At 40.7% G+C, this 57,671-nt stretch carries 55 protein-coding genes and 1 pseudogene (2 of these 56 cut by a window edge); 33 read left to right on the forward strand and 23 right to left on the reverse strand.

The genetic code is table 11. The features are described from left to right. The 15 genes from ACQYAC_RS17835 to ACQYAC_RS17905 all read left to right on the forward strand — a co-directional run. Positions 1–30, forward strand: the final stretch of a protein-coding gene (locus tag ACQYAC_RS17835; protein ID WP_426972419.1) for a DUF5365 family protein. The gene continues 321 nt to the left of window position 1, outside the view; only the last 30 of its 351 coding nucleotides appear in the window; its start codon lies off the left edge, out of view; it ends in the stop codon at positions 28–30. A 310-nt stretch (positions 31–340) separates the two neighbouring features. After that, complete coding sequence (locus tag ACQYAC_RS17840; protein ID WP_429943807.1) at positions 341–1,006, forward strand: HAD family hydrolase; 666 nt, start codon at positions 341–343, stop codon at positions 1,004–1,006. 15 nt (positions 1,007–1,021) lie between these two features. Next, a complete protein-coding gene (locus ACQYAC_RS17845) occupies positions 1,022–2,560 on the forward strand; it encodes a bifunctional GNAT family N-acetyltransferase/carbon-nitrogen hydrolase family protein (protein ID WP_012009394.1) in 1,539 nt (512 codons plus the stop codon). Between the two features lie 127 nt (positions 2,561–2,687). Then, positions 2,688–3,104, forward strand: coding sequence for a VOC family protein (locus tag ACQYAC_RS17850; protein WP_339165357.1), 417 nt, complete (start codon positions 2,688–2,690; stop codon positions 3,102–3,104). Between the two features lie 87 nt (positions 3,105–3,191). Next, the gene (locus tag ACQYAC_RS17855; protein WP_058014444.1) at positions 3,192–4,109 is read left to right on the forward strand and encodes an AEC family transporter; all 918 of its coding nucleotides are present in this window, start codon (positions 3,192–3,194) and stop codon (positions 4,107–4,109) included. 32 nt (positions 4,110–4,141) lie between these two features. After that, on the forward strand, positions 4,142–5,734 hold the full coding sequence (locus ACQYAC_RS17860; protein ID WP_429943808.1) for a PucR family transcriptional regulator: 1,593 nt from the start codon (positions 4,142–4,144) through the stop codon (positions 5,732–5,734). Between the two features lie 244 nt (positions 5,735–5,978). Further along, complete coding sequence (locus tag ACQYAC_RS17865) at positions 5,979–7,319, forward strand: aspartate aminotransferase family protein (protein ID WP_061407216.1); 1,341 nt, start codon at positions 5,979–5,981, stop codon at positions 7,317–7,319. A 182-nt stretch (positions 7,320–7,501) separates the two neighbouring features. Further along, positions 7,502–8,059, forward strand: a complete 558-nt coding sequence (locus tag ACQYAC_RS17870; RefSeq protein WP_429943809.1) for a glycerol-3-phosphate responsive antiterminator — start codon at positions 7,502–7,504, stop codon at positions 8,057–8,059. A 213-nt stretch (positions 8,060–8,272) separates the two neighbouring features. Beyond that, positions 8,273–9,088, forward strand: coding sequence for an MIP/aquaporin family protein (locus ACQYAC_RS17875; RefSeq protein ID WP_144484733.1), 816 nt, complete (start codon positions 8,273–8,275; stop codon positions 9,086–9,088). 15 nt (positions 9,089–9,103) lie between these two features. Then, on the forward strand, positions 9,104–10,600 hold the full coding sequence (glpK, locus tag ACQYAC_RS17880; protein WP_058014440.1) for a glycerol kinase GlpK: 1,497 nt from the start codon (positions 9,104–9,106) through the stop codon (positions 10,598–10,600). A gap of 139 nt (positions 10,601–10,739) precedes the next feature. After that, positions 10,740–12,401: a glycerol-3-phosphate dehydrogenase gene (gene glpD, locus ACQYAC_RS17885; protein ID WP_429943810.1), complete on the forward strand. Its 1,662-nt coding sequence runs from the start codon at positions 10,740–10,742 to the stop codon at positions 12,399–12,401. A 196-nt stretch (positions 12,402–12,597) separates the two neighbouring features. Next, the gene (locus ACQYAC_RS17890; RefSeq protein ID WP_429943811.1) at positions 12,598–14,343 is read left to right on the forward strand and encodes a phospho-sugar mutase; all 1,746 of its coding nucleotides are present in this window, start codon (positions 12,598–12,600) and stop codon (positions 14,341–14,343) included. Between the two features lie 152 nt (positions 14,344–14,495). Beyond that, a complete protein-coding gene (locus tag ACQYAC_RS17895) occupies positions 14,496–15,641 on the forward strand; it encodes a GAF domain-containing sensor histidine kinase (protein WP_180309318.1) in 1,146 nt (381 codons plus the stop codon). Further along, the gene (locus tag ACQYAC_RS17900) at positions 15,638–16,288 is read left to right on the forward strand and encodes a response regulator (protein ID WP_429943812.1); all 651 of its coding nucleotides are present in this window, start codon (positions 15,638–15,640) and stop codon (positions 16,286–16,288) included. Before ACQYAC_RS17895 ends, ACQYAC_RS17900 begins: the two co-directional genes overlap by 4 nt. A gap of 269 nt (positions 16,289–16,557) precedes the next feature. Continuing rightward, positions 16,558–17,421 carry a GNAT family N-acetyltransferase gene (locus ACQYAC_RS17905; RefSeq protein WP_429943813.1) on the forward strand — a complete coding sequence of 288 codons (864 nt, stop codon included), beginning with the start codon at positions 16,558–16,560 and terminating at the stop codon, positions 17,419–17,421. Positions 17,422–17,456: 35 nt separating this feature from the next. On the opposite strand, the gene ACQYAC_RS17910 is transcribed toward ACQYAC_RS17905, so the two are convergent. Continuing rightward, positions 17,457–17,705: a YhdB family protein gene (locus ACQYAC_RS17910; RefSeq protein WP_024426598.1), complete on the reverse strand. Its 249-nt coding sequence runs from the start codon at positions 17,703–17,705 to the stop codon at positions 17,457–17,459. Between the two features lie 128 nt (positions 17,706–17,833). Here ACQYAC_RS17910 and ACQYAC_RS17915 point away from each other — a divergent pair, with 128 nt between their 5' ends. After that, on the forward strand, positions 17,834–18,217 hold the full coding sequence (locus ACQYAC_RS17915) for a YqzG/YhdC family protein (protein WP_044140630.1): 384 nt from the start codon (positions 17,834–17,836) through the stop codon (positions 18,215–18,217). 204 nt (positions 18,218–18,421) lie between these two features. Here ACQYAC_RS17915 and ACQYAC_RS17920 read toward each other — a convergent pair whose 3' ends face one another. Continuing rightward, positions 18,422–19,897 carry a catalase gene (locus ACQYAC_RS17920; protein ID WP_058014433.1) on the reverse strand — a complete coding sequence of 492 codons (1,476 nt, stop codon included), beginning with the start codon at positions 19,895–19,897 and terminating at the stop codon, positions 18,422–18,424. A 160-nt stretch (positions 19,898–20,057) separates the two neighbouring features. Beyond that, positions 20,058–20,489: an Rrf2 family transcriptional regulator gene (locus ACQYAC_RS17925; protein WP_058014432.1), complete on the reverse strand. Its 432-nt coding sequence runs from the start codon at positions 20,487–20,489 to the stop codon at positions 20,058–20,060. Positions 20,490–20,672: 183 nt separating this feature from the next. On the opposite strand from ACQYAC_RS17925, the gene ACQYAC_RS17930 reads away from it, so the two are divergent. After that, positions 20,673–21,872, forward strand: a complete 1,200-nt coding sequence (locus tag ACQYAC_RS17930; protein WP_339165372.1) for a globin domain-containing protein — start codon at positions 20,673–20,675, stop codon at positions 21,870–21,872. A 67-nt stretch (positions 21,873–21,939) separates the two neighbouring features. After that, positions 21,940–23,364, forward strand: coding sequence for a SpoVR family protein (locus ACQYAC_RS17935; RefSeq protein ID WP_429943814.1), 1,425 nt, complete (start codon positions 21,940–21,942; stop codon positions 23,362–23,364). 47 nt (positions 23,365–23,411) lie between these two features. On the opposite strand, the gene ACQYAC_RS17940 is transcribed toward ACQYAC_RS17935, so the two are convergent. After that, positions 23,412–24,776, reverse strand: coding sequence for an alkaline phosphatase (locus ACQYAC_RS17940; protein ID WP_429943815.1), 1,365 nt, complete (start codon positions 24,774–24,776; stop codon positions 23,412–23,414). Positions 24,777–25,130: 354 nt separating this feature from the next. Here ACQYAC_RS17940 and ACQYAC_RS17945 point away from each other — a divergent pair, with 354 nt between their 5' ends. Next, positions 25,131–25,964 carry a LysM peptidoglycan-binding domain-containing protein gene (locus ACQYAC_RS17945; protein ID WP_429943816.1) on the forward strand — a complete coding sequence of 278 codons (834 nt, stop codon included), beginning with the start codon at positions 25,131–25,133 and terminating at the stop codon, positions 25,962–25,964. Between the two features lie 125 nt (positions 25,965–26,089). Here the strand turns inward: ACQYAC_RS17945 and ACQYAC_RS17950 are convergent, their stop codons facing one another. Genes ACQYAC_RS17950 through ACQYAC_RS17960 form a run of 3 tightly spaced genes read right to left on the reverse strand, consistent with a single transcriptional unit; the run spans position 26,090 to position 27,910 of the window. Then, the gene (locus ACQYAC_RS17950; RefSeq protein WP_003212420.1) at positions 26,090–26,380 is read right to left on the reverse strand and encodes a hypothetical protein; all 291 of its coding nucleotides are present in this window, start codon (positions 26,378–26,380) and stop codon (positions 26,090–26,092) included. Next, a complete protein-coding gene (locus ACQYAC_RS17955) occupies positions 26,368–27,426 on the reverse strand; it encodes an anti-sigma factor (protein ID WP_058014427.1) in 1,059 nt (352 codons plus the stop codon). The genes ACQYAC_RS17950 and ACQYAC_RS17955 overlap by 13 nt, the downstream gene beginning before the upstream one ends. Further along, positions 27,419–27,910, reverse strand: coding sequence for a sigma-70 family RNA polymerase sigma factor (locus ACQYAC_RS17960; protein WP_008348979.1), 492 nt, complete (start codon positions 27,908–27,910; stop codon positions 27,419–27,421). The genes ACQYAC_RS17955 and ACQYAC_RS17960 overlap by 8 nt, the downstream gene beginning before the upstream one ends. 370 nt (positions 27,911–28,280) lie before the next feature. Here ACQYAC_RS17960 and ACQYAC_RS17965 point away from each other — a divergent pair, with 370 nt between their 5' ends. After that, positions 28,281–28,883, forward strand: a complete 603-nt coding sequence (locus ACQYAC_RS17965) for a lysophospholipid acyltransferase family protein (RefSeq protein ID WP_058014426.1) — start codon at positions 28,281–28,283, stop codon at positions 28,881–28,883. 39 nt (positions 28,884–28,922) lie between these two features. Here the strand turns inward: ACQYAC_RS17965 and ACQYAC_RS17970 are convergent, their stop codons facing one another. Both ACQYAC_RS17970 and ACQYAC_RS17975 read right to left on the reverse strand, forming a co-directional pair. Beyond that, the gene (locus ACQYAC_RS17970; RefSeq protein WP_034620023.1) at positions 28,923–30,254 is read right to left on the reverse strand and encodes a hemolysin family protein; all 1,332 of its coding nucleotides are present in this window, start codon (positions 30,252–30,254) and stop codon (positions 28,923–28,925) included. 58 nt (positions 30,255–30,312) lie between these two features. Further along, the gene (locus ACQYAC_RS17975) at positions 30,313–30,753 is read right to left on the reverse strand and encodes a MerR family transcriptional regulator (protein WP_034620022.1); all 441 of its coding nucleotides are present in this window, start codon (positions 30,751–30,753) and stop codon (positions 30,313–30,315) included. A gap of 334 nt (positions 30,754–31,087) precedes the next feature. Between ACQYAC_RS17975 and ACQYAC_RS17980 the strand changes: the two genes are divergently transcribed. Beyond that, positions 31,088–32,470 (forward strand): hemolysin family protein, encoded by a 1,383-nt coding sequence (locus ACQYAC_RS17980; RefSeq protein WP_058014425.1) that lies wholly within the window; start codon positions 31,088–31,090, stop codon positions 32,468–32,470. Positions 32,471–32,560: 90 nt separating this feature from the next. Next, entirely contained in the window at positions 32,561–32,953 is a 393-nt protein-coding gene (locus tag ACQYAC_RS17985; protein ID WP_339165380.1) for a transcriptional regulator, read from the forward strand. On the opposite strand, the gene crcB (ACQYAC_RS17990) is transcribed toward ACQYAC_RS17985, so the two are convergent. From crcB (ACQYAC_RS17990) to ACQYAC_RS18000, 3 genes are read right to left on the reverse strand one after another with little or no spacing between them, the layout of a single operon-like run. Continuing rightward, positions 32,950–33,315, reverse strand: a complete 366-nt coding sequence (crcB, locus tag ACQYAC_RS17990; protein WP_339165382.1) for a fluoride efflux transporter CrcB — start codon at positions 33,313–33,315, stop codon at positions 32,950–32,952. The two genes, ACQYAC_RS17985 and crcB (ACQYAC_RS17990), sit on opposite strands and share 4 nt — an antisense overlap. Next, positions 33,316–33,711, reverse strand: coding sequence for a fluoride efflux transporter CrcB (gene crcB / locus ACQYAC_RS17995; protein ID WP_429943817.1), 396 nt, complete (start codon positions 33,709–33,711; stop codon positions 33,316–33,318). 5 nt (positions 33,712–33,716) lie between these two features. After that, positions 33,717–34,433 carry a glycerophosphodiester phosphodiesterase gene (locus ACQYAC_RS18000; RefSeq protein WP_429943818.1) on the reverse strand — a complete coding sequence of 239 codons (717 nt, stop codon included), beginning with the start codon at positions 34,431–34,433 and terminating at the stop codon, positions 33,717–33,719. 308 nt (positions 34,434–34,741) lie between these two features. Here ACQYAC_RS18000 and ACQYAC_RS18005 point away from each other — a divergent pair, with 308 nt between their 5' ends. From ACQYAC_RS18005 to ACQYAC_RS18015, 3 genes are all read left to right on the forward strand, one after another. Beyond that, on the forward strand, positions 34,742–34,843 hold the full coding sequence (locus tag ACQYAC_RS18005) for a YhdX family protein (RefSeq protein WP_008359843.1): 102 nt from the start codon (positions 34,742–34,744) through the stop codon (positions 34,841–34,843). 164 nt (positions 34,844–35,007) lie between these two features. Continuing rightward, on the forward strand, positions 35,008–36,096 hold the full coding sequence (locus tag ACQYAC_RS18010; RefSeq protein WP_144462485.1) for a mechanosensitive ion channel family protein: 1,089 nt from the start codon (positions 35,008–35,010) through the stop codon (positions 36,094–36,096). Positions 36,097–36,125: 29 nt separating this feature from the next. Continuing rightward, entirely contained in the window at positions 36,126–36,857 is a 732-nt protein-coding gene (locus ACQYAC_RS18015; RefSeq protein ID WP_429943970.1) for an NAD-dependent protein deacylase, read from the forward strand. A gap of 40 nt (positions 36,858–36,897) precedes the next feature. On the opposite strand, the gene ACQYAC_RS18020 is transcribed toward ACQYAC_RS18015, so the two are convergent. After that, a complete protein-coding gene (locus tag ACQYAC_RS18020; RefSeq protein WP_429943819.1) occupies positions 36,898–37,752 on the reverse strand; it encodes a polysaccharide deacetylase family protein in 855 nt (284 codons plus the stop codon). 296 nt (positions 37,753–38,048) lie between these two features. Here ACQYAC_RS18020 and dat point away from each other — a divergent pair, with 296 nt between their 5' ends. Then, complete coding sequence (dat, locus tag ACQYAC_RS18025; RefSeq protein WP_144462479.1) at positions 38,049–38,906, forward strand: D-amino-acid transaminase; 858 nt, start codon at positions 38,049–38,051, stop codon at positions 38,904–38,906. 45 nt (positions 38,907–38,951) lie between these two features. On the opposite strand, the gene ACQYAC_RS18030 is transcribed toward dat, so the two are convergent. Further along, the gene (locus tag ACQYAC_RS18030) at positions 38,952–39,458 is read right to left on the reverse strand and encodes a universal stress protein (protein WP_061407240.1); all 507 of its coding nucleotides are present in this window, start codon (positions 39,456–39,458) and stop codon (positions 38,952–38,954) included. Between the two features lie 560 nt (positions 39,459–40,018). Here ACQYAC_RS18030 and ACQYAC_RS18035 point away from each other — a divergent pair. Beyond that, positions 40,019–41,776: an ABC transporter ATP-binding protein gene (locus tag ACQYAC_RS18035; protein WP_429943820.1), complete on the forward strand. Its 1,758-nt coding sequence runs from the start codon at positions 40,019–40,021 to the stop codon at positions 41,774–41,776. Next, positions 41,773–43,788: an ABC transporter ATP-binding protein gene (locus ACQYAC_RS18040; RefSeq protein ID WP_429943821.1), complete on the forward strand. Its 2,016-nt coding sequence runs from the start codon at positions 41,773–41,775 to the stop codon at positions 43,786–43,788. The genes ACQYAC_RS18035 and ACQYAC_RS18040 overlap by 4 nt, the downstream gene beginning before the upstream one ends. Before the next feature lie 103 nt (positions 43,789–43,891). On the opposite strand, the gene ACQYAC_RS18045 is transcribed toward ACQYAC_RS18040, so the two are convergent. From ACQYAC_RS18045 to ACQYAC_RS18075, 7 genes are all read right to left on the reverse strand, one after another. After that, positions 43,892–44,509, reverse strand: a complete 618-nt coding sequence (locus tag ACQYAC_RS18045; RefSeq protein WP_429943822.1) for an NAD(P)-dependent oxidoreductase — start codon at positions 44,507–44,509, stop codon at positions 43,892–43,894. Between the two features lie 286 nt (positions 44,510–44,795). Then, positions 44,796–44,999, reverse strand: coding sequence for an alpha/beta-type small acid-soluble spore protein (locus ACQYAC_RS18050; protein ID WP_003210761.1), 204 nt, complete (start codon positions 44,997–44,999; stop codon positions 44,796–44,798). Positions 45,000–45,229: 230 nt separating this feature from the next. After that, positions 45,230–46,336 carry an ABC transporter ATP-binding protein gene (locus ACQYAC_RS18055; protein ID WP_169056202.1) on the reverse strand — a complete coding sequence of 369 codons (1,107 nt, stop codon included), beginning with the start codon at positions 46,334–46,336 and terminating at the stop codon, positions 45,230–45,232. 140 nt (positions 46,337–46,476) lie between these two features. Beyond that, the gene (locus ACQYAC_RS18060; protein ID WP_429943823.1) at positions 46,477–47,352 is read right to left on the reverse strand and encodes a helix-turn-helix domain-containing protein; all 876 of its coding nucleotides are present in this window, start codon (positions 47,350–47,352) and stop codon (positions 46,477–46,479) included. A gap of 20 nt (positions 47,353–47,372) precedes the next feature. Beyond that, a complete protein-coding gene (locus tag ACQYAC_RS18065) occupies positions 47,373–47,582 on the reverse strand; it encodes a YheE family protein (protein WP_003211787.1) in 210 nt (69 codons plus the stop codon). 153 nt (positions 47,583–47,735) lie between these two features. Continuing rightward, positions 47,736–49,094 carry a YheC/YheD family protein gene (locus ACQYAC_RS18070; RefSeq protein WP_429943824.1) on the reverse strand — a complete coding sequence of 453 codons (1,359 nt, stop codon included), beginning with the start codon at positions 49,092–49,094 and terminating at the stop codon, positions 47,736–47,738. After that, positions 49,051–50,154 carry a YheC/YheD family protein gene (locus ACQYAC_RS18075; protein WP_429943825.1) on the reverse strand — a complete coding sequence of 368 codons (1,104 nt, stop codon included), beginning with the start codon at positions 50,152–50,154 and terminating at the stop codon, positions 49,051–49,053. The genes ACQYAC_RS18070 and ACQYAC_RS18075 overlap by 44 nt, the downstream gene beginning before the upstream one ends. 214 nt (positions 50,155–50,368) lie before the next feature. On the opposite strand from ACQYAC_RS18075, the gene ACQYAC_RS18080 reads away from it, so the two are divergent. The 5 genes and pseudogenes from ACQYAC_RS18080 (at position 50,369) to ACQYAC_RS18100 (ending at position 56,262) form a co-directional block, all read left to right on the forward strand. Then, complete coding sequence (locus ACQYAC_RS18080) at positions 50,369–51,502, forward strand: DUF445 domain-containing protein (protein ID WP_429943826.1); 1,134 nt, start codon at positions 50,369–50,371, stop codon at positions 51,500–51,502. Between the two features lie 121 nt (positions 51,503–51,623). Further along, positions 51,624–51,980: a YlbF family regulator gene (locus tag ACQYAC_RS18085; protein ID WP_012009440.1), complete on the forward strand. Its 357-nt coding sequence runs from the start codon at positions 51,624–51,626 to the stop codon at positions 51,978–51,980. 451 nt (positions 51,981–52,431) lie between these two features. Continuing rightward, positions 52,432–53,298, forward strand: coding sequence for a Cof-type HAD-IIB family hydrolase (locus ACQYAC_RS18090; protein WP_144462461.1), 867 nt, complete (start codon positions 52,432–52,434; stop codon positions 53,296–53,298). Between the two features lie 114 nt (positions 53,299–53,412). Then, the gene (locus ACQYAC_RS18095; RefSeq protein ID WP_323640046.1) at positions 53,413–54,912 is read left to right on the forward strand and encodes a coproporphyrinogen III oxidase; all 1,500 of its coding nucleotides are present in this window, start codon (positions 53,413–53,415) and stop codon (positions 54,910–54,912) included. A gap of 75 nt (positions 54,913–54,987) precedes the next feature. Next, positions 54,988–56,262 (forward strand): annotated as a pseudogene (locus tag ACQYAC_RS18100) (lysine N(6)-hydroxylase/L-ornithine N(5)-oxygenase family protein). Positions 56,263–56,298: 36 nt separating this feature from the next. On the opposite strand, the gene ACQYAC_RS18105 reads toward ACQYAC_RS18100, so the two are convergent. Then, positions 56,299–57,522 carry a cation:proton antiporter gene (locus tag ACQYAC_RS18105; protein WP_429943827.1) on the reverse strand — a complete coding sequence of 408 codons (1,224 nt, stop codon included), beginning with the start codon at positions 57,520–57,522 and terminating at the stop codon, positions 56,299–56,301. Positions 57,523–57,525: 3 nt separating this feature from the next. Further along, a protein-coding gene (locus ACQYAC_RS18110) for a cation:proton antiporter regulatory subunit (RefSeq protein WP_268466933.1) crosses the window boundary here: on the reverse strand, positions 57,526–57,671 show its final stretch. The gene runs 352 nt beyond the window's last position; the window shows 146 of its 498 coding nt (coding positions 353–498); its start codon lies beyond the right edge, outside the window; it ends in the stop codon at positions 57,526–57,528.

The raw sequence follows: 57,671 nt of genomic DNA on the forward strand, positions 1-57,671 counted from the left end.
TTTGTCAGCCGTCACCTTCAAAATGCGTAAAAGATGGTGTGAACTTCCTTGTTAACTTACAGGGCCCTCGCACATACTATTTTTAAGGGAACGGAGAAACCTTTAAGATCTGTAATACCAAACCCGCTCTTTTTCAACATTGCCTATTTCTCCACGAATCGGAGCGCTTGGATCTCTTGCAGAATAAACCGAACACGGGTAGGAGCCTGACAAAATGGTGCAGGCTCCTTTTATACATAATCATTTTAGCAGACATTCATCTTTGAAAGTCAATTTTATTCACGATATGATAGCATGGAGTATATGTTTAAGACTTTTGTAAAAAAAAGGAGTGGCCTCGTTGGTAAAGGCGATTATATTTGATTTTGACGGATTAATTTTAGATACAGAAACTCATGAATATGAGGTTTTACAAGAAATGTTTGCGGAGCACGAGTCAGATCTGCCTCTTTCTGTATGGGGCAAGGTCATTGGCACGCAGGCAGGCTTTAAACCATTTGAATATTTGGAAAAGCAGCTAGGGAAAACGCTGGATCATGAGACACTCACAGCAGATCGGCGTTCTCGTTTTCAACAAAGAATGAAGGATGAATCAGCAAGACCTGGCGTAGAAGCTTATTTAGAAGCAGCAAAGGAGCTGGGGATTAAGATTGGACTTGCTTCCAGCTCAGACTATAAATGGGTGTCTGATCACCTGAAGCAGATTGGTCTTTTCGACTACTTTGAATGTATCCGCACGTCAGATGATGTGGAAGAAGTGAAACCAAATCCAGAGCTTTATTTGCAAACCGCACGCTGCTTAGGGGTAGAGCCAAAAGATTGCGTGGCATTTGAGGATTCTGTAAATGGATCAATAGCTGCCAAACGCGCAGGCATGAAATGTGTCATCGTCCCAAACAAAGTGACGAGCACGCTGCAATTTGAAGAATATGATGTCAGATTAGAATCCATGGCTGAAATCGAATTGCTCCAGCTATTCCATCAGCTTGAAAAAGAGGATCAGTAAGGGGGCAAATACATCATGGCAGAAAAACTAGACTTAACGCGATTTGAAAAAAGAATGGTGATCCGTAATATCCGGGAAGAGGATATTGACCGAATCATTGCCTTGCAAGAGGTATGCTTTCCTGGCATGGATCCTTGGAAACGAGAGCATCTTGAAAGCCATCTTGAGCATTTCCCAGAAGGGCAGTTTTGTGCTGAATTCGAGGGGGAAATTATTGGCTCTTGTTCAAGTTTATTAATTAACTTTGATGAATACGATGATCGCCACACGTGGCAGGACATTACAGATGATGGGTACATCACAAACCATAATCCTGATGGAATGAATATGTATGGAATCGAAGTTATGGTGAGTCCTGAATACCGACGAATGAAAATTGGACATCGTTTGTATGAAGCAAGAAAAGACTTGGCAAGAAGATTAAATTTAAAAAGCATCATCATTGGCGGGCGCATTCCGAACTATCATAAATACCAAGAGGAAATGACGCCTCGTCAGTATGTCGAGCAGGTCATGCTTCACCAAATCTATGATCCTGTTTTATCTTTTCAGCTGTTAAATGAATTTAGTCTTATGCGGATCAATCCGAATTACTTGCCAGATGATAAAGCATCCAGCACATATGCGACGTTAATGGAATGGAACAATGTCGATTATCGCCCGCAATCGAAAAGATATTATAAATCGGCGTTCCCTGTTCGAATTTGTGTAATTCAATATGCAATGAAACAAATTCATTCCTTTGAAGAATTTATGAACCAGGTCGAGTATTATGTGGATGTCGCATCAGATGCATCAGCTGACTTTGCCGTATTCCCAGAAATTTTCACGACGCAGCTCATGTCTTATTTAGAAGAGCGGTCACCAAGTCTTGCCGTGCAGCGGATCACGGAATATACAGAGGACTACATCAATTTGTTCACAGACCTTTCTGTGAAATATAACATTAATATCATCGGTGGTTCCCACTTTGTAGAAGAGGAAGGGAAAATCTACAATATTGCCTATTTATTTAGACGTGATGGAACGATTGAAAAACAATATAAGCTTCACATCACGCCAAATGAAAGAAAATGGTGGGGGATTTCAGCAGGTGACCAAGTCCGGGTATTTGATACGGATTGCGGCAAAATTGCGATCCAAATTTGCTACGATATAGAATTTCCTGAGCTTGCACGGATCGCAGCGGACAAAGGAGCGAAAATTATTTTTACTCCTTTTTGTACAGAAGACCGTCAAGGCTATTTAAGAGTACGTTACTGTGCACAGGCGAGAGCAGTTGAAAACCAGATTTATACCGTTATCTCTGGAACAGTTGGCAACCTTCCGCAAACCGAAAATATGGATGTTCAATATGCACAATCGGCTATATTTGCCCCATCAGACTTTGAATTTGCAAGAGATGGGATTGTAGGAGAGTGTAATCCAAACATTGAGATGGTCGTCGTAGGTGATGTCGATTTAGAAATTTTAAGAAGACAAAGACAAGATGGGACAGTACGTCAACTGAAAGACCGAAGAAGAGATGTGTACCATATTGAATATAAGAAATAATGAAGGAAGCGCCTATCGTTGAGGCGCTTCTTTTTGATGACATCAGATTTTTTCAATTGACAAAGGGATGCTGGAGAAAAAGCTGAATATACTTAAAGGAGATTATGTGTTCAAGAAGGAGAGGAACATGAGGCGACAATCTAAACATTTGTATATCAATTTGCCGGTAAATCATGTGAAGGAATCTATCGCTTTCTTTGAGCGGCTGGGTTTTGAATTTGAGCAGCAGTTCACGAATGATCAGGCGGCCTGTTTGGTCATTGATGACACGATCACTGTCATGCTGTTATCTCTTAGGCATTTTCAATCTATTTCAGAGAAACAATTAGTGGATGCAAAAAAAGCATCAGAGGTGATAATCTCTATGCGCGTTCATTCACGGGAAGAGGTCGATGAGCTTGTCGAGCAGGCAATGGCGGCAGGCGGTTCACCGTTTAAGGAGAAGCAGGATCATGAGTTCATGTACGGATGGAGCTTTCAGGATCTAGATGGTCATTTGTGGGAAGTGTTTTATATGGATGAGGAAAGAAGCGGCCTTTCATAAGGGTGCTTCTTTTTTATTGTTTATCAGTGGTATGATAATGAGGAGCAGAAGGAATCTGGAATTCAACTAGAGAAAAGTAGGTGCAGCATGGAGTTTTTACTTGTCTTACTGCCAGTGTTCGGCATATTCCTGATCGGGTATATCGGGCAGAAGGCGATTGGTTTTGACATACATACGCTCTCATCAATGTCTTTATATTTAATGTCACCATTTCTTGCGTTTGAAACCTTTTATCAAAACAAAGTGTCGATGGACTATGTGTATTTATCCATTTTTGTTGTCGGGCTTTGTCTTGCACTTATTTTATTTGTTTTTATTTTATCTCGTATTTATGGGTATTCGAATGAAACGTATTGCGCCATGATTCTGTCGTCAGCCTTTATGAACAATGGAAACTATGGCACGCCTGTTGTGCTGCTTGTCTTCGGAGCAGCAGGTTTGGATATTGCGATCGTGTTGATGGTGCTGCAGCAGCTTGTCATGAGTACAATCGGCATGTATTATGCAGCAAAGGGCGGAGAGGATGCAGGAGATGGAAAGGTCGTCTTGAAAAAAGTGCTGCGTATGCCAGTTGCTTACGGGGCGCTCATCGGTCTATTATTTCAGCTGATTGACCTTTCATTACCTAAAGAGCTGATGACGGGTATTCAGCTTGTGGGGAATGCTGCCATACCGACGATTATGCTTATTTTAGGCATGCAGCTTGCCGTGATCTCTTTTAAGCAAGTGGATTATCGCAATATTTCTTATGCTGTATTGCTGAAGCTGTTTATCTCCCCTCTCATCGCATTTGGCTTTACGCTTATTTTACCGGTAGATGATATGGTGAAACAAATTATGATTTTAGTGGCAGCGATGCCGACAGCAGCAAATACCACGCTGATGGCTGTACAATTTCGAACGAAGCCTGAGTTTGTCTCAAGCACGACATTTCTCAGTACAATCTTAAGTATCGTGACATTACCAGTTTTATTATGGATTTTATCCATGCACCCTCTGGGATAGGGGATAGGCGGCAAACAAAGGGGGACATATGAATGAATGTAGATGTTCATTTCCAAGTGAGTGACGTGTTGAAAACGAAGCATTTTGCGCATGCAAAAGTGTTAGCAGGGGAAAAAGGATTGTTTCGGCAGGTCAAATGGATACATGTGTTAGAAGTTCCTGATGTAGAGGATTTATTAAATGGCGGCGAGCTTATATTAACAACAGCCGCAGGCTTCCATGATCAACCGGATGTGTTTCAAGCGTTTTTACGACAGTTGATTGATTCAGGGGCGGCCGGCTTGTGTATTGAATTTGTCCCGCTAAGATTCGAAGTGCCGGAAGAATTACTGACTTATGCAGAAGAGAGAGATTTTCCGCTTATTCTGTTTACAAAAGAAGTGAAGTTCGTCAACATCACGCAGCATCTTCATACGATGATGATCGAGCGTCAGTATCAAATGATGGCTGATTTAGAAGCACTGTCATCAAAGCTAAATGAGCTTTTGCTGACTCCGCATCCGCAGATGGATATTTTGGATCAAGTGTATCAGCATGTAAGGGGGATTCTTTTACTCCTCCCTGTTCAGGGCGAGCCGATTATTTTATGCGATTCTTCCAAACAAACGGAAGAACTGGTCATGAATTATTTGCAGTTTGCTTCCGTGCCAAAAGGATACGAAGTGACACAAAAACAAGTGCTTGCACTCAAACAAACATTTGCAGATCTTGTGCTCATTCATCAAGCAGACACGCTCTCTGAATTTGAACTGCTTGTGATGGATAAAGGAGCGAATGCTCTAGCCCAGCAAACATTAAGAGAGCTTTATACAGAAGAACTGAAAAAGACAAAAGAAAATGAATGGCTGCAAAAATGGTTTCAAGAAGAGCATACAGAACAAGAGATTATAGAGCACCTTGAAGAAACAGAAGGGGTGAAAAAGCCAACTGGCTGCGTCGTCTTGCTCTTTCAAAAGCATCATCAAATTGAAGAAATCGCAGGGAATCTTTACTTTCTTGTCTCTTGCCGCTCCATTTTTCAGCGTGCTGGTTTCCATCTGATTGCATATGAGCATCAAGAACAAACCTTGTTTATTTTACTAAACACGAGAAAGAAAGAGGACTGGAAAGAGCGTGCGGAAAAGGCTGCAAACGACATCAAACAATTGTATAATCGGGAGCAGCCCCGAGGGGCCGAGATCTATTTTGGTATCGGTCAATATTGTGAAAAATTTCAGCACATGAGAAAAAGCTTTCAAGCAGCCAAAGAATTGCTGCATTTAAAAAAAGTGATGCCTCAGCGGGTGGAAAGCCCATTTTACCAAGATCTACATATGCTCCGTCTCATGCCTATGATGAAGGAAAGCGGTCTGCTTGAATGTATGGTGAAAGAGTATTTAGAGCCCGTGATTGTATACGATAATCAAAATAGCGGGAGACTCTATCAAACGCTGAATATCTTTTTACAAACAAACGGTTCTAAAAAAGAAACCGCAAGCCAGCTTTATATTGTCAGGCAAACTCTTTATCATAGACTGGATAAACTGCATGCCTTGCTCGGTGAGGATATGATGAAGGCGCCGAAACGACAGGCGCTTGAATTTGCGATTCTTGCTCATGAATTCCTGCAAGGAAATAAACGTTAGCGATTTTGCCAAGGCATTAAGAAAAGTGTCTTATGATGGTGTTCAATCAGTTGACGATCTGTCTAATGTAATCGGCCTGACCCCTTTCTTATAATGAAAGTAACGATTGGTTCTCTTTTACAGGCGTTCTAGTGCCAGTTTCATAAGCCTCACGTTTCATCCATATAATGAATGGAGCGGCAATGTGCTGCTGAACTGGTCTAAGCTTCTTTAATGATGAAAACGGATACATGGGGGCGGGAAGATGAAAATACATGAGCAGGCTCAAAATCTTCAGGCGAAAGATGATCAGTTGATTTGGCATCATATGAAAGGGACAAACAAGGAAAATGAAAGTATGGTCATTCACGAGGCTGAAGGTGCTTGGGTGACAGATATTCATGGGAATCGCTATTTAGACGGAATGTCAGGCCTTTGGTGTGTAAATGCCGGATATGGCCGGAGAGAGCTTGCAGAAGCGGCGTATAAGCAATTAAAGACAATGCCTTACTATCCGCTTACACAAAGCCACGTGCCGGCGATTCAGCTGGCTGAAAAGCTAAATGAGTGGCTTGGCGGAGATTATGTCATCTTCTTTTCTAACAGCGGTTCTGAAGCCAACGAAGCTGCATTTAAAATGGCTAAACAATACCATGCGCAAAAAGGAGAGAGTACTAGGACAAAGTTTATCTCCCGGTATCGGTCGTATCACGGCAATACAGCAGCAGCTCTTGCCGCAACCGGTCAAGCGCAGCGTAAATATAAATATGAACCATTAGGTCAGGGCTTTATTCATGTCGCACCGCCTGATATGTATCGTCATCCTGAGGATCAAGAGAATCTGGCAAGTGCTGCGGCAATAGATCAGGCCATGACGTGGGAACTAAGTGAGACGATAGCTGGGGTCATTATGGAGCCGATCATTACGGGCGGAGGTATCCTAATGCCGCCAAAAGGGTATTTGAAGAAGGTCAAAGATATCTGTGAAGCCCATGGAGCGCTTCTCATTGTAGATGAAGTCATCTGCGGATTTGGCCGGACAGGGAAGCGGTTTGGTTTTATGCATGAGGAAGTAAAGCCGGATATTATCACCATGGCAAAAGGGATCACAAGCGGTTATTTACCACTTTCTGCAACGTGCGTGAAACGAGAAATCTATGAAGCCTATGCAGGAGAAGATACGTATGACAGGCTGCGCCATGTGAATACATTTGGCGGTCACCCTGCTTCCTGTGCGGTGGCACTTGCGAACCTAGAGATTATGGAAAACGAGCAATTAGTGGAACGGTCCGATGCGCTCGGCCGGGATATGCTTGAACGTTTGCAAGAGTTAAAAGAACACCCATTTGTCGGAGATGTCAGAGGAAAAGGGTTGCTATTTGGCATTGAGCTTGTTCAGGATCAACAATCCAAAAAACCAGCTGAACCACATGTCGTCGGCCAATTGATTGCTGAATGTAAAAAACGCGGGCTGATCATCGGGAAAAATGGGGATACAGTGGCCGGCTATAATAACGTTGCCCAGCTTGCACCGCCGCTTAATATAACAGATGATGACGCCTCATTTATCATCAATACCTTAAAAGAAAGCATGGCACAGCTATAGCAGAGAGACTTCTCTGCTTTTTTTTATGGAATAAAAGTTTGCTTTTCATCATTTTGAGCTAGTTCTAGGAAGGTGATGTGAGATGAAAGCGGTATTGGGCACACTACGTGTATTGAAAAATAGAAGAATTTCTATTACTGTTAGGAGAAGACTGATCCAATACACTTTTGAAGGAGACGGCTATGAGTTTTCATGATCAACCCATTTTACCTGCTGTACGCAATATGAAGCAATTTGAGGAATTTTTAAAAAGTCCATTTACATATGGTGTTTTACTTGATGTTCACTTAGGCCGGCTTAAGGGCATCATGAATGAGGCAAATGCTCATCACAAAAAAATGTTTGTCCATGTCGATCTCATTCACGGGATTAAACATGATGAGTATGGAACGGAATTTATTTGTCAGGAAATGAAGCCAGCAGGAATTATTTCTACTAGGTCTTCTGTCATAGTAAAAGCCAAGCAAAAAAAGGTATATGCCATTCAGCGAATGTTTTTACTTGATACGAGTGCCATGGAAAAAAGCATAGAGTTCGTTGGGAAACATCGTCCAGATTTTATTGAAGTATTGCCGGGCGTCGTGCCAGATTTAATTACAGAAGTGCGCGAGCGAACTGGGATCCCGATTTTTGCAGGCGGATTTATCCGTACAAAAGAAGATGTAGAAAGAGCGCTTGAAGCAGGGGCTACAGCTGTGACGACCTCAAATACCACCCTTTGGAAAGCGTTCCAAAAGTAAAAAGATAAAATGTGAATATTTATTGACAACGTTTTCATCCTCTGATACTATAGCACTAAGTTAATATCATGTGATGGAGAAATGGAGATCCACAACAACGCTTTACTAGGTGACAAATGACCCTAATGTAAAGTATGTTTGTTGTGGATCTTTTTCTTTATCTTTTCTACACATTCATAGGGGATGGCAACTGAACCAGAGGAGGAATTTTTCATGACACCATTTTGGGGAGAAGTCGTAGGTACAATGCTGCTCATTATTTTTGGAGGCGGTGTGTGTGCGGCAGTTAATTTAAAGAAATCACTCGCATATCAATCCGGCTGGATTGTAATCGCTTTCGGATGGGGATTCGCAGTAGCCATTGCAGCATATGCAACTGGTGGAATTAGTGGAGCTCATTTAAACCCTGCACTCACAATTGGGCTTGCGCTAGAAGGAAGTTTTCCTTGGGCTGATGTTCCAATGTATATTGTTGGTCAAATGCTTGGCGCATTAATAGGGGCTACTATTGTCTTTTTACATTACTTACCGCACTGGAAAGCAACAGATGATCCAGGTGCAAAACTAGGTGTATTTTCAACTGGTCCTGCGATTCCGCATACTTTTGCAAACGTACTTAGTGAAGTTATCGGTACATTTGTATTGGTTCTAGGAATCTTAGCGATTGGTGCAAATAAATTTGCAGACGGAGTCAATCCGCTGATTGTTGGTTTCTTAATTGTTGCAATTGGTCTTTCTTTAGGTGGAACAACTGGTTATGCAATTAACCCTGCACGTGATTTAGGTCCGAGAATCGCACATGCGATCTTGCCGATTCCAGGAAAAGGCCCATCGAACTGGAAGTATGCTTGGGTGCCAGTCGTTGGTCCAATTTTAGGCGGTGCATTTGGCGGTGTTTTCTACAATGCAGCCTTTAAAGCGAACGTCACTCCAGCCTTTTGGATTGTAAGCGTTATTTTAGTTGTGGTATTGTTAGGACTCTATGTCTCTACGAAAAACCAAACAAATGCTGTAAATGAAAGTATGTAAGGGGAGGAAAACATCATGACAAAAGAAAAATATATTCTTGCATTAGATCAAGGGACAACAAGCACAAGAGCGATCTTATTTGATCAAGAAGGCAAAATTGCACATACAGCTCAGAAGGAATTTAATCAATACTTTCCGAACCCAGGCTGGGTAGAACACAATGCAAATGAAATTTGGAGCTCTGTTCTATCAGTCATTTCAACTGCTTTAATTGAATCAGGAATTGAAGCAGACCAAATCGCTGGTATCGGAATTACGAACCAGCGTGAGACAGCGGTTGTTTGGGATAAACATACAGGCGCACCTATTTACAATGCCATTGTTTGGCAGTCAAGACAAACGTCTGGCATTTGTGAAGAGTTAAAAGAACAAGGACACAATGAAACGTTTAGAAATAAAACAGGTCTTCTCATTGATGCTTATTTCTCAGGTACAAAGGTAAAATGGATCTTAGACAATGTAGAAGGTGCCCGTGAGAAAGCAGAAAATGGCGACTTACTGTTTGGCACAATTGATACTTGGCTGATTTGGAAGATGACAGGCGGTAAATCACACGTCACAGATTACTCCAATGCGTCCAGAACATTAATGTTCAACATTTACGATCTGAAATGGGATGAAGAATTACTTGATATCCTTGGCGTACCGGCTTCTATGCTTCCAGAGGTGAAACCATCCTCACACATTTATGGTGAAACAACAGACTATCACTTCTTTGGCAGAAATATTCCGATTGCAGGAGCGGCGGGAGATCAGCAGGCTGCTTTATTCGGTCAGGCTTGCTTTGAAGAAGGAATGGCGAAGAACACATATGGTACAGGATGTTTCATGTTGATGAATACAGGGGAAAAAGCCATTAAGTCGGATCATGGTTTATTAACGACGATTGCATGGGGCATTGACGGCAAAGTTGAATATGCTTTAGAAGGAAGTATTTTCGTTGCTGGCTCAGCGATTCAATGGCTGCGTGATGGACTCAGAATGTTTAAAGACTCGAAAGACAGCGAAGCTTATGCAGAGCGCGTTGAGTCAACAGATGGCGTATACGTCGTTCCGGCATTCGTTGGTCTAGGCACACCATACTGGGATAGTGATGTCAGAGGCGCTGTGTTTGGGTTAACACGCGGTACTTCTAAAGAGCACTTTGTCCGTGCAACGTTAGAATCACTTGCTTATCAAACGAAAGATGTGTTAGATGCGATGGAAAAGGATTCAAACATTTCATTAAAAACATTGCGTGTTGATGGCGGAGCTGTAAAGAATGATTTCTTAATGGGCTTCCAAAGTGATTTACTGGATGTGCCTGTAGAGCGTCCAGAAATTAATGAAACGACGGCACTCGGTGCGGCCTATCTTGCGGGAATAGCAGTTGGCTTCTGGAACGACCGTTCAGACATTGCAAAACAATGGAACCTTGACAAGCGCTTTGATCCTAAGATGGAAGAAGACAGCCGTGACTCGTTATACAGCGGGTGGAAAAAGGCTGTAAAAGCAGCTCAAGCTTTCAAATAAACCAAAAGTATGGTATACTTCAAGTAAGTTAATAGAACGGTTGGAGAACTGGAGAGACCGCAGGCACCGAAGTGTAGAAATACGCTTTGGGTGTTTGCGGTCTCTTTTTCTTTACCGTACAACATGGGAGGAACAAGAGATGACTTTTTCTAGCTTAGAAAGAGAACAAATGCTGCAGGAAATGACAAAAAAACCATATGATGTGTTTATCATTGGTGGGGGTATAACAGGCGCGGGTACAGCACTTGACGCGGCTTCACGAGGAATGCGTGTCGGTCTTGCAGAAATGCAGGATTTCGCAGCAGGTACGTCTAGCCGCTCAACGAAACTAGTGCACGGTGGACTTCGTTATTTAAAACAATTTGAAGTGAAAATGGTCGCAGAGGTCGGTAAAGAGCGTGCCATTGTATATGAAAATGGTCCTCATGTGACAACACCAGAATGGATGCTTCTTCCGATGCATAAAGGCGGCACATTCGGTAAGTTTTCAACATCCATTGGGCTTAGAGTGTATGACTTTTTAGCTGGCGTCAAGCATAGTGAACGCAGAAGCATGCTAAGTGCGAAGGAAACACTTGCAAAAGAACCGCTTGTGAAAAAGGACGGTTTAAAAGGCGGAGGCTACTATGTTGAATACCGTACAGACGATGCACGCCTTACAATCGAAGTCATGAAAGAGGCTGTGAAATTCGGAGCAGAAGCGGTCAACTATGCGAAAGTAAAAGAATTTATTTATGATAAAGGCAAAGTGGTCGGTGTTGTCATTGAAGATGTCATGACGCAGAAAACCTACGATGTATATGCGAAGAAAATCGTCAATGCGACAGGTCCGTGGGTCGATCAGCTAAGAGACAAGGATCACTCAAAAGAAGGGAAGCACTTACAGCATACAAAAGGGATTCACTTAGTATTCGACCAATCAGTCTTCCCATTAAAACAAGCGATCTACTTTGACACACCTGATAAACGGATGGTCTTTGCGATTCCAAGAGAAGGCAAAACGTACGTTGGTACAACAGATACAGTGTACAAAAAGCAGCTGGAACATCCGCGTATGACAAAAGCAGATCGTGATTATGTCATCAAAGCGATTCAATACATGTTCCCTGATCTCAATATTACAGAAAAAGATGTAGAATCTAACTGGGCTGGTCTTCGTCCACTTATTCATGAAGAGGGCAAAGACCCTTCAGAAATTTCTCGTAAGGATGAAGTGTGGACATCATCTTCAGGCTTAATCACCATTGCTGGCGGTAAATTAACAGGCTACCGCAAAATGGCTGAGCACATTGTGAATCTTGTACGTGATGGACTAAAAGAAGAAACAGGCAAAGACTTTGGATCATGTAAAACAAAGCATATGCCAATTTCAGGCGGTCATGTAGGCGGATCAAAAAATATGGCTGCCTTTGTCCAAGCGAAAACAGCAGAAGGAGCATCTGTGGGTTTAACAGAACCAGTTGCTCAAAAACTTGCCGAAAAATATGGCTCAAATGTCAGCAGTCTTTTCAAACGTGTAGAGCAGCTTCAAGGTGAAGCAGACAAACGAAACATTCCAGCGTATGTACTCGCAGAGCTTGTCTATGCAATCGAAGAAGAATTAGCTGTTACCCCTGTCGATTTCTTCTTAAGAAGAACAGGAAGTCTATTATTTAATATCAACTGGGCAAAAAAATATGCACAGCCTGTCGTTGATTATATGGCAGAGCGTTTTGGCTGGGATGAAGCAGTCAAACAGAAGCATCAAACAGAATTAGATCAACTATTCCATGAAGCAGTTGTACCGCTTGATGCTGAATAAAAGAAAAGCCGCTAAGGGCTAAAATCAAGTATATTTTAGCCCTTTGTCAACAATCTGAAGCCGATCATGTATCGGCTTTTTTTATTTGTTCATCATTTTCTTCATCTCCCAACGATATAGCATGACATAAAGGTTGATTCCATATAAAATAACAGTAGAGGTTATTTTATTGATGATAAGAGCTGGGAGGACGACCATGAGTTGGAAGACGAATTATGAGCGATGGATCAATGAGAAGCACCTGGATACTGAGCTAAGGGAATGGCTGGAGGCACATCAAGATGATCAACAAGCACTTGAAGAGTGTTTCTACAAAAACCTTGAGTTCGGCACTGGAGGAATGCGCGGGGAGATTGGTGCTGGCACGAACCGAATGAATGTGTACACGGTTCGTAAAGCATCTGCAGGCCTTGCTGCGTATATTGCGAAACATGGAGAGGATGCAAAAAGAAGAGGCGTCGCCATTGCATATGATTCACGCCATAAATCGCCTGAATTTGCGATGGAAGCTGCCAAAACTCTTGCTTCACAGGGCATCCAAACATACGTATTTGACGAACTGCGTCCAACACCAGAGCTCTCCTTTGCTGTTCGAGAGCTGAATGCATTTGCTGGGATTGTCGTAACAGCAAGTCACAATCCACCAGAATATAATGGCTATAAAGTATATGGAGAAGACGGCGGACAGCTGCCACCATTTCAGGCAGATCAAGTCATTCAAGAAGTAGATGCAATAGAAAATGAACTGTCGATTTCAGTTGATTCAGAAGAACCGTTAAAACAACACGGGCTGATCAAGATGATCGGAGCAGAAATCGATCATGCTTATATTGAAAAATTAAAAACGATCAGTGTCCACCCTGAGCTGGCAGGTGAGGTCGATGTTAAAGTCGTTTTCACACCGCTTCATGGTACGGCCAACCAGCCTGTCCGAAAAGGACTTCAAGCTTTAGGCTATCAGCATGTAACCGTTGTGCCTGAACAGGAAAGACCAGATCCGCAATTTTCAACAGTGACATCACCAAACCCAGAAGAGCATGCAGCATTTGAGTATGCCATCAAGCTTGGCGAAAAGCAGAATGCCGATATACTCATTGCAACAGACCCAGATGCGGATAGGTTAGGTATTGCAGTCAGAGATCATGATGGAGAGTTTACCGTCTTAACAGGCAACCAAACAGGAGCCATATTGCTCCATTATTTATTGTCTGAAAAACAAAAGCTTGGTCAGCTGCCGCCTCGTCCTGTTGTGATGAAAACGATTGTCACAAGTGAGCTCGGGCGTGCTGTTGCTTCCGCATTTGGTGCCCATACGATAGACACACTGACCGGCTTTAAGTTTATCGGAGAAAAAATCAGGCAATTCGAAGAGAGCGGAGAATACACATTTCAATTCGGATACGAAGAAAGCTATGGCTATTTAATCGGCGACTTTGCCCGAGATAAAGATGCGGTGCAAGCAGCGCTGTTAGCTGTCGAAGTTGCTGCTTTCTATAAAAAACAAGGCAAGTCCTTGTACGATGCGCTTGTTGATATTTTCAAGGAGTTTGGATTTTACCGGGAAGGGTTAAAGTCGTTAACCTTAAAAGGAAAAGAAGGAGCAGAGCAAATTTCAGCGATCCTTCATACCTTTAGAACAAATCCGCCAGCTGCTATTGCGGGTCAGCGCATCACTGTCATCGAGGATTACCAATCAAGTCAAAGACACCTCGTTTCCGAAAAGAAAGAAGAAACCATTCATCTGCCAGCATCAAACGTGCTGAAGTATTTTCTTGAGGATGGCTCGTGGTTCTGTTTAAGACCTTCTGGCACTGAGCCTAAAGTGAAATTTTATATGGCTGTCAAAGGTACATCGTTAACAGATAGCGAAGAAAAGCTGAAGCATTTGTCAGAAGAAGTGATGAAAGTCGTTTATGAAATCGTGGAAGAAACAGCTAAATAAACAAACAAGGCCATCGTGTGAATGCATGATGGCTTTTTCTCCATCAAAAGGATGAGAAAAAATCATCCTTTTAGAGAAAGAACCGGCAGAATGCTCATGATATAATGAGGCGTAATGAAAAGAGAAGGCAGCAAATGCCGGGGGTAAACAGTATGGGAGAATACCAAGAGAAGGTTGAGACATTAAAAACGTTAAAAGAAATTGCTGAAAAGCTAAATGAAGGCACGGAAATGAAAGAAACGCTTCATGAAGTGCTTCATATGCTGATGGATATCACAGGCTTTCACTCAGCATGGATTTATTTTATAGAAAAAGACGGCTCGTATGAACTGATGGCAGAGGTCTCCTTACCCGAAGCGCTGGCAAAGCATCAAAAAGAGCTCATGTGCCAAAACGATTGCTATTGCATCAATCGATACACAAAAGGCTCACTCCAATCAGCCACAAACATTATGAATTGTAAACGCATCGAAACGGCGATGAAAAAGCAGCTCGGGGATACTGAAGGAATTACGCATCATGCGACGGTCCCCCTCAAAGCATGTAAGCGTACGTTTGGATTATTGAATGTGGCGGCAAAAGGAAAAGTCACATTTACGCAAGAAGAATTGAACTTGCTTGAAAGCATTGCGCTTCAAATTGGTACGGCTATTCAACGGATGAAGCTTGTGCAAAACGAACATCAGCATGCTCTTTTGGAAGAAAGAAACCGGCTTGCACAGGACTTGCATGATTCCGTTAACCAAATGCTATTTTCAGTTAGTCTGACTGCGAAAGCCGCCCGTCAAATGACAAACGATCAGAATTTAGGGGAAATGATTGATTTTATTCAGCATTTGTCACAAGATGCACTGGTTGAAATGCGGTCACTCATTTGGCAGCTAAGGCCAAGAGGACTTGAAAAAGGATTCACAACAGGGATTCAAGAATATGCAAAACTTTTAGGATTACGCTGTACATTATCGTTATCAGGCTGTATGGAGATGGATCATACCCAGCATGAAACGTTGTTTCGAGTATGCCAGGAAGCGCTGAATAATTGTCAAAAACATGCGGAAGTAGAGGAAGTTAAGGTCCAGCTTGAACAATCAAAAGACACGTTTGAGATGAAAATCATCGACCACGGAAAAGGGTTTCAGTATGACGAGCAAATGAGCCTTCCTTCACTCGGTCTGAAAGGGATGTCTGACCGCATCAAAAGAGCTGGAGGGACATTTTGTATAGAGTCTGAGCTCGGTAAAGGAACCACTATTCAAGTAAAGGTGCCATTTTCTCAAGAAAGGAAGGGGTCGTCATGAGAGTCGTCATTGCAGATGATCATCATATTGTGAGAAAAGGGCTTGTGTTTTTCCTGCAGACACAGCCTGACGTTGAAATCGTTGGTGAGGCTTCTAATGGAGAAGAAGCATTAGAAATTGTCAGACAAACCCGCCCTGACATCGTTCTCATGGATTTATCGATGCCTGTAGTGAATGGCATTGAGGCAACGAAACAAATGACGCTGGAAATGCCTGATACCCGCATTGTGATCCTGACAAGCTATGCGGATAAAGATTATGTTATTCCCGCCATTCAAGCAGGGGCAAAAGCCTATCAGCTCAAGGATGTAGCGCCAGAAAAACTTCTTACGACAATGATTGACGTACAAAAGGGCACCTATCAATTAGATGGTCATATCACCAATTTTCTTGTGCAGCATTTGACTGAGCCAAAAGAGCAAAGATGGGAGTTAATGAAAGAGCTGACCAATAGAGAGCGAGATGTCTTATTCGAAATTGCAAAGGGGAAAAGCAATAAAGAAATTGCCTCATCTTTGTTCATTTCTGAAAAGACTGTCAAAACGCACGTATCTCATGTATTATCAAAACTAGAGCTGGCAGATCGTACCCAAGCGGCTCTATATGCAGTGGATTATCAAAAAAGTCAGCCCAAAGAGCTGCTATAACAGAAGGGAATTTAGTCGTTATGCTAAAACTTTTAAGCACACATTCAGTTCAATGAATTGAATAAAAAGAGCACAGTAGTTGGTTATTTGACGTGCCCTTTTGCGTGATAAGAGAAGCGTGTTCAGTCTAATTTCTATGAGATAAACGTTAAAAGACTTGATGAGTATCTGCTCATCAAGTCTTTTTTTATTTTGAAGGTGGTGATAAACCGGCTGACTAGAGGTGAAATGATAAAAGGAGGAAATGAGCATGGACACATATTGAATTAGTGAGTGATTATCGCTATGATAACGAATTGAAAGAAAGCTTTAATCAATTAGCGATCAAAACTTTTGATTTGGATTTTAGTGACTGGTACAAAAGAGGATATTGGGATGAAAAATATATTCCTTATTCCTTTGTCCATCACGGGAAAGAGATCTCAAACGCTTCCGTTTATCTCATGTCACTGATCATTGATGGCGAAACGTATCGAGCTGTTCAAATTGGCACGGTGATGACGGATCAAGCCTACCGCAACAAGGGATTAGCGACAAAGTTAATGCAGCATATTATGGATACGTACGAACATGACTGTGGTTTGATTTTTCTTTTTGCCAATGAAACTGTACTGGACTATCCGAAATTCGGCTTTACCCGTTACCACGAAAGTGAATTTAGTCTCGATATCGGCAAAAGCGTCATTCAGATAAATAAGGACATGCGCTTCAAGCAGCTAACATTGGAACATGACCTGCCATTACTTGAACAGTTCGCAGAAAAACGTCAAACGGGTTCAATGAAATTAGATGCTGAGGATCATGGCAGCTTATTAATGTTCTACTTTACATTGGTTTGGCCGGAGGCCATTTTCTATATTGAAGCATTGGATACGATTGTCCTGATGAATGAAGAAAATGAAACCATACATGTCTTTGATATCATTTCTCTTGAGCCACAAAATATAGAGGAAGTTGTTGCACATATTATGAATGAAACGACGAAAAAAGTGATGTTCTATTTTACACCTGATCCGTCAATTGACGGCTTACACACGGTGAAGGCGCCAAATGATGAGGATGCGCTGTTTGTTTATACAAAACAACATTGGGTCAAAGACCACTTTATGCTTCCAATTACTGCGCACTGCTAAATGTATGTAAAAAGGCTGATCATCAGCCTTTTTCTTTATGTGTACATCGGTTGTGAATAAACTTCAGAAGCAGCAGCCTCTGAAGCATGGTCAATGTACTGTAGGAGCCCATATAAACATTTTTCAACATCAGCATCGTTCCGGTTAAATTGATACGCGTGTAAGAAATGCTCAATACGTTTCGAGAGCAAGTCATCTTGCGTACGTACCATAAGAATAAGTAAATTATCCCACTGCGAGCGATGCGTATAATAAAGTGCTTTATCATAATCCGCCACATTCATTAAACCTTCTCCTTTCCCTTGAGAAGTCCTCATTAGTTTGCTCGGAACATATCGACATTTTCAGGGGAAAAGTTGGTGTCCGCATCAATCGTGTACCGGCAATTATAGGCTGAATAAATGCTTCATGTATGAAAATGGATCGATCAGCAAAACATAAACAAAATATACATGAAAGTGAGATCAATGATATCATGCAGCCGAAATGGTGGGTGCCGTTTGCAGCGGGAATGGTTTTGTTTGGCAGTTTCATGATCCATCCTGCAACAAATGCAGCGATGCAGCCTGTTGAAAATTGGGAAAGACTTGCGTACACAGCGCTGCAAGAGGAATATGAAGGCGCCGCTTTAAACGATTATCAATATATCGGGCGTACACAAGTAAATGAAGATCAGACAAAAGATGTCTTTCGCGTCACCGTGAAGGAAGGCTCAACGCTTTTTGCTGCGCATGCAGAAATCTATTTTCACCCGGTCACCGGTCATTTGATTAGTATTAACGTATTCCGGCTATAAAAAAAGCACCTCTATTAAAGAGGTGCTCCAGCGTGGAGACAAACCATTGCATTCGTTGTCAGTCCTGTGTGCTGGTGCTCACATCATAAATACGCGCCAATACTCGTCCTTCCTAGGGCTGCAAAGGTTTTCTATTCCGCTGAAAAGAAGACATAGGGGCTAAAATCAAGATCATTTTAGCCCTTTGTCAACATTCTTAAGCCATTATTTCATGCTTCCTTGGAGGTATGAGCGGATATCTACGCCAAGTGAATCGGCTAATCGTTGTCCATAATCTTCATCTGCACGATAGAAGTTGCAGATCGCAAGTAATTTTGTTTTGTCATTTACGTCTTTCAGGTCAGCTGTTAGGTTTTTGATCAATGCTTGTTTCTCTTCTTCTGAGTAGCTTCGATATTTTTCCCCAGCTTGTTTGAAGTCGTTTGGTTTTTCAATTTTTTGTCTCACCATTCGATCACCATGAAGAACTTGTTCGCTTTCTTTGTAGTGAGGATTTTCTTTTGGCTGATCATCGTAACGGTTTGGTTCATAGTTAATATGACCGCTTGGACGAGTCGTTGTCATGAAGCCATCCTGCTGATTATTGTGTACAGGTGCATAAGGACAGTTCACCGGAATACGCATATAGTTGGCACCAAGACGATGACGCTGCGTATCTGGATATGAGAACAGACGGCCTTGAAGCAGTTTATCTTCAGATGCTTCAATTCCTGGAACAAGTGCACTTGGTGTGAAAGCAGATTGCTCTGTTTCAGCAAAGAAGTTCTCAGGATTGCGGTTCAGTGTCATGCGTCCTACTTTTTGAAGCGGGTAATCTTCTTCGCTCCATGTCTTTGTTGGATCACAAGGATCATAATCAAGATCATCATAATCGCTCAGCGGCATCAACTGCACATATAAGTCCCATGCCGGGTAGTTGCCATTTTCAATGCGGTCATATAAGTCTCTTGTCGCATGCTGGAAATCATTTGCTTGGATTTCTGCTGCTTCTTCCATTGATAAATTGCGAATACCTTCTGAAGGTCTCCAGTGATATTTCACATATTTTGTTTCTCCATATTTGTTGACCCATCTAAATGTATGCACACCAGAACCGCGCATTTCAGCGTAGCTCGCAGGAATTCCTTCATCAGAGAAGAGCCATGTGAGCATATGAGTGGATTCAGGTGTTAAGGTCATAAAATCCCAATAACGGTCAGGATCTTGAATATTGGTTACAGGATCTGGCTTGAGAGAGTGAACCATATCAGGGAATTTCAATGCATCACGTATAAAGAAGATCGGCAAGTTGTTACCAACTAGATCATAGTTGCCTTCTTCTGTGTAAAATTTGACAGCAAAGCCGCGCGGATCACGCAATGTTTCAGGTGAACCTTTAGGATGAATAACGGTTGAGAAGCGAACAAAAACATCTGTCTGTTTTCCTTCTTCACTTAAGAAAGCAGCTTTTGTATGTTTCTCCATGCTATTTTCAACTTCAAACACACCATAAGCGCCGGCGCCTCTTGCATGAACGACACGCTCTGGAATACGTTCACGATCGAAGTGTGCAAGTTTTTCAATCAAATGGTAATCATCAAGAAATGTAGGTCCGCGGTGACCAGCTGTTCTTGAGTTTTGGTTATCGCCAACAGGTACGCCTTGGTTTGTTGTCAAATTTTTATGATTTGAATTTGTCATTCTTTTTCTCCTCCTGTAAACAAAAAAATGGTTTCTAGCAATCTATATACCCTAATTATATTGAATCAAACATGATAGTCAATATCTATTTATAATAATTTTAAATTAATTATTATTACAAGGAGGTAAAGAAAAAGACGAAAGAATAGAATTCTTTCGCCTAAAGGAGGAGCTCTCTAAGAGCATCTTTGTTTTGAGTTAAATCTTTTAATGTGTATTGGTCAAGTACGCGCAAGTAAGCAGTAAGTGCTTCATGAAGTACATGCTTTAATGAACAAATCGGGGAGATGATACAGTTGTTTTTGCTTGGATCAAAGCATTCAACCATGACTAAATCATCCTCTGTATAACGGACAACCTCTCCAATGTTAATGCTTTCTGGGCTTTTCCCAAGCCTAATCCCGCCATTTCTCCCACGGATCGTTTCTACATACCCGCGTTTTCCAAGATGGTAAATCACCTTTGTCAGATGATTTTTAGAGATGCCATAAACATCGGCGATCTGCTGAATATTTGACAGTTCATTGTTCTCTCTTGATGCTAAATAAATGAGTACTCTTAATGAGAAATCTGTATAATTCGTTAGTTTCATTTTGACGACCTCTAAACCTGATAGAGTTTTGTATCATCGTAACACACTTTAGACAAAAACTGTTCGAGAAAGTGTTAAATGTGACAACATTTAAAACATGTATTATAAATATTGCTTTTATAAGCTGTCATCCATTACGATAAAGATGTATTTAAAATACATCTTTTGAAAGAAGGAATAACGATGTTATCTAAAGATCAAATGAATGCCATTAAACAATCAGCCCCTTTATTAAAAGCCGAGGGAACCAAACTTGTGACTGTTTTTTATCAAAATATGATTCGTCAGCATCCAGAGCTACTCAATCAATTTAATAAAACAAACCTTATGAACGGAAGTCAGCCAGAGGCGCTTGCTGCAACACTATACCAAGCTGCACTGCATATCGATCGATTAGAAGAATTACTTCCTGCGGTCAAACAGATTGCCCATAAGCATGTCAGTGTGATGGTCAAAGAAGAGCAATATCCAATCGTCGGATATCACCTAATTGAAGCGATGAAAGAAGTGTTTGGTTTAACTGAAAAAGATGACACACTTTTAGCTTGGAAGGCGGCATATGACATCATTGCGAATATCTTTATTACGATTGAAGCAGAAATGATGGAGGAGAATGTAAAACAAACAGGCGGATGGTCAGATGTGAAACCGTTTGTGATTAAGAAAAAAGTACAGGAATCTCCAGCACTGATCTCCTTTTATTTAGTACCAGAAGATGAGTCAGAGCTGCCAATGTTTGAAGCCGGCCAATACATTACGGTTCAGGCAGATATGCCGGGTGAGGCTTATATGTGCAGCAGACAATACAGCTTATCAGATCAGCATCATCCGTCTTATTACCGCATCACAGTGAAGCGCGATGGTCATGTGTCTACATTTTTGCATGATGAAATGGAAGAAGGAGACGTTCTTCAAGTGAGTATGCCGCAGGGAATGTTCTGCTTGCAAGAAGACACAAAAGAGCCTGTTTATTTCATTAGTGCGGGTTCTGGCGTCACACCAATGATTGGTTTATTGAAAACAGCAGCGCAAAACAGCCAGCCATTTACAATGATTCATGCAGATCGATTAGAGGATGTCACCGCTTTTGAACATGAATTTGAAAGCATTCTAGCTTCAGCTCCGCATGGCCGCATCCTCTTATGTAATGAACAATTTGCGCAGTCTGGTAAAGGTGAGCTTGTTGAAAAGGCAGCTTCCCGCATTGACCGTCCATTCCTTCAATCAGTGGTTGGAGAAGGGAAGGGGCAATTTTATCTTTGCGGTTCCCCGGTATTTACACAAGAGATGATTTATATACTAAAAGAGCTGGGAATTCCAGAACAGAATATACATTTCGAGTCATTCGGCGGGCAGTCCACAAAAGAAATGGAAGTCGTCTAAACGAATGGCGGAACATCATGTTTTTTTAGATGCGCTCATATAGTAGGGATAAGTCCGATGAGGAGGGATGGTTTCCTTGAGCGTATCAGAAAAACGTCTTTTACAAAGAGCCATTGATGAAATTACAGAAATTGCAGAAGGATTTGGTCTAGATTTTTATCCGATGAGGTATGAAATCTGTCCCGCGGAAATTATTTATACGTTCGGTGCATACGGAATGCCAACACGATTCAGCCACTGGAGCTTCGGGAAACAATTTCATAAAATGAAGCTTCATTATGATTTAGGATTAAGCAAAATTTATGAGCTGGTCATCAATTCAAATCCTTGCTATGCCTTTCTACTTGATAACAACACGCTTGTTCAAAATAAATTAATTGTGGCTCATGTACTGGCTCACTGTGACTTCTTCAAAAATAATTGCCGTTTTCAAAACACAAAACGAGACATGGTAGAAAGTATGTCAGCAGCGGCAGAGCGGATCAAGGAATATGAGCACCTTCATGGAACAAAAGAAGTTGAATCCTTTTTAGACGCCGTATTGGCTCTTCAGGAGCATATTGATCCGTCTCTTGTACGTTCAAAACTAAGCTGGAATATCGGCGATGAAGAAGAATATGAAGATGACAAACCAAAGTGTCAGACGCCGTATGATGATTTGTGGGGAATGGATGAGCCGAAAATACGTGAGAAAAAGAAAATCGCCAAGCCATTTCCGCCAAAGCCGGAAAAAGATATTTTACTCTTTATTGAGGCGCACTCCCGGGAGCTAGAGCCGTGGCAGCGGGACGTTCTCACGATGCTGAGAGAGGAAATGCTCTATTTTTGGCCGCAGCTAGAAACAAAGATTATGAATGAAGGCTGGGCATCGTATTGGCATCAGCGGATTATGCGAGAGCTTGATTTGGATTCAAGTGAATCGATTGAGTTTGCCAAATTAAATGCTGGCGTGGTGCAGCCGTCAAAAACGGGCATCAATCCTTACTATTTAGGTCTGAAGATTTTTGAAGATATCGAAGAGCGCTATGACAACCCATGTGAAGAATTAAAAAAAGCAGGGGTGACAGAAGGATCAGGCCGCAGCAAAATGTTTGAAGTCAGGGAGATTGAATCAGATATTTCCTTCATTCGAAATTACTTAACAAAAGACCTTGTGATGAGAGAAGATTTGTACTTGTTTCAAAAACAAGGGAGAGATTATAAAGTCATCGATAAAGAATGGAAGGCTGTTCGTGATCAGCTAGTCAGCATGAGGGTCAATGGCGGTTTTCCTTATTTGACCGTGATGGATGGCGACTATTTAAAAAACAATGAACTCTATATTAAACATTGGTATGAAGGCATTGAACTAGATTTGAAATACTTAGAAAAAGTACTCCCATATTTGCATCAGCTATGGGGAAGAAGTGTGCATATCGAATCCATTCTTGAAGGAAAAGAAGTCATGTTTTCGTATGATGGAAAAGGAGTTCATAGAAAATATCTCGCATAAAAAATCAAAAAAAGATGTCTCTGAGCAGACATCTTTTTTTGCCGATTTTATTGGTTTTTCAGCAGTTTGAAAATGTGTTTTGCTTGATCGGTGTTTTCCATCAGACCTTTTAGCTTTTGGCTTGTTGGGCCATACGCAAAGAATGGCACTTCATCACCCGTATGACCTGATGTGGTCCAGCCTGTATGAGATCTCACGTTGATCACTTCTTCAATCGCATCATCAATTTTAACAGCATCCTTTGTTTCAGCAGCCTTTTGAATGGAGGCCATTTCTTCTTTTGTGAAATCAAGATCGATATATTGTTTAAGCGCTGATTCAACAGTCATACCACTGACGATTTTGTTTGCGATAAAATCAGGGGTCTTTTTCGCTGCTTTTACCGGTTTATAATCCCAGCTGCCCGAGCCGTCTGCCCCAAAGGAGAGTCCGCCAGTTGAATGATCGGCAGTGGTGATGACTAACGTATTTTTATCCTTTTTTGCAAAACGAATCGCTTCTTCAAATGCTTTTTCAAAATCCTTCATTTCACTCATGGCACTCACAATATCATGATCATGGCCTGCCCAGTCAATTTGGCTGCCTTCAACCATAAGGAAAAACCCATTTTTGTTTTTAGACAGCTGTTTAATGGCTGAGGACGTCATGTCTTGCAGGGAAGGGGTCTTTTTATCACGATCAATCGCTTTATCAAGACCGCCATCTGCAAAAATGCCTAACACCTTTTGATTTTTGTTTTTTTGTAATGCCTCTTTATTGGTGACATAATCATATCCAGCTTGCTTAAATTCCTTCGTTAAATCACGATCCTTTCGGACAAAATCGACGAGACCTCCGCCAAGCATGACATCGACTGTATGCTGTTTACCGATTTTTTCATCGAAGAAATCATCAGCGATGGATGCTGTATTTTTTCTCGATATATCGTGAGCCGCATACGCAGCAGGAGTGGCATTTGTTAATTCAGAGGTCACGACAAGTCCCGTAGATTTTCCCTTCCGTTTTGCTTCTTCTAGAACTGTTTTTAATTTTTTGCCCTTTTTATTTACACTGATTGCATTGTTGTAAGTTTTTTTACCAGTTGCCATAGCTGTACCAGCTGCGGCAGAATCAGTGATATTGCTTTTCGAATCATTAGGATATGTTTTGTGCATGCCAGTGAGGTAAGGGTCAAACGCTGTTTGTTTTGAAAGGTCTCCGTTGTGCTTAAATGAGCGGTAAGTTGAAAGGTACGGTGTTCCCATGCCATCCCCGATCAGCACGATCACATTTTGCACGTCATTTTTGGGCTTCTTTTTAGCCTCTGCTTTGTCCGCTTGTCCAAATTCAATTCCTGAAAAAATGCCAATCGATAGCACAGATGCTGCCGCCACTGCAGCGATTTTCGTTTTCGAGCTTTTCAACACACTCATTCATTTTGCCTCCTCATTGTTTATGTATCGCTCTTACGTTTACAATGGTAGAGCAGAATTGTGGATTCCCATTTACAGGATCGTAAAAATCCCTTTAAAATTGTAAAGGTCCACTTTACATAGAATGAGCCAAAAAGAGAAATGAATGTATCATTTATCCATGACAAGATACATTTATTTTGTCATGATTGTGTAATGAAAATGAAATATAAAGAACCCTAAAAAAAAATAAATTTTGCCGAATTAATAAGCATAATGTCGTAGGAAGTCAAGACTATTTCTTCTGGTATTTGATCCTTATAATAGTAAGTAGATAAAAATCCGGATCACGATAGATACATACAGGAGGAACAAATGAAAAAACAATTGATCACAGCTGCAAGTGCAGTTCTACTTGGGACGACATTATTTGCCGGAGCTGCCTCAGCGCAATCAGTAAAAGTTCAAAAAGGTGACTCTCTTTCTGTTCTAGCGAAAAAATATAAGACAAGCGTGAGCAAGATTAAATCAGACAATAAGCTGAAATCTAACACGATATATGTTGGACAAACGTTAAAAGTAAATAGTACTGCCGCAAAAAAAACAACGAAAACATCAAAAGCAACAACAAAAGTAAAAGCGGCGTCAGCGACAGCCACTCATAAAGTTGTGAAAGGTGATACATTATCGAAAATCGGCAAAAAGTACGGCATGACTGTAAAAGAGCTGAAATCGTTAAATAAACTCAAAACAAACCTGATTAAAATTGGGCAAAAGCTAAAGGTCAAAAAGACGTCTAAAAAAGTAAAGACAACACCTGTTAAAGAAAAAACAGTTTCTGTTTCTTCTTTAAACACGTCTAAGCTTGTTGCGGATGCTAAAGCGTACAATGGCACACCATATAGATGGGGTGGAACGACACCAAAGGGCTTTGATTGCAGTGGGTTTATGTGGTATATCATTAACAAGCAAAAAAAGATTTCAAGACAAACAACTGAAGGTTTCTGGGGATCAATGAAAAGCGTATCTTCTCCAAAGGTTGGCGATTTTGTGTTCTTTACAACATATAAATCGGGTCCATCTCACATGGGTGTCTACATTGGGAACAACAAGTTTATTCATGCTGCTTCCGATGGTGTGACGATCAGTGATATGAATTCAAGCTACTGGAAGCCGATTTACCTTGGAGCGAAAACATTTGTGAACTAATTTATTTTAAAAGACTGCTTATGAAGCAGTCTTTTTTATTTGCGCTGTAGAAAATAAATCGATAGAAAAAGCCCGTGTTACTTGGCATTAGTCAAGTAACACGGGCTTTTCATTTTGAGAGCGGCTTAAAAGCCTAATTGAAGATCGACATCGATCGATACGATGGCATAGACACATAAAATGACAAAGATATTCAGTACGACACCGAGGAACCCAGGGCCCGTACGGCCTTTTTTAATGAACAGTTCAATAATGCCAAATGGAACTGCGGCCATTGCAAAAGGGAGCATCTGAAAAGAATAAAATGTCACATTACTGATAATGGCGAGGTTCAGCATGAGCAGGGATAATATCGCTGTACCGACAGAAATCCAGCCAAATACATTATGCTCTTTAAAAATTCTTACCAATTCCATAATTCCACCTCGCTCACTTTTGCCGTTTTAATGCGTTTTGTCTTCACAAATTTCTCGATTTCTTTCGAAGGACCTGTGATCACAGAGCCATAAATCGTGACACCATTTTGGTTGATATAGCGTATTCGGTTTGACAGATCCAATTCAGGTCTGCCAGAGATCGTTTTTGCCCAGGTTGGGTGCTGATTGACATAAGCAAGGGCATCTTTAAATTGATCTACCTCTGTTTTTGATGTGTGCTGAAGCTCTTTTAAGAATTCAGAGTCTCTCCCAGGAAAGCCAATTGGCCGCTGATTCCCGCTTAATGAATCCTCTGTTTTAATCGCATTCCAGAGCACTTTCATATCATATTTTTTAGCAAAGGAATAAACGTCCTTTGGTATATACGCTTTGTCATAGGAGACATACACTTCACTGACTGTTCCTTCAGGAAGCTTGTCTAAAGTAGTGAGTGTTTGTTTTTTTGATGCATCTGCCTGAGTAGAAGGATGGGTAAAGAAATCCTCCGTCTCGCGTGCGCTGTCACCATAATATGAGATCGTAGGCTGCTTTAATTTATCGAAGAACATCTCGATTTGCTCACTGCCAATGGCTTCTGTTTTATTGCCAATTTGTTTTTGCAGCTTAAGTTCTGTGTTCATTCCAAAAAGCTTGACTTGGCCTTTTAAATCTTTCATTTCAATTGCCACGTTTGGTTTCGTCAAAGCGACTGTTACAGCGGCTGTTTCCATGAAATGATTCCCTTTGCTCTCTGCTCCGCCAACGCCGTAATATAGATAACTTCCTAATGTACAAAGCGGTAAAATAATAAGTGTAGAGATGACAGCAAGTACAGAAATACGTAAATAAGACTTTCTTTTTCCGTATTGCAAGATGGCTTTTTGCTTTTCAGGACTGATGGAAAAATCGGTCCAATCCGAGTCGTTCAGTTCCTGACTTAAGCGTTTTTCGTTTTCTTCAAGCTCTTCTTCAAACGCCATCATTTCTTCCTCGTTCATCTCACCATTATTATATTGTTCCCATCGCTTGTTAAACTCTTCATTCATCATTAACACCTCTGTTATATAGTGCTTTTAGGCGCTGCCTTGCACGAAATAAAACACTTTTAAAATTTGCTTCAGTAATATTCATGACCTTGGATGCTTCCTTGTAATTCAGTTCTTTTAAATAATACAATGTCAACGCTTCCTTGTAGTTATCTGGAAGCTGTTCTAAATACATGTTGAGGACTTCTTTTATTTCAATCTGTTCAGCAGGGCTTTGTACAGACGTTTGTAAAAGGCCGCCAATAAGATCATCCGATATGGTCACTTCTTTTTTATGTTTCCTGACATAATCAATAAAAGCATTTCGTGCCACCTGAAATAACCAAGGTTTCACTTTGCTATGGTCGTAGGAATGAATATGTATATAAGCACGCATAAAGGTTTCCTGCAATAAGTCTTCTGCCAAATGTTTGTCTTTTGTCATGGAGAGCAGAAACCTGTAAACATCGTTCATATACATTTGATAAATTTCATCGATCGTCACTGATTTTTCTCCCCTCTATGTTATAAACGCATAAGAAAGGCATAAAGTTGCACGAAACTTCTCAATACCGTACAATACTCATCTCTTTCGCCGAATCAAAATCATTTCTCCTTATCATAGCGAAATTTGCGCCATTTATAAAGCATTTTCAATAGAACAAATCAGGAAAAAACCTTAAAAAACGACAAAATTGGACACAATTCTTCTTCTATTCTCTCCTAAAATCATAGACCTGAATACAGAAAGAACGATGATTCTGAACGAAAAATGATGTGATGGTTTGATTGTTTCAAAAAAATTAGTACCAGGTAATAAAAAATTTGTTATAATAGAAACAAATCCTTCATTTTTCAAACAAAGGAAGTGCACTATGTATAAATTTTCAGGCTATACCATTAAAGTATTATTTACTCTCCGAGGCGGAATCAAAGTATATCAAAAAGAGAATCTGCCAACGGATCGGGGATTTGTCATTGCATGTACACATGAGGGTTTTGTGGATGTTCTTGCATTAGGCGCAGGGATTCTTCCGTTTGAGATCCACTACATGGCAAAAAAAGAATTGTTTGCAAACAAATGGATCGGTGGATTTTTAAAGAAGATTCATGCCTTTCCAGTTGATCGAGAGAATCCTGGGCCAAGCAGTATTAAAACGCCCATTAAATTATTAAAAGAGGGAAAGATCGTTGGGATTTTTCCAAGCGGAACACGTACAACAGAGGATGTACCTTTAAAAAGAGGTGCGGTTACCATTGCGCAGCTCGGTAAAGCGCCAATCGTTCCAGCAGCGTACAAAGGGCCGTCCAATGCGAAAAGTCTTTTCAAAAAGGGGAAAATGCGCTTAATTATTGGTGAACCGATAGAGCAGTCAGAATTTGAGCATCTGCCGCCAAAAGAACGTTTAGGTGCCATGACTGAAGTATTAAACACGAGAATTAAAGAACTTGAAGCTCAATTAATGGAAAAAGGATAAGAAAAACGACCGCTTGCTTTGGCAAGGGTCGTTTTTTTCTTAAGAAGCGCCTTCTTCAGCGGCTTCTGCTAATTGTTCATTTAACTTTTTGACTTCGATATATACCACATGGTGTCCATCGACTTCATTAATGATAAATTCATAGCCTTGTTCACGAATGGTGTCATTTTTCTCAACTTCATATTTCTGAGTAAGGAACCAGCCGCCGATCGTATCGACTTCTTCGTTATCAAGCTGCGTACCTAAGAGCAGGTTGACTTGATCAACTAGGACCTTTCCATCAAAGATGTAATGGTCTTCTCCAAGTTTACGCACTTCGTTGATTTCATCCATATCGAATTCATCACGAATTTCACCGACGATTTCTTCAAGGATGTCTTCTACAGTCACAAGACCAGCTGTACCGCCGTATTCATCTGATAAAATCGCCATGTGTACACGTTCGCGCTGCATTTTGAGCAATAGATCATGTACAGGAACGGTTTCAATTACATGAATAATTGGATTGACAAACTTTTCGATCGTATCACTTGTAGAACACTCACCGCTAATGCAGGCAGTGAGAACCTCTTTAATGTTCAGAACACCAATCATATTATCTTTATCGCCATCTTCAATTGGATAACGTGTATATTTCTCTACCTTGGTCACCTTCAGCATTTCCTCAATGGTAATATCATGAGGGAAGCTGACAACTTCGGTACGAGGAATCATAATTTCTTTCGCCAGACGGTCATCAAATTCAAAAATTTTATTTACATATTTGAATTCAGACTGGTTAATTTCGCCGCTTTTATAGCTCTCTGATAAAATAATCCGCAATTCTTCTTCGGAGTGCGCCATGTCATGCTCAGAAACTTGCTGAAGACCGAACGCTTTTGTTAACAAACGAGCAGATCCATTTAATACCCAGATAAACGGGAACATCACTTTGTAAAAAATCATGAGCGGTCTAGCAAAAAGAAGAGATACTTGCTCTGCCTTTTGAATGGCGAGTGTTTTTGGTGCAAGTTCTCCAACCACAACGTGTAAAAACGTCATAATACTAAACGCAATAATAAAAGTGACAATAGAACTAGCTGATTGAGGAATGGACAGCTCTACAAATAGTGGAGCAAGCATGTGCGCAATTGTTTCTTCCCCTAACCAACCAATACCAAGGGCGGTAATGGTAATACCGAGCTGACAGGCTGACAGATACTCATCAAGGTGAGTCGTGACATGCTTGACAGCAACTGCTGTTTTATTACCTTCTGCGATTAACTGATCAATTCTTGAGCTTCTTAAGCGAATGATCGCAAACTCTGATGCAACGAAAAATGCGGTTAAAGCTATAAGCAAAGCAACTATAAGTAAATTAACTATGTCCAATTAAGGCCTTCGTTCTGACTTTGAGAACGAAGGTAACACCTCCTGTTTAGTAAAAATTTTAACTTAACAGCAGTAAAAATGATTGGACAGCCGTCATCTTTTCAGGTGTAAGCTGTTCTTTTAATTTTTCACGTTGTTCTGGTTGAAGCTGCTTACAACGTACTAAAATGCGGTCCATATGCTCGTTCATCCGATCGATATCAGAGGTTAAATGGACAAGTTCATCAGGATCTTCCTTTTGAGAAGGGAATTGTTCATCTAATCTGGATTTGATGTCAGAAAGAGCCAATCTCTGCTGTTTGCAAAGAACGATTAATTGTAATCGTTTTAAAGCATGTTCATCGTAATAACGATAATTTGAGCAAGATCTAACAGGCGCAAGCAACCCTAGATTTGTATAATAATCTACAGTACGTTTCGTCACCTGTGCAATCTGTGCTAGTTCACCAATACGATACTTTTTCTCAGCCCCATCTGAACATCTCCTCCTAACCGTCACGTTATAGTTTATGAAAATAGTTTAATATAATTCTAGTCTGAAATACAAGTTAATTGTTCATATTTCCTGCCGATATGAAGAGGAGAGAGGGACTTCTCAGTCTAAATGGTCCTGTCAAATTTCACATAGTGATACAGGAATTTTCAGATTATTTATGGTAAGATAAAATGAAGACCGTTTCATATATATGTAGAGAAGCGGATTTATACGTGAACCGGAGGTGGTTAAGTGGGGCCCTCAATATAGTCTTATTTAATCAGTTAACCGTTTTGCAAAACATAACATCATCAATCAGGAGGTGACTCCTTGTTCTTCTGAGAAAGAGCAAGGTTAAATGGACGATATTGTTAATCTGAGTATAGTCGGTGTTTTGATTGCTTTAACAGCTTTCTTTGTTGCATCTGAATTTGCCATAGTAAAGGTGAGAAGCTCAAGAATTGATCAGCTTGTTGCCGAAGGGTCCAAAAAGGCCATCGTGGCGAAAAAGGTGACATCAAGGCTGGATGAATATTTGTCAGCCTGTCAGCTCGGTATTACAGTGACATCCCTTGGTTTAGGGTGGATTGGTAAGCCAGCTGTAAAAGAACTTTTGGTTCGAGGTTTCGGTTTGACAAACATTCCTGATTCAGCAATCAGCCTGATCTCAGCAACACTTGCGTTCTCTATTATTACCTTTTTGCATGTAGTCGTCGGTGAGCTTGCACCAAAAACACTGGCGATTCAAAAGGCGGAAAAAATGACGCTCTGGCTGTCAGGCCCGCTGCATGCATTTTATATCCTAATGTTCCCTTTCATTTATGTGTTAAACGGGTCAGCTCGGGTTCTAACCAAAATGATGGGCATCGATATGGGGTCTGAAAAAGAACATTCCCATTCTGAGGAAGAATTAAAGATTTTATTATCTGAGAGCTTAAAAAATGGGGAAATCAACCCATCAGAATATAATTATATGAACAAAATTTTCGACTTTGATAATCGAATTGCCAGAGAGATCATGGTCCCGCGGAGAGAAATTTGTGCCATTCCAGAAGATATGCCGCTAGATGAGATCCTCTCCATCATGACGCAGGAGAAGTATACACGCTTTCCTGTGTTTTCAGGCGATAAAGACCATGTCATCGGCATGCTGAACAAAAAGCAGCTCTTTGCAGATCTTGTGTATCAAGTAGAAAAGGATCAATTGAAGATTCAAGATTATATATATCCAGTGATTGAGGTCATTGACACGATTCCTATTCAGGAGCTTCTCGTCAAAATGCAGCGCGATCGAATGCATATGGCGATTTTAACCGACGAATATGGTGGAACGTCTGGACTTGTTACAACAGAAGATATATTAGAAGAGATTGTTGGCGATATTCGAGATGAGTTCGATGAAGATGAGCAGCCGGTTATTCAAAAAAGAGCCGATCATCATTATGTTTTAGATGGCAAAGTCAGATTAGATGAAATTCAAGATTTGATCGGAATGTCATATCATGATGAAGAAATTGATACAATAGGCGGGTTAATCTTAAATGAGAATATTGATATCCGAGAAGGACAATCCATTTATCTTGATGATATTCGGATGAAGGTCTTGGAGATGGATGGACGCTATGTGAAAAAGATCGACCTGAAGAAAGGCGTCACCTCATCAGAAAAAGGAAATGCACGCATAGGGCGTGATATAAAAGAGCCGCTGTTAGTAAACGAAATGACCTTGAGCGAAAAATAAGCTCAAGGTTTTTTTGGGTATTTAGTCTCTTTTTACGAATGCTTGTTCGGTTTATAATAAGAACAAACGTTCGATATAGGGGGGATGAACATGCTTTGGTATGAAACAGCAAGTATCACGGAGAAAAAAAACTCAATGAAACGAATTGAGTTTCATTTGAAGAACTTCAAAAATTACCAGGCGGCGATTTTAAATATCGAAAGACAGCTTGAAAAAAGAAGTGCGCATCATTTGGATCACATGACACGGAAGAAGTTAGAAGAGCAAAAAAATCAGTATGAACTCATCGTTGCGTGTATTGAAACAGCACTAAAAGAGTTGGATGAGATAGAGAAGCAGCTCATCGATTACAAATACTTTCGTGATTGGCGTATGGCCAAGTGTGCGATGGAAATCGGCTACAGTGAAAAAACCCTCTTTTTAATGAAGCGCCAGCTTATGGATCAACTGCTTATCAGCTTAGCCGCTATTACCAATATTTAAAAAAGGTGTTGTCCTATTTGATAGAACGCAGAAAAGAGACAGAAAGACCCAATGATTGTCATCAATAAGTAGACAGCAAGTTTTCCGATTTTCCGCTGCTCTAGCATGGTTGCAGATTCTACACTAAATGTAGAGAATGTTGTAAAGCCACCGAAAAAACCTGTTCCAATGATCACAAGCAGCGGATGATTGGCAGTCACGGCACCTGTCAGTATACCTAAACCGGCAGCACCTAATAAGTTGATGAGAATAATACTGTACGGGAAACGAGCATGAGACTTAGATTTCTGTATCGTTTGGCTAATGAAAAAACGAAGGGCGCTGCCGATCCCGCCGGCAATAGCTGTATATAAAATGATCATTTATCTGCCTCCTCTCTGCTGCTTATTTTGATGAAAAAGCCGCTGAGCTAACATTAGTCCACATAAGGCAGCGGCTACTCCGGCAATGACTGAGAGCAGGGTGTAGATCACACTTGAAGTGAACTGCCCAGTCTGTAATAAAAGAATCGTTTCTTTTGAAAAAGTGGACATTGTCGTAAAACCTCCGCAAAATCCTGTTCCGATCAAAGCGGCAAGATATTTTTTTCTCTTATGGAACATAAAATATCCTGTTGAAAAACCAAGAAGCAGACTGCCTGTCACGTTTTCAATTAGCGTTGCATAGGGGAATGTTTGGCTGACAACAGATTGGCTTAGTTCATATCTGCAAAGTGTCCCAATCAGTCCGCCAATAAATACGGCAAGATATGCTTTCATTTACATCATTTCTCCTTTAGAAAAAATAGCGGGTGATCCGTCACGACACCATCAACGGGATATTTTTTGATCCGATCAGCTGTTTTTTGATCTTTCACAGTCCATATAAACACATCCATCCCGAATGCGTGGATGCGGTCTATCCACCATCTATTGATCATCGTTTTCTTCAAATTAAGACAATTTACAAACGTGCTGTATGCCGTTAACTTTCTTTTCGTCAGTTTAAATGCATTAGGCTTTATAATCAAAGCTGTTCGAAGAGAAGGGGCGAATGCTTTGATTCTTTGCAGTGCATGATCATCAAAAGATTGAATCATGATATGACGAGAATAGGCAAAACGATTGATGATGTCGGCAACTGCCTTTTCAATTCCTATCTGCCGTTTTGGATGTTTGATCTCGATCAATATCCCAATCCGCTGGCTGTATCTTTCAAGAATTTCTTGTAATGTTGGAATTCGTTCATTCGTGTACTGTTTGTCAAACCAGCTTCCTGCGTCCAGTTTTTTCAGCTGATCAAGTGTATAGCTTTTGACGAAGCCGTTTCCGTTCGTCGTTCGGTCAACTGTATCATCGTGGATCACGACGACGTGCTGGTCCATTGTGAGCTGTACATCTAATTCAATATAATCTGCACCCTGCTGAACAGCTAAATCAAACGCAGCGATTGTATTTTCTGGGGCAGCGCTTGATGACCCTCTATGCGCGATAATATACATATGCTCCAGCTCCCTGACGTAAGTTCTGGTCTTATCATATCAAATGCTTTCCTGTTTTTCCTTCTTTACTATATGGAGGGAAGAAGAGCAGTATGTAAGGGTGAACGGCATGTGCCGAGAAAGTATGAGGTTTCAAATATGAAAAGTTACTGGAATATCCCAAGCCATGATTGAGTAAATCTGAAGTACATCAATTTTTTCTTCGATCAATTTTGTCCAAATCGTCAGCGTTCGCCAAAATATTAGTGCTTTCGTCATGTTGACTGAAAATTCTGATGTTTTATAATGATGAAAAGGAGGCGAGATGATTGGGTAAAGGGAGAATTAGAGTGGAAGAACGTATTAAGGTCGAAACGGATGCTGAAATGTTTAAAGCGACTCTCCTTGATCAGGCTCAGAAGAAAAAGTAGTTTGCTGCCCGTCGATATGTCTCTAGCCAAAATTTCATAATTGAACATCATGCCTCGGGACTGGTCCCGAGGCTTTTTATATAGAGGTCAGACATTTATGAGAGGACATAAACGAAGGTTATATTATAAACTAGAGAGGATTGTTTTAAAGGAGAGAGACAAACATGTTTACACAAAAATGGATGGATACATATTTTACAGTAGATGTTGCGATCCAAATCGGCATTAGCCTTTGTATTTTATTGCTTTTTTTATTGCTTCGGAAAGTATTTACGAAGTACTTATTTCATCTTCTCTTTAGGCTGACCAATCGGTCTAAAACGGAGGTCATTAACCAGATTGTTGTGGCATTCGAAAAGCCAGCCAGACTGTTTTTTGTCGCACTTGGGTTATATTTTGCGTTAAGACAGGCACCATACTTTGAGCATCATATGGATGTCATCGTCAAATTATATAGATCCTCTATTATATTGATGCTGACATGGGGGCTTTGTAATTTAACCGCAGCTTCTTCTTTCTTATTTCAAAAAGTAAATTCGAAATTTGAATTAGAAATGGATGATATTTTAGCACCGTTTTTATCGAAGGTGTTTCGTTTCATTATCATTGCACTAAGTATTAGTGTGATTGCACAGGAATTTAATTATGATGTAAATGGACTTGTGGCTGGTCTTGGTCTAGGGGGGCTAGCCTTTGCGCTTGCTGCACAGGATACGGTGGCAAACTTTTTTGGAGGAATCGTCATCATTACAGAGAAGCCTTTTACAATGGGCGACTTTGTGGAGACGCCAAGTGTTCTTGGGACTGTCGAGGACATTACATTTCGAAGTACAAAATTTAGAACACCTGCTGAAGCAGTCGTGACAGTTCCGAATTCTACGCTTTCAAAGGAACCAATCACGAACTGGACGAGAATGAATAAACGCCAAATAACGTTTTCCGTACGTGTATCCTACAATACTCCAAAGGAAAATCTGGACCATTGTATCAAACGACTCAAACAAATGCTTTATGAGCATGATGGGGTGCACAAGGAGACAATCATGGTGAATCTCGATGTACTGGCAGACAGTTATTTGAATTTATTTTTCAACTTTTACACAAACACGACGGCCTGGGCTGAAAACCTAGATATCAAACAGGACATTAACTACCGGATCATGGATATCTTCCATGAAGAAGGTGTAGAATTTGCCTTCCCTGGACAGACCATTTACATGAAACAAAAAGGTGAAAAACAGCTGAGTGAATAAAGGAGGAAGGATGAGTGGATCAAACAAAGGTGGCAGTGCTAAGAGAGAAATTAACGCAGGCTTCACATATAATGGTACTTTCAGGTGCGGGCATGAGCACGGAATCAGGTATTCCCGATTTTAGATCAACGGGTGGCTTATGGACTGAAGACACCGCTCGCATGGAAGCGATGAGCCGGTCCTACTTTTTATCAAACCCTCATCAATTCTGGCCGAAATTCAAGGAATTGTTTCAGATGAAAATGAGCGGGAAGTACGAGCCGAATAGCGGGCATACCTTTTTAGCCAGCCTTGAGAAACAAGGAAAACATGTAGAGATTTTTACCCAAAATATTGATGGTCTGCATAAAAAAGCAGGAAGCCAGCATGTATATGAACTTCACGGCTCTATTCAAACAGCTACTTGCCCATCATGCCAATCGACATATGAACTGCCTTATTTATTACAAGAAGAAGTGCCTGTATGTCTAAAGGTTTCCTCAGACGGACGGACATGTGGGCAAGTGCTGAAAACAGATGTTGTCCTTTTTGGAGACAGGGTTAAACATTTTGATCAAGTAGAGAAATCACTTCAGCAAGCGGACCTTCTGCTCGTCATGGGAACCTCCCTAGAAGTAGCGCCAGCAAGATATATTCCAGAAGATGCGGCTCAAAATCCTTCCATCTTCAAGGTGATGATGAATTTGAGTGAAACAGAATACGATCCACTGTTTGATCTTGTCTTTCATGAGCGAATTGGTGATCTCGTAAAAGCTTTATAAATCATCAAAAAACCCGCATCCAATAGGTGCGGGTTTTTCTTTATTGCTGCAGCGGCGTCATTGTTTCATCAAGAACTTCAAAAGTATAGCCCTTCGCTTTTAGCTGTGTGAGCAAACTGTTTAAGTATTTTGCTGTCGCTGGCTGGTCGTGCATTAAGATGATCTTTGGTTCCTTTGGATGTTTTGTCTCTAGCACTTGCAGCTGATTCAATACTTCTGGTACATATTTTGAGCTTTTATATTTCCAGTCAAGACTGTCAATTGTCCAATCCCAGTAGATAAAGCCTTTTTGTTTTAAACGTGCTTTTTGTTGATCGGTTAAATTTGGGGCGCTGCCATAAGGTGTTCTCACAAGGTGTGTATACTCTCCTGTGACAGAAGCCAAAATGCGCTGATCTTCCTTCATCTCATTGACGGGAGAATCACTTTTTTGATAAAAGCGTTTCACATCGTGTGTGATCCCATGAAGCCCTAACTGATGACCTTCTTGATGAAGTCTTTTCACAGCGGCCGGATGTTCCTTAATCTGCGGCCCAAGCATGAAGAATGTAGCCTTTACTTGATGCGCCTTGAGCACATCTAAAAGCTGGTTTGATGTCGCTGACGGACCATCATCAAAGGTTAAAAAGATCGTTTGATCCGTTACGTGTTTGTTTGGGTTGATCTTAAAATGTGCATCTAATGTTTTCGTAGAATCATCTTTTGCTTTCAGACTTGTGCTTGTGTCTCGGAATTGACTGCTCGCAGACATTTTAGCCGGCTGGTCTGCTGCCTGCATATTGGTTTTAGATATATCCCAAATAAAAAAGAGGATCAGTGACAGAATCACTAAACCAATCGCCTTTGAGAGCAGCATCGTGTTTGAAGGTGTCTGTTTTTTCGTAACCCGTTGCATTACAATCGCTCCAATAAATCAAAAATTTGTGTCGAATCATGTAGTAGATTCTGTCTTTTTTCACTGTTTTTTGTCGTGTTTATATGGAGTAAGTATACAGGAAAAAAGAGCCTATGAATATAGAAGATGCTAAAAAAATGGAATCTTTTTGGTTATGAGTCTATCTTTGTTACAATAGAAAGTTGACCATTTATCATGATGTGAAATAATTCTGAATAATCATTGAAACATACCCATTTATCCGCTAAGATAGCATCAGATTCAACCATTAATGCGAAGCGAAGGGGAGATTCCGTATGAAAGTATTGTATAATGACGATTTCATTGAAAAAAAGGATGCTCATGTGGATATTGAAGACAGAGGTTATCAATTTGGAGACGGTGTCTATGAGGTTATCCGTGTATACAATGGGACTTTGTTTACATTGAAAGAGCATACAGAGCGTCTGTTCAAGAGTGCAAAAGAAATCGGCATTCATCTTCAAGGTGCAGTATCAGATATGGAAGAAAAGTTAAAACAGCTCGTCGCCCATAACCAATTAACAGATGGTGGTGTGTATATTCAAGTCACGCGGGGCATCGCACCTCGTAAACATCAATATGGCGATTCTCTCACTCCTCAAATCACAGCATATACGTTCCAAGTGAAAAGGCCTGTTCAAGAGCAGACAGCTGGTGCAAAGGCCATAATATCTGAGGACCTTCGCTGGTTAAGATGTGATATTAAAAGCTTAAATCTCTTATATAACGTCATGGAAAAACAGAAAGCATCTGAAGCTGGTGCGTTTGAAGCCATTCTCATTAGGGATGGTTTTGTGACAGAGGGTACCTCCTCGAATGTATATGCCGTCATTGATGGCGTGATTCGCACACATCCCGCAAACAATTTTATTCTAAACGGTATTACCCGTAGAAAGCTTCTTGAAGTATGTGAAGAAGAGGAATGCAGTGTTGAAGAAACACGTATAAGTAAGGAAGAGCTGCTGCGCGCGCAGGAAATTTTCATCAGCTCGACGACGGCTGAAGTCATTCCGATTGTTGAAATTGATGGCCAGCCAGTAGGGGAAGGTGTTCCAGGAGAGTTGACAAAGCGTGTACAGGAAGGCTTTCAGCAAAAAATTAAACAGGAAAGTGAAGCATCGATTTCTTCATAATAAAAAGAGGCTGTAAACGAATGTTTACAGCCTTTGGTGATTCTTTTATTTGACAATAAGCACAGGTATATCTGATTTTGATGATAATTTTTCACTTACACTGCCAAAGAGCATCTTTTTCAATCTGCTTTGGTCACGGGCTCCCATGACAATGAGGTCTGCTGAAATGTCTTCAGCATATTCGATAATCGCTTCTGCTGGTTCCCCCTCAACAATTTCAATGGCAGCCTCAAACTGCTCCTCATTTAAAAGCATTCTTGCTTCTGCAACGACCTCTTCTGTATGATCTTCAAAAATCAAGGGGCTTTGCTGTTCATCATGAGGTACATACACAGGGGGCGTTTGAAGGTCTGCCATGCCGCCGCCGATGTAAGCACCGCCAGTCATTGGGCGAGGTGCATCAAACACCTGTCTGCTTGATTTGCCATCATGTGCATAGGCAACGGTCAGCTTGGCCTGCAAGGTTTTCGCTAAAGCGATTGCCTTTTTTAATGCTTTCTTACTGTCTTCATGTCCATCAAACGCAACGACCATCCGATCAGCTTGAAACAATGTCCTCATTCCTTTCAAAAGGAGTCTTTACACTCATGGTATACCCGTTAACTGAAAAAGATACACATAAAGGGTGTGAACTTTTTGTTAGAAAATTTCATTTATTGAAAAATATTTATTGACAAAATGGTGACAGCCACTATAAGATAAAAAAAGATTCAAGAGCCAAAAGGAGGAAATGTCATGTGCAACATCATTGGAAGAATGAAATCAAACTGCATGAATGGGTTGATTCACGTGACAATTACACCTTCATTGGTCATTGAAAAGGGACTCGTATGTTCCAATTGATCGGATGAATCAAGGCGTATGTTGCGTATTTGTCAACATGCGCCTTTTTACATGACGAAAAGAGGCGTACCAGATAGCTGGTTGCCTCTTTTTTTGTTGTATTCATTTCGTATTTCGAAATAAAGGGATGGAGATCAACAAGTAAATGAAGAGGAGTGAAAGCATGTGAACATGCCAAAAACAAGACAAATGACAAAAAACAAAAAAACAATTCAAGGTGACAGTCAAGAAAATATAGAAAGCGGCTAGCTTTAAAAGGAGAGACAAACATGTTTTCAGTATTTACGAAATTAGGCTGGTTCTTCAAACAAGAGTGGAGGCGTTATACGATCGCCATTACGCTCCTGCTCATTGTGAATGTGCTTGAAATGCTGCCGCCAAGATATCTTGGGCAGGCAGTTGATGACATTCGTTCTGGTCAATTTACAACATCTAGTATGATGTTTTATGTAGCCATTTTTTGCTTGCTAGGTGTCGTTGTCTATACACTGACATATTTCTGGATGTATCAGTTATTTGGCGGCGCAAATGTCATGGAACGTGTGATGCGCGGGAAACTTATGCGTCACTTACTCAAGATGACACCCACCTTTTATGAAAAGAAAAAAACCGGTAACTTAATGGCATTAGGTACAAACGATTTGAATGCTGTAGCTTTAACGACAGGTTTTGGCGTTCTGACATTGGTGGATTCCACTGCTTATATGCTGATGATCTTTTTTACGATGGGTCTGACGATTAGCTGGAAATTAACTTTAATGGCGATCATTCCTATGCCGCTGATGGCGCTCTTGATTGCGTATTATGGCAGCAAAATTCATGATCGCTTTACAGTTGCTCAAGATGCATTTGGTGATATGAATGATCGCGTCCTTGAATCGGTCGCAGGTGTCCGGGTCATCCGGTCTTTTGTACAGGAGAAGCAAGATGTCGAACGCTTTCGCCAAATGACAGATGATGTATTTCAAAAAAATATGAGAGTGGCGGTCATTGATTCATTGTTTGAGCCGACAGTGAAATTACTTGTCGGGGTCAGCTACTTAATAGGAATTGGATACGGTGCCTACCTTGTATTCCAAAGCGATTTAACCATTGGTGAGCTTGTCGCTTTTAACGTATATCTTGGGATGATGATCTGGCCAATGTTTGCGATCGGCGAGTTGATTAATATTATGCAAAGAGGAAATGCGTCGTTAGACCGGTTGAATCATACACTCAGCTATAAGCCGGATGTTACAGACGCTTCTCAGCCAAAAATGTTACAAGAGCCTGGCGATATTCAGTTTGACCACGTGACATTTAGGTATCCAACTTCCCCAAAAGATAATTTAATTGATGTGTCCTTTACGGTTCGAAAGGGGCAGACGATCGGAATTACAGGCAAAACAGGAAGCGGTAAAACAACTATTGTAAAACAGCTTCTGCGTCAGTATCCAACAGGTGATGGTCACATCTTGCTATCAGGAGTCCCAATCCAAGAGGTCGAATTGGATCAGTTATTTCAATGGATTGGATACGTGCCGCAGGATCATATTCTCTTTTCAAAAAGTGTAGAAGAGAATATGCGTTTTGGTCATCGAGACGCAAAACAAAATGAATTAGCACAAGCAATCAAAGATGCTTATTTTGAAAAAGATTTACGTCTTTTGCCAGAGGGTCTCGAAACGATGGTCGGAGAAAAAGGTGTGGCGCTGTCAGGTGGACAAAAGCAGAGAATTTCCATTGCGCGCGCTTTATTAATAGATCCCGACATTTTAATACTGGATGACTCACTTTCTGCGGTAGATGCAAAAACAGAAACCGCTATTTTAGAAAATTTAAGGCAAAATCGTCATGGGAAAACGACGTTTATTACGACTCATCGTTTATCAGCTGTTGAGCATGCAGATCTTATACTTGTCATGGAAGAAGGACGTATCGTCCAAAAGGGCACTCACGAAGAGCTCATTCAGCAAGATGGGTGGTACAAAGAACAATTTCTGCGTCAACAGCTGACAAACCAGCTGGAAGGAGGGGATGAGGCATGACAACGGGAAGAAGACTCCTCGCCTACGCACTCCTTTATAAGAAAGTACTGTCTGTTGCCTTGATTTTTCTCATCATTGCAGTAGGTGCTGAACTGACAGGACCATTTATTGGGAAGAAAATGATTGATGATCATATTTTAGGTGTAGAAAAGCCATATGTCGAGGTCAATGAAAAAACAGACAAAACCGTTTATTACCAGGGAAATAACTATATACGAAGCGATCGATTAGACAATGATATGGAATCCGGAAAACAAATCAATGTGGTGCAAGTCGGCTTCGGTTACTATTTTGTAAATGAGCCGATTCGCTTTGACGGAAACCGAAAAATATCGGGAGATCAACTTACCATTGAAAATGGAAACGAGCGCGAGACCTATCAAGTACAGCGTTTATCAAAAGAGGAAATTTTCTCTTTTTATGAGCCGGAAATCAGTGGTTTGGTGCAGCTTGTTCTATTTTATCTAGGGCTTCTCGTCATTGCGATTTTCTTTCAATATGCGCAGCATTACCTGTTACAGCGAATAGCCAACCGAATTATTCAAAAAATGAGAGTAGATGTGTTTGAACATATTCAAACGCTGCCTATCCGGTATTTTGATAATTTACCGGCTGGAAAGGTTGTAGCGAGGATTACCAATGACACTGAAACCATTCGTGATTTATATGTGACAGTCCTCGCCAATTTTGTGACGAGTGCGATTTACATGATTGGGATTTATATTGCCATGTTTTTATTAAATGTGAAGCTGGCACTTATTTGTTTGGCGGCGGTACCGATTATTTTCCTATGGTCAATGACCTACAGAAAATTTGCATCGGTGTACAACCACCGCATTCGTTCGATCATTAGTGACATCAATGCCAAGCTAAATGAAGCCATTCAAGGGATGACCATTATTCAAGCGTTTCGTCATGAAAAAGTGACAAAAGAGGAATTCGATGAGCTGAACAACAATCACTTTCGATATCAGCGAAAGATGCTGCATTTAAATTCACTTCTGTCGCATAACTTGGTTAACCTGCTTCGGAATTTAGCATATGTGGCACTCATTTGGTATTTTGGCGGTGCGTCTTTAAGTGCGACGGGCATTGTGTCAATTGGAGTGCTCTACGCGTTTGTCGATTACCTAAATCGGTTATTTCAGCCGATTACAGGCATTGTGAACCAATTCTCGAGATTGGAATTAGCACGAGTTTCATCGGAAAGGGTTTTCCGATTATTAGATGAGCCAGGAACAACAGTGGAAGAACCTGTTCAGAAGGAAATGGAAGGACACGTTCAGTTCCAAGACGTCACCTTTGCTTATAATGAAGGAAAAAATGTATTAAAGAACATTACATTCGAGGCCAAAAAAGGCCAGACGATTGCACTTGTGGGGCATACTGGTTCTGGGAAAAGCTCGATTATGAACTTGCTGCTGCGTTTTTATGACATTCAGCAAGGAGACATTCTCATTGATGGGGAAAGCATTTATCGCCAGTCCCGGCAAACGTTGCGGAAACAAATGGGCATTGTGCTTCAAGACCCGTATTTATTTTCCGGAACGATTGCATCCAATGTCAGCTTAGGAAATGAAGACATTAAAAGAGAAACGATTGAATCATCATTAAAACAAGTAGGCGCAGTAGAGTTATTGAAGCACCTGCCAGAAGGATTTGATGAACCAGTCGTTGAAAAGGGCAGTACTCTTTCCTCAGGGGAACGTCAGCTCATTTCATTTGCTCGTGCACTAGCATACAATCCAGCGATCTTAATTTTAGATGAAGCCACCGCAAACATTGATACAGAAACAGAAGCGATCATTCAGCGAGCGCTTGATGTCGTCAAAGAAGGACGAACAACTTTTGTCATTGCTCACCGATTATCCACCATTAAGAAAGCCGATATGATTTTGGTTTTAGAAAAAGGGGAAATTGTCGAGCGGGGCAGTCATGATCAACTCATGCAGCAAGAAGGGCTGTATGCTCAAATGTACGAACTGCAAAAGGGTGCTGTGGCAAACAGCTGATGAATCACAAAAAAGAGCCTATTCATATTGAATGGGCTCTTTTTATTTGCATAAAAAAGTCGAGCAATCGTTTTTGACCTCGATCTTTACTCATTATGCGTCATTAGTAAGCAATACCGACACGTTGATGTACAAATTCCTTCGAATTTAACTGCTGATATAAAAAGTGTGCGGTATCTTCAACTGAAATTTTCTTTCCATCTATAGGGAGAAAATCTTTCTCATAGCGATATGACCGTGTCACTTCTCCGTCTGGCAAATAGGTTGGACAAATAATGGTCCAATCTAAGTCAGTCGTTTGAAGGAGTTCAAACGCTTTGGCATGCTCTTTAGCTGCTCGGGAAGTGGTCCGCCTTGATTCATTTGTTTCAAAACGGTAATGCTCCGGCTGCTGCCTTGCCTTTAAAATACCTGCCGTACCTATTGTAATAATTCTTGATGTATTTGATTGCTTCATGGCTTGTACGATATGCTCCATTGAAACAGATAATGTATCATCACCATCTGTGGATAGACAGCTCACAACAATATCTGCTCCTTTGATCGTCTCAAGCACATCTTCTCGATTTCTTGAATTGCCGGTGACTTGAAACATACCCGCAAGCATTTCTTCTCGGTTTGTCCGAATCAATGAACGAACGATGTACCGATCATCTACTTGAACGAAACGAAGAAATGCTTGTCCTACACGTCCATGAGCACCGAATAGAGCTATTTTCATCTGTTCGATCCCTCCACTACATACTATAAGTGAAAAGAACCCAAAATGGTACAACTTTTATGTGATGCTTTTTTTATAAAGGTGAAAGGACCGAATACTATGAGCATATTCACATAATAGAGAGATACCGACGAATTGTAGAAGTTCAAAGTTCATACCGGAAATAATGTCCATGAAGATCCGCTCCTTTCTACTCTATGATATGAGCTGGAAAGGAGATTGGTGAGGGATAACAACAAAAAAAGAAGACACCTTAAGAGGTGCCTTCTATGATCCAGATATGAAATTAAGCTTTTGTTCCACCCATGTGTTGTTGAGCGTAAGACACAAGACGTTTTGTGATTTCTCCACCAACTGAACCGTTAGCACGAGCTGTAGTTTCTGCTCCAAGGTTAACGCCAAATTCAGAAGCGATTTCGTATTTCATTTGATCGATTGCTTGCTCTGCTCCAGGAACTAGTAATTGATTTGAACTATTAGAATTAGCCATGATGTGAATCTCCTTTTTGTATGTGATTTTTTTATGGTTGGGTTTGCTGGAATCGCACCAGCGAAATGATCAAGTCATTTGCCACTTGGCGAAACCCAATGCGGTAACTGCTTTGTACTAAGTATTATGGTGATTTTCGAAAAAAACATACGAGAAAAGAACATGGTAAATGTTGTTCAACATGCAAAAAAGCCATCACTCAATCATGAGTGATGGCACTGCATATATATTTATTCAGCGGAACGAATGCGGAGCTCCGTATCTGAGTCAAAGAAGTGGGCTTTATTCATATCGATGGCAAGAGGTATAGTTTGTCCGGCCTGAACATCGGTACGAGAATCAACACGTGCAATAAAAGACTGACCATCGAGAGAAGAGTAAAGCATCGTTTCTGCTCCCATTAATTCAGCAACTTCTACGCTCGCATCAATCTTTGTGCCCTCAGACGCTTCTATAAACACGGGTTCATCATGAAAATCTTCTGGTCTGATCCCAAGGATGATATTTTTTCCGATATAACCTTGGCTCCGTAATACCTTCATCTTTCCTTCTGGTACACGTATATGCGTTTTTCCAACTGCAATGGCACCGTCAGAGAGCTTTCCTGTAAAAAAATTCATCGCAGGAGAGCCAATGAATCCACCAACAAATACATTTTCTGGATTTTCATATACATCCTTTGGCGCTCCAACCTGCTGAATAAAGCCATCTTTCATTACAACAAGACGTGTAGCCATTGTCATAGCTTCAGTCTGGTCATGTGTGACATAGATAAATGTCGTTTGCAGACGCTGATGAAGCTTAGATATTTCAGCACGCATTTGAACGCGAAGTTTTGCATCTAAATTAGAAAGCGGCTCATCCAAAAGAAAGACCTTTGCATCACGCACAATTGCTCTCCCAAGTGCAACACGCTGCCTTTGACCGCCAGACAGTGCTTTTGGTTTCCTGTCTAAATATTGCTCAAGGCCTAATATTTTAGCGGCATTTCGAACCCGCTCATCAATTTCTGCTTTCGGGAACTTCCGCAGCTTTAATCCAAAAGCCATATTATCGTATACATTCATATGAGGGTATAATGCATAGTTCTGGAAAACCATTGCGATATCTCGGTCTTTTGGTGCTACATCGTTCATCCGTTTGCCGTCTAAAAGAAAATCCCCTTGTGAAATCTCTTCAAGTCCTGCAATCATGCGAAGGGTTGTTGATTTTCCGCATCCAGATGGACCAACAAACACAATAAATTCTTTATCTTCTATATGTAGATTAAAGTTGTCTACTGCTGTTACCTTGTTATCATACACTTTATAAATTTGATTGAGCATCATTTCAGCCATAAATGATAACCTCCCCATTCTTTTATTGAAAGCGCTTTATATTGTACATAAAGTGTATAAAATGGGGAAGCGTCTGTAAATGGACAACGTGCACAACATCTCATTTTCATTTTTGGGCAGGTTGCTCATGTTACTGAATGTTATGAAAGGTCGAGAAGATTCATCATAAAATAGACGGCAGATGCTTCTGGAAAATGTCGTATATCTATTCCTGTTCGCTCAATAAATTTATCGATTCGATATTGAAGGCTGTTTCTGTGAACATATAAAGCTTTTGCTGCCTTAGATGCATTTAAGTTACATTGCATATAAGTCATGAGGGTACGGAAAACGTCCCGATCAAGAACCGCCTCTTTAAAAGCATCTGAAATAGCATGAGAGAGGGCGGATTCATCATAACGCAAGAGAGATGGCAGACATTGATAAAATGTGGAAATCCCTGACCTAAGCTTACCTTGCTGCATATGACCAAAGACAAGCTGCTGTTCATTTAACAATTTCTTCTGTAAATGTTCATTTGGCAAATGGAGTTGTCCCTGTAAAAAGAATGAGTCTGTTAAAAAGTCACTTGTAATGGCTAGAGACAAATCATATAGCAGCTCTAATTGACTATTTTCTGATGTAGCGTTTGTTTGAATCAGCATCGCTGTATGAGCGCCTGTCCAAATGAAATGAGTTTGTTCGAGGCTGTGAACCACAGCCTCTTTTATTTGCTGCCTTTGTTCTGCTTGATGTGACATTTTAAAATAATATACACGGACGGGGTGCTGAACGGTTAGTGGTTTGTTATCAAAAAGATAGCTGTACCATTTTTGTTCATCCTCAGTCCGCTTTGTGTGAGAAAGATCAATTGGTGTAAGGAAAGTATTGAGAAGATGTGTTTCTCTCGCTGTAAGCTTTGATTTGTCTACTCCAAATAATTCGCCTTCGTCTGTTTGGTACCAAAGTATTTGATGATCATCTGTAGGGGAGCAGATGATATGCTCTCCGTAAACAAGCTTTAATTTTTCTAACATGGCGAAGCTCCTTAAACAGTTTAATCATAGACATGGAATAGCATTAATTCGTGGATTTCTTCTTTTAAGGTTGGTTCGACTTCATGAGGCGGAAGCTGAGAGCCCCATTCAATATCACCTGTTTTGTGGTAGATGCCTTCGTAGTGCGCACCATTGTGAAAAAAGGATATTTTCCATCCTGGCAATTGTGCTTTTTTAAAGAGAGGTTTCCATTGAAAATGAGAAATCATATCATCATTGCCCCCTTGCTTTTATTGATGAAACAATAAATAAACACGACGATACGGAAACAATCTTGAACTTGATTTTATTGTATCTCATCTGATGAAAAGAGCATAGGAAAAGCATAGATTTCATCACACCCTTACTTTTTTAAAAAACTGTCAATAGATGTTTGTGTGGTCTGTAGTTGTTAAGGTCGTTTGTGAAAGGTAAGAGGCGTAATCCATGATTCTTTTTCCAATCAGCCTTTCTGAGTTTCGCAATGAGACATGCTGGAAAACCTCTCGGCCAGGGCGAGAATTGGCTTCAAACATCCAGATAGCTCCTGTCCGATCAATACCTAAATCAAAACCGATTTCACCAATATGACCGGACAATTTTTCATCAATTACCTGACTAAGCGTGATAGCAGTATAAGAAAGCTGCTCTAAGATTTTCAAACGCTTCTTCTTTTCTGGAAAAACATCATAAAGTGTTTTCACCGAGCCTCCATGTGAATGGTGAGTCGTGACGGTGTGATTGCCAGAAATTTTTGCTGCTACTGCTGGGACTGTCCAATGACCGTACTTATTTTTATTGGTATGAACTCTGAAATCCATTGGTTGATTGTCTATTTGAAGAAGTGCAATGCCTTGTTGAGCCATAAAATCTTGAATTGCGTGATCTTTCCGGAGATTGATAACGAAATCCTCTAAAGAGTCATATGGAACAGCCCTTCCTTGATTTGAGCATACAGTGATTCCATGAGCCTTCTTGTTTAATTGATAAATACCGTCGCCATGACTGCCGTTCGACGGTTTTAAGTAAATGACCTGATGTAGATGGAGGAGTGTTTCTATTTTATTTAGAGCGTCCACCGGGTCCAATTGTATGGAATGTGGAAGAAAAGGACATGTTTTTTCATCTGTTAACAATTGTTCATGAATGTCCCATTTATTAAAAAAATGAGGGTTGAACCAAGGAATATCATAGTCTTGAGTGAGTTTGCGTTTTGTTTCTTGAATGAATGCTGACTGAGCAGCCTTTCTATTTGGAAGACGATCGTAAATGACTGAAGGCAGGGGCATTTGTTTTTTAACCCATGTTTGCTGTTGGTACAACAATCCTTCTATTATTCCTTTATCCCAATCAATAGAATGTGTCCCAAAAAGATAAGCAAAACCGGCATGCTGTTTGAAAGAGCGCAGCAGTTTGATAAAAAAGTCTAATCTAGTTCCTAGTGGCTGCGTGCTTTGCTCAAAACCTGCGGTGAAAATACCAAGCAGTGGCCCTATGAACAGGGTATGATCAATGGCAATCACATCAGCTTTTGATTGATAAGGAATGAGTAAATCTCTATATAGATCTTCTGATAATAAAATTTTATTTGTATGTTGATGATAGGAAACGGTGAAGTCATCTACTAGACGGGAACCTAAAGCAAGAGAATAGATCGCCTCCTGCTGTTTAAAATGGATGGGAAGATGAATTGTTTTTTCACTTGCGGGATGAGTGGCGATGATGTAACGATTTTTGTTCATGAGAAACCTCCTTCGGTTGTGACTTCATCGACTGGGCATGTGCAAGAATGGTACGAATCAATTCATTTTCCTTGTCAGGATAAGCTTTTAAAAAAGCGGATCGCCCTGGTTTTGATCTTATATTTGATATGAAAAGCCTGCCCTCACTTGTATGGAGTAAGTCTACAGCGAATTCAAAGCAAGGGGAAAGGGTTTTATCTATATATGCTGGCAGAGATGCTTGAATGGATGCAATATCATCTAAAAGAAGCTCTTTGATGTGCGGCTGCAAGGTGTTTAGATAGTGATCAAAGCCTATCATGGATGCTGATTTTTGTGTAATGCTTAAATGATTATTTTCTGTAGGTGATTTTGTGTGAATCCCTATGCGATTCCACTGATTTTGTGAATCTTTCATCAGGAAAATCCTTATTTCATTGAATAAAAAGTCTTTTTGATCACTCGTCTGAAAAAATTGAAGGAAATATCGGCCTACATACTTTCTGCACCAGCGGTCTATATCTGATGGACGCGAAAATGTGATGACTTGTTCGGGACTTAGCTGAACAGTGAAAGTGTTGTCTTTTAAGAAAATGAAGTAAGTAGATGCTGCATGTTGTTGAGAGAGCGGCTGCATTTTACAATAACCGTCTTTCCTTAACATGCTGAGAAGGTCTGATGGCTCTTTTAATAATGAGCAGACAGGTAAATATGGCTGTAAAGCAGGGAGAAGGCGGAGCTGCTCGAATAGCATCATTTTATTTGAAATACCTGTATTCAAAAAAACTGTTTTCGGATACTTTTTCAGCCATTCCATGATTGGTTTTGCTTTTTTAGATTGTGCGTCATGCTTGTAAAGGCATCGATCGTAAATCAAGTCAGGAATCTTAAATTCTGCTGCGGTGAATCCTTGACCATTCGTATATGTTTGACCTTGTATTAAATTTGAAGCCGGCTTTAAATCAAGTGGTGTAAAACGGACAACCTTTAAACCATAAGCAGGGGCAGCTTTGGCTAGCCCACGTGTGAATCCCTCTTCATACTTCGGTGAAAGAGTCACAATACCTAATGTTGATGTCATTAAAAAACACCTTCTTTTCAACTTCTTTTTTTACCAGCAGAAAAACACATTTTCATGATTTTACATAAAGATTGCGCTCCTTTATCATTACGACAGATCGATTGATCATATGTCTAGCAGCATGCTTCATTTGCTTGAGGACATGACAACAACTATAATACGTATAGATTAAACCAATAAACATCGGGTATTGTTTGAAAGGTAGATGACGACTTTGAATATATTCACAACGTTTATCTTTATGATTGTTATAGGTGCCGTTATAGGAGCAGCGACAAACCATCTTGCGATTAAAATGCTTTTTCGTCCTTATAAGCCGTATTACTTATTCGGGAAACAGCTTCCTTTTACACCAGGGCTCATTCCTAAAAGAAGAGATGAAGTAGCCAAGCAGGTTGGCGTCTTGGTTATGGAGCATTTGCTCACGCCAGAAGGTATTCAAAAGCGATTTGAATCATCTGAGGCTAAGCAGGAGATCTTGCATACAGTTCATCGATTGATTGATAAAGGCGCTGACATGGAGATCACAATGCTCTCTTTGTTAGAAAGATTCGGTGTATCACATGCTGACGTCAAAGCAGATGAATGGATTCATCATTGGTCTGATCAGAAGCTCGATTCATTGCTAAAAAAATATAATGAGCAAACGTTATCTGAGTTACTCCCATTAGAAGTAGAAAACAAAATTTCGTCAAAAATTCCAGATGCAGCAGATTATATTTTAAAGAGAGGCATCCATTACTTTGAAAGTGAAGAAGGTAAAGCGAGGCTTGGCAATATGATTGATGATTTCTTAAAGGAACGCGGCATGCTTGGCGGTATGGTTCAAATGTTTTTAGGAAATTCAAGCTTAATTGACCGTGTACATCCTGAAATCATTAAATTTTTAAGAAATGCAGAAACAAAGAGGTTTTTATCAGATTTGCTCGTTCAGGAATGGGACAAGGTGAAACAATTTTCTCTTCAGGAACTGGATGATAAATGGAATGTGAAGGAGCTTGCTTATAGTGTGAAAAAGCAATTGCTTTCACACTTCTCTACAAAGCTGATATTAGACAAGCCAGTTGGATCTTATGTCAGCGTAGTAGCGGTTGATCTCAAAATACACTTAGCACCAGTGCTTGTCGATAAGGGGATTAAAGCAGCATCAAATGCATTAGAGGGACTACTCGCAAAGCTCAAGTTTGAAGATATCATTCGTGACCAGATTGAACTTTTTCCGCTTAAAAAAATGGAGGAGCTTGTCATTAGCATTTCCAACAATGAACTTAAGATGATCACGTTTTTAGGTGGTTTTTTAGGGGGATTAATCGGCGCAATCCAAGCAATCTTTGTCACGTTATTTTAAGACAGATTAGAGAAATTTTAATGAATCCGTTGTATATATGTGAAACGAAAGCCATAGTTTGTTATAGTGGAGTGGTGTCCGCCGATCATATCGGTGATAACGGATAGAAAGGAGACATAACATGTCTGTAAATGTTTATGATGTTGCATATGACCTTGAAAAAGCATTGCGTCATAGCGAAGAATACTCAACTCTAAAAAATCTTTATGATGAGGTTAACGCGGATGAGTCCTCTAAAAGAATGTTCGAGAACTTCCGTGACATTCAAGTAAACCTTCAACAAAAACAAATGACTGGTCAAGAGATCACACAAGAAGAAGTGGAGCAAGCACAAAAAACAGTGGCACTTGTTCAACAGCACGATAAAATCTCTCAGTTGATGGAAGCAGAACAACGTGTGAGTGTTCTCATCGGAGAATTAAATAAAGTGATCATGAAGCCTCTTGAAGAGCTTTATGGGAATCCAGAAGAAAATTAATGAAAAGGGCGATGATATTCGCCCTTTTTTATTTCACATATTCCCTGTCCAACTTTTCAAAAAAAGGTTGTCGAAGCTCATAAATTCTGCGATAATACTTATATTGAAAGTGCTTTCAAATAAGCGCTCTCATGGGACAATTGGGTGCGTTTCACTTGGGATTTAAGGCGATTAGCCAAACGAGAGAGAAGCGCTTCTGGGAGAAACGCAAAGCATAAGGGGATCTGATATAAGCAATGCTTTGGTGTGTGAAAGATAAGGGGATCATGGGGAGCTTCATCACCTCATTGTGACGCATCCAAACCATACATAAAAAAAAGCCTAGGGGTAGGCTTTTTTTATTTGCAAAAAGATTCATAACACACAGGGCTCTTTCAACTGCATGTTCTAAAGCACCAAGCTAGGGCATATCCTCATCGTAAGTACAGTCATCAAGAAGGGGGATGCCTCAGTGTCAAAAAAATTACTTGCACTCAATATAGATGGAACGTTACTTCGTTCCAATGGAAAAATCCATTCCGCTACAAAAGAAGCTGTGGAATATGTAAAGAAAAAAGGGGTTTACGTGACGCTTGTCACCAATCGGCATTTTCGTTCCGCACAAAAAATTGCCAAGGCGTTGAAGATTCCAACGTCAACCCTTGTAACGCATAGTGGTGCATTTATCGCGAATAAACTCGATGAGCCGCTTCATGTGAAGAAACTAACGGAAGAAAAAACATTTAATCTTGTGCAAATTCTTGAAAGCTTTGATTGTAATGTTCGCTTGCTGCATGAAAAATTCTCGATTGGCAACCGGAAAAAAACGCAGTCACAGCTGATGGGAAAGACGTTGATTCATCCGTCTGATCCAATTTTCTATCCCGTGCAATTTGTTGAATCTCTAAGTGATATGCTGATGGATGAACCGGTCAGTACACCAGTGATTGAAGTGTATTCAACCGCAGAGCTTCAGGCTGAAATTCACCGAACCATTCAACAAGCTTTTCCATCTGTCGATCTTATTCGGATTAGTGATGAGAAAATGAATATTGTATGCAAAGGCGTATCGAAAGAAGCGGGGCTTTCTCTTTTGACCTCAGCCTTAGGTTTGACATTAGAAGATACGGTGGTCATTGGGCAGGGAACAGATGATATTCCAATGCTCGAATTGGCTGGCTTAGGCGTTGCGATGGGAAATGCACCTCATTCTGTTAAACGTAAAGCCGATTGGGTGACACGTTCACACGATGAACAGGGAGTCGCTTATATGATCAAAGAATACTTTAGAATGCAGCAAAGAGAAGGATTTTTACATCAATTCGATATTAAGCGATAATATAGACGAAGGTCCTGTCAATCAAGAAATGGCAGGGCCTTTAACTGTTCCAGTCATTGCTTTTCCTACATAGATTTTGTAAAATGAAACAAGTTTGAAGATAAAGGTGATACGATGCGAATTTTAATTAAAGGGCTGTCAGATGAACGATTTCATCGCCCGCTTGTCAATATAGCCAATTTATTTGAAGAAGATAGTGAAGTGCTGTTTGGTCCAGATGAATTGCATGATGGACTAGTCATGGAGTTTAGCTGGAAAGAAGAAAATGGAACGGTGGAGGCATCTGGTCACATCGCTGGAACAGACATCACTAGTCGTTTTTCGCGAGACGTCCCAAAGGGATTGAACGACAAGGAGCGCTGGAAGCAAATTAAAAACACAGTGCTGTCTGTTTATTTACATCTGCTTCAGGAGCACACAGGAATGACGCAAAAGTGGGGGATTCTCACAGGGATACGTCCTACAAAATTACTTCATAAGATGCTGAGAGAAGGTATGACAAAGGAAGATGCGCATGCCGCATTAAAGCGTGATTATTTGATTCATGATGAAAAAATCGATTTGATGCAGGAAATTGTCGATCGTCAGCTTCAAGCGATTCCTGACCTGTATGACCTTCAGCAGGAGGTAAGTATTTATATTGGTATTCCTTTCTGCCCAACAAAATGCGCTTATTGCACGTTTCCTGCTTATGCGATTAAAGGACAAGCAGGAAGAGTGGGAACGTTTTTGTTTGGTCTGCATTATGAGATGCAAAAAATCGGGACTTGGCTAAAAGAACATGGGATTAAAGTGACGACCGTTTACTTTGGCGGAGGTACGCCGACAAGTATCACTGCGGAAGAAATGGATTTGCTGTATGAAGAAATGTACCGCTCATTCCCTGATGTGAAACATATACGGGAAGTGACTGTCGAAGCAGGGCGTCCTGATACAATTTCGCCTGATAAGCTAGAGGTGCTAAACCGATATCATATTGACCGGATTAGTATCAATCCACAATCGTATGAAAATGAAACACTGAAAGCCATTGGCCGTCACCATAGTGTAGAAGAAACGATTGAAAAGTATCACTTATCAAGACAGTATGGCATGAATAACATTAATATGGACTTAATTATTGGTTTGCCGGGAGAAGGGCTAAAGGAATTCCAGCATTCCTTGCAGCAGACTGAAGAACTTAAGCCTGAATCTTTAACTGTGCATACGCTCTCCTTTAAAAGAGCGTCTGAGATGACGCGCAATAAGGACAAATATCAAGTAGCTGACCGAGAAGAAATCACACGTATGATGGATGAAGCGGTCGCTTGGACGAAAGCACATGACTATCATCCTTATTATTTATATAGACAAAAAAACATCTTAGGGAACCTTGAAAATGTCGGGTATTCATTAGATGGACAGGAAAGTTTGTATAATATCATTATTATGGAAGAAGTGCAGACAATCATTGGGATTGGATGCGGTGCTGCTAGTAAATTCATTGATCCACGTTCAGGAAAAATTACGCAATATGCCAATCCAAAAGATCCAAAATCATATAATGACCGTTATGAACACTATACTGAAGAGAAAATTCAATTTCTTGAGTCATTATTTGTTCCTCACGTTTAAACACTGCGGTGACGTAGTGTTTTTTTCATTTGTAAAAGGGTATATAAGTGATAAAAAGTTAAAGCAGGTGTACATATGATTGATGTGATCGGAATTGGGATTGGACCTGCCAATTTAGGTTTGGCGGCTTTGTTAGAGGAGTATGAAGATGTTTCATGCTGTTTTTTTGAACAGGAGTCTGAATTTGCCTGGCATCCTGGTATGCTGATCAAAGGAACGGATTTACAAGTCTCCTTTTTAGCTGATCTTGTGACGATGGCGAATCCAAGGAGCAGATATACATTTTTAAATTATTTACATGAATCCAATAGACTTCACCGGTTCTATACATTTGAACAGTTTGACATTCCGCGAAGAGAATTCAATGAGTATTTATCATGGGTCGCAGGTGAAATAGATAGCTGTCAATTTGGCATGAAGGTAGAAGAAGTGACGGACTGTCAAGGTGGTTATCTTGTGAAAGTCAGGTGCTTAAAGGATGGATCGCTTTCTGAGTATCGGGCAAAGCATGTCGTGCTTGGAACAGGGAGCAAACCGATGATTCCTGTCGATGTGCCTGATGCTGCACTGCCAAATGTGACCCATAGCAGCCGGTATTTAGACCAGCAGAAAGAACTTCATGAAGCTGAGTCGGTGACGGTGATTGGCTCTGGGCAGAGTGCAGCCGAAATCTTCTTAGACTTGCTTCAGCATCAGAAGAAAGGGCAGCAGCTATCTTGGTTTACGCGATCTAGTGAATTTAGAGAGCTAGAGACGGCTGAGCTTGGTCAGGAGCTATTTACACCAAAGTACGTTGAATATTTCCATTCGCTTCCTTATGAAGAACGAATGAACACATTGCCTAGGCTGACTGGATTAAGAAATGGGATAGATGCATCGACGCTCTCACGCATTTATCAAGAATTGTATCATCGGTCTGTTTCTGGCGAAGAGCCATCTGTGATTATTCAGCCAATGACCGAGCTTGAAGCGATTCAGGTGGAGGAGAATCAGTCCCTGAAGCTGAAACTAAAGCAGTGGCAGCTAAAGAAAGAAAAGAGTATATCAGTAGATCGTGCCGTATTGGCTACAGGGTACACACCGAATATCCCGGCGTGGTTTAGTGCGTAAGAACCTTTGATTGAATGGGAAAGTGAGGAACATTTTAAAGTGACAAAAGACTTCAGGCTTGTGTTCAAAGACAAGCGTCCGCATCATTTTTTTACATTCACGCACCTAGATCACTCTCATGGAACAGCGGCGACCAATTTAAAACTATCCATCTACCGCAACCAAAAAGTGATTCAAACGATTCGCGGGGGCAAAGAAGCGCCAGTCAAGCAAGAAACAGCCTTTCAGCAATTTGAATAAAAGATAAAAAGGGCCCAAGCATAGGGCCCTTTTTCATTAGATTGTCGTTTCTTTTTTCACTTTTGGTTTTTCTGTTTGCCATTTGAACACTTTGTTTAGGATTTGATAGATTCGCTTAGATTCCTTCGTCACTAGTGGACCTAATATCGCAAGGATTAAGACATACAATGCAGCAAATGGCTTTAAGGTAGCGGAAAGTCCGCCCGCAATACCGAGTTCGGCTACAATAATTGAAAACTCTCCGCGTGATACGATGGTTAAACCAATATTAGAAGACGCTTTATGAGAAAATCCAGCTCTTCTCCCAGCGAACATTCCAGCAGTGAAATTCCCAATGAAGGTGAGGACCACAGCGCCAATCGCAAGCCAAAATGCATCACCTAATGTAAATGGATCAATGCTGAGACCGAAGCTGAAGAAAAACATGGCTCCGAAGAAATCTCTAAATGGTACCACAAGATGTTCAATGCGGTCAGCGTGCTCTGTTTCTGAGAAAACAAGACCAAGTAAGAGAGCACCAATGGCCTCTGCTACATGGATCGTCTCTGAGAAACCTGCGACAAAAAATAAAGCCGCAAAAATCACAATGATGAACACTTCGTTCGAACGGATATCGAATAACTTGTTTAATCGTTTCGGCAGCATACGTGCAATGATAAAGAAAAGCATCATATAACCAAAAGCAATGAAAATAGATAATAAGGCACCGCCAACTGTTGTGGCATCTCCTAGGACAAGACCGGATACGACGGATAAATAAACAGCGAGGAAAATATCCTCAAACATGATGATCCCAAGAATTAACTCAGTTTCAGGGTTCGCTGTCCGTTTCAAATCAACAAGAACTTTGGCCACAATGGCACTGGATGAAATCGTGATAACTCCTGCCATAATGAGAACTTCGAGGACCCCAAACCCTGTAATAAAGCCGTAAAGCAGTCCTAAGTTGAAGTTAATCAAAATATATATAGATCCGCCGACAGCAATGGACTTGCCCGATTTAATGAGCTTTCCCGCAGAGAACTCAAGTCCAAGGTAGAAAAGAAGGAACAAGACGCCCATTCTGCCAAAAAACGAAATAATGTCGGTGCTTTCGATAAATTTTAGATCAATGATCCCGATGGTTGGAGCATGCGGACCAACGATCATACCAAGGACAATGAGGAAAGGGATGATTGAGAATTTCATTTTATTGGCGATTAAGCTGGCGATGGCGATGAGAATCAGTGCCGTCCCAACTTCAAAGACTAAATGATCCATTCATCACTCTCCCCCTCTTGAAAGAAAATCACGTATCAATCGCTTTAGGTGTTTTCTTTCGCCTGAAATGACCAGCGTATCATTTGCTTCAATAATCGATTCGGCACCAGGGTTGAGTAATTTTTCATTTGTATGTTTTATGATCGCAA

The organism is Bacillus sp. MM09(2025), from assembly GCF_050496725.1.
Classification (GTDB): Bacteria; Bacillota; Bacilli; order Bacillales; family Bacillaceae; genus Bacillus; species Bacillus pumilus.

Coding starts and splice junctions, on each gene's coding strand:
- ACQYAC_RS17845 (WP_012009394.1), top strand. CDS start 1,022: ATGGCAGAAAAACTAGACTTAACGCGATTTGAAAAAAGAATGGTGATC.
- ACQYAC_RS17850 (WP_339165357.1), top strand. CDS start 2,688: ATGAGGCGACAATCTAAACATTTGTATATCAATTTGCCGGTAAATCAT.
- ACQYAC_RS17855 (WP_058014444.1), top strand. CDS start 3,192: ATGGAGTTTTTACTTGTCTTACTGCCAGTGTTCGGCATATTCCTGATC.
- ACQYAC_RS17860 (WP_429943808.1), top strand. CDS start 4,142: ATGAATGTAGATGTTCATTTCCAAGTGAGTGACGTGTTGAAAACGAAG.
- ACQYAC_RS17865 (WP_061407216.1), top strand. CDS start 5,979: ATGAAAATACATGAGCAGGCTCAAAATCTTCAGGCGAAAGATGATCAG.
- ACQYAC_RS17870 (WP_429943809.1), top strand. CDS start 7,502: ATGAGTTTTCATGATCAACCCATTTTACCTGCTGTACGCAATATGAAG.
- ACQYAC_RS17875 (WP_144484733.1), top strand. CDS start 8,273: ATGACACCATTTTGGGGAGAAGTCGTAGGTACAATGCTGCTCATTATT.
- glpK (WP_058014440.1), top strand. CDS start 9,104: ATGACAAAAGAAAAATATATTCTTGCATTAGATCAAGGGACAACAAGC.
- glpD (WP_429943810.1), top strand. CDS start 10,740: ATGACTTTTTCTAGCTTAGAAAGAGAACAAATGCTGCAGGAAATGACA.
- ACQYAC_RS17890 (WP_429943811.1), top strand. CDS start 12,598: ATGAGTTGGAAGACGAATTATGAGCGATGGATCAATGAGAAGCACCTG.
- ACQYAC_RS17895 (WP_180309318.1), top strand. CDS start 14,496: ATGGGAGAATACCAAGAGAAGGTTGAGACATTAAAAACGTTAAAAGAA.
- ACQYAC_RS17900 (WP_429943812.1), top strand. CDS start 15,638: ATGAGAGTCGTCATTGCAGATGATCATCATATTGTGAGAAAAGGGCTT.
- ACQYAC_RS17910 (WP_024426598.1), bottom strand. CDS start 17,705: ATGAATGTGGCGGATTATGATAAAGCACTTTATTATACGCATCGCTCG.
- ACQYAC_RS17915 (WP_044140630.1), top strand. CDS start 17,834: ATGAAAATGGATCGATCAGCAAAACATAAACAAAATATACATGAAAGT.
- ACQYAC_RS17920 (WP_058014433.1), bottom strand. CDS start 19,897: ATGACAAATTCAAATCATAAAAATTTGACAACAAACCAAGGCGTACCT.
- ACQYAC_RS17925 (WP_058014432.1), bottom strand. CDS start 20,489: ATGAAACTAACGAATTATACAGATTTCTCATTAAGAGTACTCATTTAT.
- ACQYAC_RS17930 (WP_339165372.1), top strand. CDS start 20,673: ATGTTATCTAAAGATCAAATGAATGCCATTAAACAATCAGCCCCTTTA.
- ACQYAC_RS17935 (WP_429943814.1), top strand. CDS start 21,940: ATGGTTTCCTTGAGCGTATCAGAAAAACGTCTTTTACAAAGAGCCATT.
- ACQYAC_RS17940 (WP_429943815.1), bottom strand. CDS start 24,776: ATGAGTGTGTTGAAAAGCTCGAAAACGAAAATCGCTGCAGTGGCGGCA.
- ACQYAC_RS17945 (WP_429943816.1), top strand. CDS start 25,131: ATGAAAAAACAATTGATCACAGCTGCAAGTGCAGTTCTACTTGGGACG.
- ACQYAC_RS17950 (WP_003212420.1), bottom strand. CDS start 26,380: ATGGAATTGGTAAGAATTTTTAAAGAGCATAATGTATTTGGCTGGATT.
- ACQYAC_RS17955 (WP_058014427.1), bottom strand. CDS start 27,426: ATGAATGAAGAGTTTAACAAGCGATGGGAACAATATAATAATGGTGAG.
- ACQYAC_RS17965 (WP_058014426.1), top strand. CDS start 28,281: ATGTATAAATTTTCAGGCTATACCATTAAAGTATTATTTACTCTCCGA.
- ACQYAC_RS17980 (WP_058014425.1), top strand. CDS start 31,088: ATGGACGATATTGTTAATCTGAGTATAGTCGGTGTTTTGATTGCTTTA.
- ACQYAC_RS17985 (WP_339165380.1), top strand. CDS start 32,561: ATGCTTTGGTATGAAACAGCAAGTATCACGGAGAAAAAAAACTCAATG.
- crcB (WP_339165382.1), bottom strand. CDS start 33,315: ATGATCATTTTATATACAGCTATTGCCGGCGGGATCGGCAGCGCCCTT.
- crcB (WP_429943817.1), bottom strand. CDS start 33,711: ATGAAAGCATATCTTGCCGTATTTATTGGCGGACTGATTGGGACACTT.
- ACQYAC_RS18000 (WP_429943818.1), bottom strand. CDS start 34,433: ATGTATATTATCGCGCATAGAGGGTCATCAAGCGCTGCCCCAGAAAAT.
- ACQYAC_RS18010 (WP_144462485.1), top strand. CDS start 35,008: ATGTTTACACAAAAATGGATGGATACATATTTTACAGTAGATGTTGCG.
- ACQYAC_RS18020 (WP_429943819.1), bottom strand. CDS start 37,752: ATGCAACGGGTTACGAAAAAACAGACACCTTCAAACACGATGCTGCTC.
- dat (WP_144462479.1), top strand. CDS start 38,049: ATGAAAGTATTGTATAATGACGATTTCATTGAAAAAAAGGATGCTCAT.
- ACQYAC_RS18035 (WP_429943820.1), top strand. CDS start 40,019: ATGTTTTCAGTATTTACGAAATTAGGCTGGTTCTTCAAACAAGAGTGG.
- ACQYAC_RS18040 (WP_429943821.1), top strand. CDS start 41,773: ATGACAACGGGAAGAAGACTCCTCGCCTACGCACTCCTTTATAAGAAA.
- ACQYAC_RS18045 (WP_429943822.1), bottom strand. CDS start 44,509: ATGAAAATAGCTCTATTCGGTGCTCATGGACGTGTAGGACAAGCATTT.
- ACQYAC_RS18050 (WP_003210761.1), bottom strand. CDS start 44,999: ATGGCTAATTCTAATAGTTCAAATCAATTACTAGTTCCTGGAGCAGAG.
- ACQYAC_RS18055 (WP_169056202.1), bottom strand. CDS start 46,336: ATGGCTGAAATGATGCTCAATCAAATTTATAAAGTGTATGATAACAAG.
- ACQYAC_RS18060 (WP_429943823.1), bottom strand. CDS start 47,352: ATGTTAGAAAAATTAAAGCTTGTTTACGGAGAGCATATCATCTGCTCC.
- ACQYAC_RS18065 (WP_003211787.1), bottom strand. CDS start 47,582: ATGATTTCTCATTTTCAATGGAAACCTCTCTTTAAAAAAGCACAATTG.
- ACQYAC_RS18070 (WP_429943824.1), bottom strand. CDS start 49,094: ATGAACAAAAATCGTTACATCATCGCCACTCATCCCGCAAGTGAAAAA.
- ACQYAC_RS18075 (WP_429943825.1), bottom strand. CDS start 50,154: ATGACATCAACATTAGGTATTGTGACTCTTTCACCGAAGTATGAAGAG.
- ACQYAC_RS18085 (WP_012009440.1), top strand. CDS start 51,624: ATGTCTGTAAATGTTTATGATGTTGCATATGACCTTGAAAAAGCATTG.
- ACQYAC_RS18095 (WP_323640046.1), top strand. CDS start 53,413: ATGCGAATTTTAATTAAAGGGCTGTCAGATGAACGATTTCATCGCCCG.
- ACQYAC_RS18105 (WP_429943827.1), bottom strand. CDS start 57,522: ATGGATCATTTAGTCTTTGAAGTTGGGACGGCACTGATTCTCATCGCC.